Raw genomic sequence first — 57,671 nt, forward strand, 5'->3', positions numbered from 1 at the left:
GGTGAGCCGTTACCTCACCAACTAGCTAATGCGCCGCGGGCCCATCCCTAAGTGTTAGCCGAAGCCAACTTTCCTTCCAACACCATGAGGTGTTGGAAACTATTCGGTATTAGCACCGGTTTCCCGGAGTTATCCCAATCTTAGGGGCAGGTTGCCCACGTGTTACTCACCCGTCCGCCGCTAATCGTTGGGAGCAAGCTCCCTCAGATTCGCTCGACTTGCATGTATTAGGCACGCCGCCAGCGTTCGTCCTGAGCCAGGATCAAACTCTCCGAAAGATGTTTGATCTAGCTAAATTTTAAAGCAAATTGACGAGATTTTAAAAATCTCTTGTTTTTAGACTTGCTTGGCGTTTCGTTTTGTTTAGTTTTCAAAGAACAATCTGTTTTGTTGTCGTTTTGGCGACTTAACTATCATATCAAGTTAGCAACCTTTTGTCAACAACTTTTTTTATTTAATGTTTGTGCATCCCGGTGTTTCCCGGTCAGCTAAATCAGTATATCAATTCCCAGGCAGGAATGCAACACTTTTTTATAAAAAACTATAAAACAAATATAATCAACTAATCGTATTAGCTTAAAGGTTTTAACTCTGCCTCTCTTATCATCTCCAATCTACAGATGAATGCTGTTATTAGCATGTATCAACTCCATATAAACAGCATAATATGATACGACCTCAAACCAATTTCTTTAAACAATCATTTATAAAAACAACACCTCTTTTAAAAAGAGGTGTTGTTAGTAAAAGCTATTTTGTATATACCAAATGTATTATCTCCTATTATTCTTCTTCAGGTGAATCCAGTGGTTCAACATCCGTGCCTTGTTCTGTTTGTTCTTCTGATTGTATTTCTGTTTGTTCTACTGTTTCTTCCTGCTCGTCATCCTCAGGAGAGTCTTCTTCTTTTTGTACCTTAGCTACTGTAGACACATATTGATCATCACCTGATTCAAGTCTGATCAATTTAACACCCATTGTATTTCTTCCTAAACGGGAGATCTGTCCAACATCCATACGAATAATAACACCCGCAGCAGTAATAACCATTAAATCTTCTTCACCTGTAACAGTTTTTACAGATACTAATGAACCAGTTTTATCGGTTATATTGCAGGTTTTAATTCCTTTACCGCCACGACTTTGAATTCTATATTCTTCTTCTCCGGTACGTTTTCCATACCCATTGCGAGTAACGATTAATATATCATCATTTTCTTCGAGTATATCCATACCTACTACTTCATCATTCTCGCTTAAAGTGATTCCTTTCACACCTGTTGCTGTACGTCCCATTGAACGCACATCAGTTTCTGGGAATCGGATCAATTGACCATCTTTTGTTCCAATGATGATGTTCCGGGTGCCATCTGTTAGTTTAACGGAAATCAATTCATCGTTATCACGCAAACCAACTGCAATCAATCCGTTATTTCTAATATTGGCAAAAGAAGATAATGGGGAACGTTTAGAAATCCCTTGTTTAGTAGTAAAGAATAAGAACCAATCGTCCACAAATTCTTCAACTGGGATAATTGCATTAATCCACTCATCTTTTTCAATTTCAAGTAAGTTTATAATTGGCAGACCTTTAGCTGTCCGTCCATATTCAGGTATTTCATACCCCTTCGAACGATATACTTTCCCTTTATTAGTAAAGAAGAGAATTGTATCATGCGTTGAAGTTGTTAGCAGATGCTCAACAAAGTCATCTTCATTGGTACCCATTCCCTGAATACCTCGTCCTCCACGACGCTGACTTCTGTATGTGGATGCTGGCAGTCGCTTGATATACCCTTTATTCGTTAAAGAGATAACGATATTCTCTTGAGGGATTAAGTCTTCATCCTCAATATGTTCCAGACCGGCCAAGACAATTTCTGTTCTTCTTTCGTCATTAAACCGTTCTTTAATTTCAGTTAACTCTTCACGAATTAAGTCAAGCAACTTTTCTTCATCAGCAAGAATGGCTCTTAACTCGCCAATCAATGTCATAAGCTCTTTATATTCGTTTTCGATTTTATCTCGTTCTAAGCCTGTTAACCTTTGCAGACGCATATCCAAGATCGCCTGAGCTTGCTTTTCAGTCAATTCGAATTTAGTCATTAATCCTTCTCTGGCAATATCAGTAGTTTGAGAGCCACGGATTAAGGCTATAATTTCATCAATATGATCAAGTGCAATTCGTAGTCCTTCTAAAATATGCGCTCTTGCTTCTGCTTTACGAAGTTCAAATTGCGTTCTTCTGCGAATAATTACCTTCTGATGTTCCAAATAGTAATAAAGCATTTGTTTCAGATTCAGAACCTTCGGCTGGTCATCAACAAGAGAGAGCATGTTGATGCCAAAGGTTGTTTGCATTGCTGTATGCTTATATAAATTATTTAAAAGTACGTTTGCATTCGTGTCTCTTCTTAATTCAATTACGATGCGCATACCATTACGGTCTGACTCATCCCGTAAATCTGTAATACCTTCAATTTTCTTGTCACGTACCAAGTCTGCAATACGTTCAACCAGTTTGGCTTTGTTCACTTGGTATGGAAGTTCCGTTACAATAATGACCTGTTTACCGTTTTGTTTCTCTTCAATAAACGATCTTGCCCTTAACGTGATGGAACCACGACCAGTTTCATAAGCTTTACGAATACCACTTCTTCCTAAAATTTGACCTGCAGTTGGAAAGTCCGGACCCGGAATAATTTCCATCAATTCCTGTATGGAGATCTCAGGGTCTTTACTTAAAGCAAGCACACCATCAATGACCTCTCCTAACTGATGTGGAGGAATATTCGTAGCCATACCAACCGCAATTCCAGAAGAGCCATTTACAAGCAGGTTAGGAAAACGTGATGGAAGTACCACTGGTTCCTTTTCTGAACCATCGTAGTTGTCTCGGTAATCGATTGTATCCTTGTTTAAGTCTCTAACTAACTCCATTGATATTTTTGACATACGGGCTTCTGTATAACGCATTGCCGCAGCTGAATCACCATCAACAGATCCAAAGTTACCATGCCCCTCAACCAGCATATATCTAAGGTTGAAATCCTGAGCCATACGGACCATCGTGTCGTAGACTGCCGTATCACCATGAGGATGGTATTTACCGATAACTTCACCAACGATACGTGCCGATTTCTTAAATGCTTTATCCGACGTCATACCTAAATCATTCATAGCGTACAATACACGCCTATGCACAGGCTTCAACCCATCACGAACATCCGGAAGTGCTCTGGCTACGATAACACTCATAGCATAATCCAAGAATGATGTTCGCATTTCCTGACTTATATTTATTTCTTTAACCCTCGAGTTTTCCATTTCCGCCATGGAATTACCTCCTCTTATCCGCAAAATCCAGTTATACATGTAAAAAGACAGGATAGATGTTGTCTATCCTGCAGAAAAGATGTATGGATCGCTATTCCCCAATTCAATAACAATCCCATTGAAGTCATACTTAAAAATCAATCGAATTTATATATCTAGATTCTTAACTTGTAACGCATTTTCTTCAATGAAATTCCGACGCGGTTCGACTTTGTCGCCCATAAGCATTTCAAAGGTTTCATCTGCATCGATTGCATCTTCTAGACTAACCTGCAACAATGTTCTGTGCTCCGGATCCATCGTTGTATCCCATAACTGTGTTGCATTCATTTCACCCAAACCTTTATAACGCTGTAGACCAGGTTTTGGCTGGCTAGGGAGCTCACTCATAATACTTTCCAGCTCTCGATCATTATAAGCATACATTATACGCTTGCCTTGCTGTATTTTGTATAACGGTGGCTGAGCAATATAGATATAACCATTTTCAATAATCGGTCGCATATAACGATAGAAGAACGTCAACAATAAGGTTCTGATATGGGCACCGTCGACATCGGCATCAGTCATGATGACAACTTTATGATATCGTGCCTTCGTAATATCAAAATCCTCACCAATACCAGTTCCCAGAGCTGTTACAATCATTCTGATCTCTTGATTGCCAAGAATTCTATCCAGACGCGCTTTTTCCACGTTTAGTATTTTACCGCGTAAAGGCAAAATGGCCTGGAAGTGTCGATCACGGCCAGATTTTGCCGATCCGCCAGCAGAATCACCCTCAACGATGTAAATTTCGCTAATGGATGGATCTTTTGAAGAACAGTCAGCCAATTTCCCTGGTAAGTTGGAAATCTCCAATGCACTCTTTCTTCTTGTTAGCTCTCTAGCCTTTTTGGCTGCTGCTCTCGCTCTGGCAGCCATTAATCCTTTATCGATAATTTTTCTTGCGACACTAGGATTTTCAAGCATGAATTTCTCCATTTTTTCAGAGAAAATGGAGTCAGTAATCGTTCTTGCCTCAGAGTTACCAAGTTTAGTTTTCGTTTGTCCTTCGAACTGCGGATCAGGGTGTTTGATCGATACAATCGCAGTTAGGCCTTCGCGAACATCTTCACCGGTTAAATTTTGGTCATTTTCCTTGAAAATGCCGTATTTCCTTGCATAATCATTTATTACACGAGTTAAGGCTGTTTTAAATCCAGATTCGTGTGCTCCACCTTCATAGGTGTGGATATTATTGGCAAATGAATAAATATTACTTGTAAAACTATCATTGTATTGCAAAGCAACCTCAACAGAAATCCCATCTTTAGCACCCTCGACATAGATTGGTTCTTCGTGAAGTACCTCTCTCGTACGATTTAGATGTTCTACATAGGATTTAATGCCGCCTTCATAGTAATATTCATTTTCTTTACCATCTTCACGTTCATCCTTAATCGTGATTTTAATACCACGGTTTAAGAAGGCTAATTCCCTTAACCTTACCGCCAAAATCTCATATTCATATATAAGAGTTTCCGTAAAAATTTCACCATCAGGTTTAAATGTAATAGTTGTACCAGTACGATCGGATTCGCCTAAAATCTCAAGCTCGCCTTTTGGTGTACCTCTTTCAAAACGTTGAAGATGAATTTTCCCTTCACGTTCTACTTGGACAGACAATTCAGTAGACAGGGCATTAACAACTGAAGCACCCACACCATGAAGACCGCCGGAGACTTTGTAGCCTCCACCGCCAAATTTACCACCGGCATGTAAAGTTGTCATAATGACTTCTACTGCAGGACGGCCTACTTTTTCGTGTATACCAACAGGAATACCACGACCATTATCCTTAACCGTAATACTATTGTCTTTATTGATGAATACATTGATTTCATCACAATATCCTGCCAGTGCTTCATCAATACTGTTATCAACAATTTCCCAGACTAAATGGTGAAGCCCTCTGGAACTTGTGGAACCAATATACATACCAGGCCTTTTACGTACTGCCTCTAGCCCTTCAAGTATTTGTATCTGGTTTTCATCATAGGATTCTTTTTGTATTTCTTTTTGCTCCATTGTCAAACCATTTCACCTACACTTTTCATGCATTTATTTCGTATCTTATCGATTGTGTTACAACGTAGACATCTTTGCTGATTTTCTTTTCAAAGCAGTTAGTCCAATTGGTGAGAGATAGATGTGATGAACTGTAACCACAATTGATTTTGTATTACCTTCAGCCAGATCAATAACTTTATTTTCATCTAAAAATCTCTGTAATACAGGTGAATCTGTTAGCATTTTGGCATCAAGTGCCGTAACTAGTTCACTAGTCTTAATTACAGTATCATTTCCGACATGAAGATACATCTTAACCACCTCATTTCAATCTGGACATTGTTCCGCTTTTCACTTGAAAGGTTGCAGCTTCTCTCAATGTTTGATGATCGATTCCGTCTACACTTGTAGTCGTTACAAAGGTTTGTACCTTACCTTGAATGGTATTCAACAAATGCGATTGTCTGTAATCATCCAATTCAGATAGAACATCATCAAGCAAAAGAATTGGATATTCATTGATTTCTGAATGAATCAGCTCAATTTCAGCTAATTTTAAAGATAAGGCTGTTGTTCTTTGCTGGCCTTGCGACCCAAACGTTTGCACATCATGACCATTGACGAAGAATTGCAGGTCATCTCTATGTGGACCAATTAATGTTGTGCCTCGTTCTTTTTCTCTAGTACTTATTTTATCAAATTTTTCCTGAAATCTTTCTACTATTTTCGACAAGTCCATAGATTCTGATACCTCTATGGATGGTTTATATTGAATATCCAGCGTTTCTAGACCTCTAGAAATGCCTTTATGGATAGGTTTTGCCCAATTCTTAAGCAATTCAAGGAACTCAAACCTCTTTAAAAGAATTCTTGCAGCATAATGAATGAATTGGTCATTTAGAACCGCAAGCATAGCATCGTCAGCTCTTTTGCTCTGCTGTGCTTGCCTCAAAAACGCATTACGTTGATTGAGAATCTTTTGGTATTGGTTTATATCATGTAAATAAACAGGCGATACTTGTCCTATTTCCATATCTATAAAGCGTCTTCTGATTAAAGGGCTGCCCTTCACCAGGTTTAAGTCCTCCGGAGCAAACATAATCACATTCATATTGCCGATATACTGGCTCAAACGCTTTTGCTCCAAATGATTACTTTTAGCTTTTTTGCCTTTTTTGGAAATAATCAATTCCATAGGAAGAGGTCCTCTGTTTTTCAGTACTCTTCCCTCTATTTTAGCATATTCCTGGTCCCATCGAATAAGATCTTTATCATTGGAGGTGCGGTGAGATTTAGCCATGGCCAGTACATACATAGCTTCCATCACATTTGTTTTTCCTTGAGCATTTTCGCCCAGTATAACATTCACCTTATTTTCAAATTCGGCGGTCAGACTTTCATAGTTTCTATAATGTTGAAGACTAATCTTTTCAAGATACATATCTTTAGATCCTTTACTTTAATCCGTAATAATATAGGAACCGACATCCGGGATTTCAATACGGTCTCCAACCCGGAGCTTTCTGCCTCTGCGAACATCCAGTTCACCATTCACGTATACCTCATATTCTGAAAGAAACCATTTTGCGTTCCCGCCAGAGTCGATAATACTCGCTAATTTTAAAAATTGCCCGAGGGTAATATACTCGGTTTGAATACGTATTGATTCCATCATAATAATCCCACCTGTAAAAGTCTCTAAAAGTTTATTTTACTAAAAAATTTGGTTTTGCACAAAAAGAACCTGTTTCGATGCATATCCAAAAACAGGTTCTCAAAAATTTTTAAATCAATATGTTCTAACAGGCAGTATTAACTGCAGCATACTATCGTCATCTACACCTTTAAGAACAAATGGTCTCATCGCTCCAGTAAAATTAATAGTCACTTCTGTTACATTCAAGGCTTTTAGGGCATCCATCATATATTTCGCACTAAAGGATATTTTTAATTCCTCTCCCTCAATCGTTTGAGTAACAATTTCCTCAGTTACTGTACCAACCTCTGGTGTATGAGAGGAAATTTCAATATAGGAATTTCCCATTGTAGAAAGCTTAACAACATTATTTCTGCTTTCTCTCGCTAATAAAGAAGCACGATCAATGGCATGAAGAAGTTCCTTTGTATTTATTCTAACATCTGTTTTGCTTTCATTCGGTATTAATCGAGAAGTGTCTGGATAATTACCCTCTAATAATCTGGAGAAGAATAATAAATTTTTTGATTTAAACAGTACCTGATTTTCTGTAAATATAATTTTTATTTCTTCATCCGTGTCATCGAGGATTTTACTTAATTCACTTAAGCTCTTTCCAGGGACGACTACACTGTAGCTATCACCATTCCCATTAATCACCGTTTTTCTCATAGCCAAACGATGGCTATCTGTTGCAATACAGATTAATTGCCCATCTTCTATGCGCCAGTTTACACCTGTCAACACAGGGCGTGTTTCTGAGGTGGACACTGCGAAAATAGTTTGACGGATAATATTTTTTAATAAATCGATTGGCATAGAATACATATGCTGTTCTTCCATTTGAGGAAGCTGTGGATAATCTTCAGCATTTAGTCCGTTTAGTTTATATTCAGCTTTTCCTGAACGAATAATTGTTTGCAGATGTGCATATACTTCCAAATCAACTGTGCTCTCTGGAAGTTTTTTTACGATTTCAGCAAAGAAACGAGCAGGTAAAACGATTGATCCAGACTCTTTAATTTCAACTAGTTCATTGCCTTCTTCTTCTTCTGCTGGAATGAATGATTCAATAGAGATATCAGAATCACTCCCTGTTAAAGTGACCCCTTCTTCATTTGCTTTAATTTTTATTCCAGTAAGAATTGGTATCGTTGTACGGGTTGATACCGCTTTAAGAACATCAGTAACGCTTTGGACCAGACGGTCGCGCTGAATCGTAATTTTCATAAGTAATCCTCCCAGTATGATGATTGATTTTAGATACATATTTATTAATTTATTTATAAAAATAAAAGAAGAAGTAATAGTAGGGCCTGTGGAAATGTGGATAACTCAACTATTTGACCGAAAAACAGTCTATCCACATGTGGACAGACTGTGAGTAATCTTGATAGCAACTTAATTGATTATCAACAGTTAGTAACTGCTTCGTTGATCAGTGATTGTTAAGTTTTAAAGTAATTTCCTTAATATGATCCTGTAGCTGAGAATCGATTTGTAAAAGCTTAGATATTTTTTCATGTGCATGTATAACAGTTGTATGGTCACGTCCTCCAAATTCTTCACCTATTTTGGGCAATGAAGAGTCCGTAAGCTCTCTGGACAAATACATAGCAATCTGCCTAGGGAAGGCAACTGATTTTGTCCGTTTTTTAGCTTTAAAATCATCTAATTTTACATTAAAGTATTCTCCAACTGTCCTCTGAATATCCGATATAGCGATAATTTTTGGTTTCGAATTCGGAATGATATCCTTTAGAGCTTCGGCAGCTAAGTCTGCGTTAATATCCTTATTTATTAAGGAAGAATAGGCTACCACTCTTATTAGGGCTCCTTCGAGCTCACGAATGTTGGAATCGATTTGGTTGGCTATATAAATCATAACTTCATTCGAAATATCCAGTCGTTCAGCTTTTGCTTTCTTCCGCAGGATCGCAATCCTTGTTTCGAGATCTGGTGGTGTAATATCAGTAATCAGACCCCATTCAAAACGAGACCGCAACCGATCTTCAAGAGTCGGAATCTCTTTCGGAGGACGATCACTTGAGATAACGATTTGCTTACTTTCCTCGTGGAGTGCATTAAACGTATGGAAAAATTCCTCCTGAGTCGATTCTTTTCCAGCTAAAAATTGAATATCATCAATTAGCAGTACATCGACATTCCGGTATTTATTACGGAAATCTTCAGCACGGTTATCTCGGATTGAATTAATAAATTCATTTGTAAATTTCTCGGATGACAAATAAACCACTTTAGCTGATGGGTTGTGCTCCAATACATAATGGCCGATAGCATGCATTAAATGTGTTTTACCAAGTCCAACTCCCCCATAAATAAATAGAGGATTATAGGCTTTAGCCGGAGCTTCCGCTACAGCCAAGGATGCTGCATGGGCAAAACGGTTGCCGGAACCAATAACGAAAGTATCAAAAGTATACTTTGGTATTAATAAGGTTTGAGGTATCTCATGCTGATCGTCATCTGATTTTCTAACCCTTTTGGCCGGTGCTGGTAAATCATATTCTTCTTCCCTTTGGTTGTGAGGAATAATGAATTTAACTTCCAATTGTTCGCCTGTAGTTTCGTATAAAACCTCACCTATTACATCTGAGTAACGTTCCTCTAGCCAATCTCGGGCAAACTCGTTTGGCGCAATTACTGTGAGTGTATCCTTTTTTAAAGAATAAGCTTTTGTAGACTTCAGCCAGGTTTCAAAGCTTGGCTTGCTTATTTTCTTTTCTAATATTGATAATGAGTGCTTCCATAGCTCATCTATATTTTTCACTCGTCAATCCTCCTTCAAAGACAGCCAAACCACAATAAACTTGAATTAAAACAATATAAATAGGAAATGTATAAATATAAAAAACAATGTATAAGGAACATTATGGGGAATATAGGTTTTCGACAATATCCACTTCCTGTGGACAAAGTTATACGCTCCTGTGTAAAATCCTATCCACAGCTTATTAACAATCTGTGGATAATTATTTATGTGGATAAGTTATTAAGAATGAAAACAAAAAATATGATATCAAAAATTTGCTTGAGTTGCAACGTTTTTTGTTATTTATCCACAAGACTCAGTGAATGGGGATGAAAGTTTTCCACAAGAAGTGGGTTTGTGCAAAACCTGTCGAAAAGGGGTGTGGATTGTTAAATAGTGATAATTTAATTATCCACAACCTATCCATAGAGAACAAGGTAAATTTTAAAAATGAAATTTAAGCGATCCATATAAATTTATTTATTTGTAAATCAGAAGGTAGTTTTTAATGTTTGAAAGTATAAGTTGACAATTACGTATCACCATCTATATAATTGTAAAGACTGTCTTTAACTGTAATCCTCAGGGAGGTGTACTAATATGAAAAGAACGTACCAACCAAATAAACGTAAACACAGCAAAGTTCATGGGTTCCGTGCCCGCATGAGCACAAAAAACGGACGTCGTGTTCTTGCAGCTCGTCGTCGTAAAGGAAGAAAAGTATTATCTGCCTAGACCACTGACCATTTCAGTGGTCTTTTTTTAAGCTTATAGCGTTTTTTAATGATTAAGATGAGAAATAGATCAAAGTTATATACAGATTGGCGTTTTAATAATGCGTAAATTTGTTAATGATGTACAATGGAAATATAATGGGATTAGAAATAAATCGAAACCCATTTAAAAGTTGAACGTATGTGTTAGGTGCAGGTGGATATATGAACAAAGAGCGCAGGATTAAAAAGAATCAGGATTTCCAGGAAGTATTTAAAAAAGGTAAATCTTTTGCGAACAGGCAATTTGTTATTTACGTATTAAAGAAGGAACAGACAAACTTTCGTCTGGGTCTTTCAGTGAGTAAGAAAATTGGCAATGCAGTGACACGGAACCGTGTTAAACGTTATGTAAGGCAATCCTTTTTAGAGCTTGATGATCGAATCATGAAGGGGAATGATTACATCATTGTTGCAAGAAAACCGACCTCAGAAATGGACTTCCATGAATCGAAAGCGAGTCTAATCCATGTATTAAAGCGTGCTGGCGTCTTGAGAAAAATGTAGTGTAGGTTTTCTGTTATAAAAAAGCCTAAAACATTTAGGCGTAGACATCTAAAAGATGTTAAAATACATTCATTGGCATATAAGAGGTATTAATGCCTCTTAAGTAGTTAGGAGGAAATAAGGCTTGAAGAAGAAACATATGCTTCTCTTTGGTTCGGTTGTTTTTCTCATTGCTGTTCTATCAGGATGTAGTGAAGTCAATCAACCAATAGATTCAGAAAGTACTGGTATCTGGAATCAATACTTTGTTTATCCGCTTTCCTGGCTGATAATCAAAATGGCTGAGTTATTAGGTAATAAATATGGAATATCGATTATTCTGGTCACAATTTTGGTTAGATTATTGATTTTACCATTGATGATTAAACAAATTAAAAGTACAAAAGCGATGCAGGCTATTCAACCGGAAATGAATAGATTGAAAGAGAAATACAGCTCTAAGGATGCTGAAACTCAACAAAAACTGCAGCAGGAAACAATGGCTTTGTTCCAAAAACATGGGGTAAACCCATTGGCAGGATGTTTGCCGATTTTTGTTCAAATGCCGATTTTGATTGCGTTCTATCACGCAATTATGAGAACAACTGAAATTGCTAATCATAGTTTCCTATGGTTTGATTTAGGCGACAAGGATCCATACTTTATCCTTCCGCTAATTGCAGGTGCAACAACCTTTATTCAACAAAAAATATCCATGGTTGGACAGGATGATAATCCAACTATGCAAATGATGCTATATATTATGCCGATTATGATTATTGTGTTCGCAATTAACTTCCCGGCAGCACTATCTTTATACTGGGTTGTTGGTAATATTTTCTCGATTGCCCAAACTTACTTCATTAAAGGGCCTGATTTAAAGCAAGCAAAAGCCGATAAATCAAATGTAAAAGCCGGAGGTAAGAAAAAGTGAAACAAGTAACCGCTACAGCCCAAACAGTTAATGAAGCTGTTGAATCTGCTCTTAAGGAATTAAATACAACGAAGGAAAAGACTGAAATCCAAGTTGTAGATGAAGGGAAAAAAGGTTTTTTAGGCCTGTTTGGCTCAAGACCGGCTATCGTGAAGGTGACTGTAAAGCATGATCCGTTAGCAGAAGCAAAACAATTCATCGAGAATGTAGCAGAAAAAATGGGTGCAGAGGTACATGTTCATCATAAGCAAGAAGGCAAAGTTGTTACATTTGAGTTATCTGGTGAGAAAATAGCCATGCTGATTGGAAAAAGGGGACAAACATTAAATTCCCTTCAATACCTGACTCAGCTTGTAGTAAATAAGAACTCTACCCAATATCTAACGATCATGCTCGATGCAGAGGATTACCGGAGCCGAAGAAATGAAGCTTTAGTTAATCTTTCGGAAAAAATGGCTAATAAAGCTATCTATACAAAAAAAGAAGTTTCATTGGAGCCCATGCCATCATTTGAAAGAAAAGTGATTCATACGGCGCTGATGAATAATAAAAAAGTCAAAACGTACTCTGCTGGTACTGAACCACATCGTCATATCGTGATTTCGCCAAATAAATAGCGTGAACAAAATCTCCGAATGATTTCGGAGATTTTTTTTTGAATGCTTCCAGTTATAATTGATTGAATTTATCGGCTTTTAATAATTAAAAGAACTGGACTTTCTGATATCTAAACGAGTGTATTAGGGCAAAGTAGATATAAGGTGAAAAAAATATAAGAACAGAGTTCACAATTTAGCTGAATAATTTATATCTAAAAGGAAGATTGTGCTTAGATTCTTGTTATTCACATGTGGATAAGTTAAAATTATACGTACTGCATTTTAGTGGTTGTGGATAAGAGCGGCGGGTACAAATGGTATGTGTCGATTATTATAGATTTTTAATTTTGTTATGAAAGGAGTATAGGTCATGGATTTTGATACAATTGCTGCGATATCAACTCCGATGGGAGAGGGAGCAATCGGAATTGTTCGTATAAGCGGAGATGAGGCAATAAGTATCGCAGACTCTGTTTATCGGAGCCCTAAAGGGAAGAGATTGACTGATGTGCCAAGTCATACGATACACTATGGAAATATCATAGATCCTAAAACGAATACCATTATAGAAGAAGTAATGGTGACCGTTTTAAAAGCTCCAAATACATTTACTCGTGAAGATATCGTCGAAATTAATTGCCATGGCGGTTTAGTTTCCGTGAATAGAGTACTTCAGCTTATCTTAAGACAGGGAGCTACTTTAGCCGAGCCTGGAGAGTTTACAAAACGGGCGTTTTTAAATGGAAGAATTGATTTGTCTCAAGCGGAAGCTGTAATGGATTTAATCAGAGCGAAGACAGATAAAGCGATGAATGTAGCTTTAGGGCAAGTTGAAGGTAAACTGTCAAGATTGATAAAGAAATTGCGCCAGGATATCCTTGAAACACTAGCTCAGGTGGAGGTTAATATAGATTACCCTGAATATGATGATGTGGAGGAAATGACTCACCACTTATTTAAGGAACGCTGTGAATATGTCAGTGGGGAAATTGAAAAATTACTACAAACCAGTCATCAGGGGAAAATTTTAAGAGAAGGTATTTCAACCGTAATTGTCGGCAGACCTAACGTAGGAAAGTCTTCCTTATTAAATAGTTTGGTACAGGAAAATAAAGCAATTGTTACAGATATTCCAGGAACCACAAGGGATGTCATTGAAGAATATGTTAATGTAAGGGGAGTACCGCTTCGTTTGGTGGATACTGCCGGAATACGTGAAACAGAAGATATAGTAGAGCGTATCGGAGTGGAACGTTCCAGAGAGGTATTAAAGAAAGCAGATTTAATACTTCTTGTGCTAAATCATGCAGAAGAATTTACAGAAGAAGACCAACGTTTGTTTGAAGCTGTCAATGGGATGGATGTCATTGTGCTTATTAACAAAACAGATCTTCCTGGAAAGCTTGAAATTGATAAAGTTAAAGCTGTTGCAAAGAACTATTCGATTATTTTAACATCGCTAAAAGAGGATAAAGGTGTAGATGACTTAGAGGAAGCTATTTCTGGACTTTTCTTTGAGGGAAATTTAAATTCCGGCGATGCGACATATGTATCTAATTCACGTCATATAGCCCTTTTGAATAAAGCAAAACAGGCAATTGATGATGCACTGGATGGCATTAATGCCGGTGTACCAATTGATCTGGTTCAAATCGATTTAACAAAGTCATGGGAACTATTAGGGGAAGTTATTGGAGAAAGTGTCCATGAGAGTTTAATCAATCAGTTGTTTTCGCAGTTTTGTCTTGGGAAATAAGGAGGTAAAACAATGGCATATCATGCTGGTGAATATGATGTAATAGTAATAGGAGCAGGTCATGCGGGGAGTGAAGCAGGTCTTGCTGCTGCCAGACAAGGGGCTAAAACACTTGTATTAACAATTAATTTGGATATGGTTGCATTTATGCCCTGTAATCCATCAGTTGGTGGTCCTGCAAAAGGGATCGTAGTCAGAGAGATTGATGCTCTTGGTGGAGAAATGGGTAAAAATATTGATAAGACCCATATTCAAATGAGAATGCTCAATACAGGTAAGGGTCCGGCTGTGCGTGCGTTAAGAGCACAGGCAGATAAATTCGCCTATCAGAACGAAATGAAAAAAACGCTCGAAAATGAAAAGAATCTAACCCTCATGCAAGGGATGGTTGATCGCTTACTTATTGAGGATGGGGAATGTAAGGGCGTTATTACACAGACAGGGGCTATCTATCATTCAAAAGCAGTTGTTATTACAACAGGGACTTTTTTACGCGGAGAAATTATTTTAGGAGAATTAAAATACTCCAGCGGTCCAAATAATCAACAACCATCCATCAAGCTATCTGAACACCTTGAAGAGCTTGGATTAGATTTAGTCCGTTTTAAAACAGGTACACCGCCAAGAGTGAACGGTGATACAATTGATTACAATAAAACTGAAATACAACCTGGGGACGATGTACCAAGGGCATTTTCCTATGAGACAACGACCTATATTACGGATCAGTTGCCATGTTGGCTGACATACACAAATGAAGGAACACATACGATTATCGATAATAATTTACATCGCTCTCCTATGTATTCTGGAATGATTAAGGGTACTGGACCGCGTTACTGTCCATCAATAGAAGATAAAGTAGTTCGTTTTAATGATAAGCCACGCCATCAAATCTTCCTTGAACCGGAAGGCAGAGACACGAATGAAGTATATGTACAAGGGCTTTCAACAAGTTTGCCGGAAGATGTTCAAAAGGAAATCCTGGCAACCATACCGGGGCTCGAAAATGTACAGATGATGCGGGCTGGCTATGCAATTGAGTATGATTCTATCGTACCAACACAGCTCTGGCCGACATTAGAAACAAAAAATATTAAAAATTTATATACTGCTGGCCAAATTAATGGTACATCAGGTTATGAAGAAGCTGCTGGACAGGGGCTAATGGCTGGGATCAATGCAGGCCGCAGAGCTCTGAATGAAGAGGAGATTATTCTGAGCCGTTCGGATGCCTATATTGGGGTTCTGATTGATGACCTGGTTACGAAGGGAACGAATGAGCCTTATAGATTGCTTACATCCCGTGCTGAATATCGTTTATTGCTGAGACATGATAATGCAGACCTGAGATTAACAGAAATAGGCCATCGCATTGGATTGATCAGTGAGGACCGTTATGAACGCTTCTTGACTAAAAAGCAAGCTATTCAGAATGAAATCGAAAGGCTGGCTGCTACCATCATTAAACCAAATGAAACTACCCAATCTTATTTAAGAGAATGGGGAAGCAGTGAACTAAAGGATGGCATTCGCGGCAATGACCTGCTTAGAAGGACAGAATTATCGTACAAACATATCAGTCAATTAATTCCTGCAGAGAGTGAAGTTCCTGAGGATGTAGCAGAGCAGGTGGAAATACAGGTTAAATATGAGGGTTATATTGAAAAGTCGATTCAGCAAGTAGAAAAGCTGAAGAAAATGGAAAACAAAAGAATCCCTGATTTAATTGATTATGACGCTATTACAGGGCTTGCTTCTGAAGCACGTCAGAAATTAAAACAGGTTCGTCCATTATCTATGGCCCAAGCTTCACGTATATCAGGTGTTAACCCAGCTGATATTTCTATCTTGCTCGTTTATATTGAACAAGGGAAAATTGCAAAAATACCCCAAAATTAAGAGGTAAATAAATGAACATATCAGAATTTAAACATGCATTAGAGGAGAAGGGAATTGTTCTTTCTCCATCTCAGCTTGACCAATTCGAAACGTATTTTAAGCTTTTGGTAGAATGGAATGAAAAAGTAAATCTGACAGCTATTACGGATAAAGAAGAGGTTTATTTGAAACATTTCTATGATTCCATCTCACCATCTTTCTTTATTGATTTTAATCAGGATCTTTCTTTATGTGATGTTGGAGCGGGAGCAGGGTTTCCCAGTATACCACTAAAGATTTGCTTTCCATCAATAAAATTGTCTATTGTAGATTCTTTAAATAAGCGGATTACCTTTTTAAAAACCTTAACAGATGAGCTGGGTTTACAGGATGTCAATTTATATCATGATCGTGCAGAAACATTTGGTAAATTAGCAGCACACCGGGAACAATATGATTATGTTACGGCTAGAGCAGTTGCCAGATTATCGGTTTTAAGCGAGTTATGCCTTCCATTAGTAAAAAAAGGAGGCAAATTTATCGCTTTAAAAGGTGCCGGTGCTGATGATGAAGTATTGGCAGGGAAAAAGGCGTTGACAATTTTAGGTGGTAAAATGGATCAGGACTTTTATTTCCAACTGCCAAAGGAAGACAGCAAACGTCATATTATCTTAATAGATAAAGTAAAAGAAACGCCAAAAAAATATCCACGAAAACCGGGAACACCAAATAAGCAGCCATTAGAGTAAACTTTATTGAGACGGATATTCTAAAAAACGGTATAATAAAGATAGTTATTACCAAAAAATGAGACAATCTGAACTTATTTAAATATGATTTTTGCCAATGATTAAGCTAGTTGGAAGTTTTTTAAAGGTGGTGTAGGGATGACAAAACATCCTTTTTCACGTTTTTTTGGACTTGGAGATAAAGAACAAAATGTTGACAGGGAATCGGAAATTGAGACGGAAAAAGAAGAAATAAACCATGACGAAATCCATAAATTACCTATTTCTTCAATTGTACCAAATCGTTTTCAACCAAGAAGTATTTTTGATGATGAGAAAATTGAAGAACTTGCTCTGACTATAGAAACGCATGGAATTATTCAACCCATTGTTGTCAGAGAAATCCATGATGGACAATTTGAAATAATTGCCGGTGAACGTCGATACCGAGCCATAAGTAAATTGGGTTGGGATAAAATTCCTGCCATTATTAATAATCTCTCAGACACTGAAACAGCATCTGTTGCTTTAATAGAGAACCTTCAACGTGAGGAATTATCTCCTATTGAAGAAGCTGTGGCATACAGTAAATTAATTGAATTGCATCAATTGACCCAGGAAGGTCTTGCAAACAGGCTTGGAATAGGACAATCTACGGTTGCCAATAAAATCCGTTTACTTAAATTGCCGCAGGTGGTTCAGAATGCGGTCATGCAAAAGGCAATCACAGAAAGACATGCACGCTCCTTAATCCCATTAAAAGATCCTGAAAAACAGGCGAAGCTTGTCGAAGAAATTATTGATAAAGGACTGAATGTGAAGCAGACAGAGGAACGAGTCAACAAACTGCTTTCAGCTGATGAAGACAAAAAGCCTCGTGCCATCCGAAAAGCATTCAGTAAGGATATGCGCATAGCGGTAAATACTATCCGTCAATCAATGAGCATGGTTAAGGATAATGGAATTAACTTAGACTCAGAGGAAACAGAGTTTGATGATTTTTATCAAATTACAATCCGTATTCCGAAAAAGAGGAAATAATAGTTTGATTAATTGATAACTTGGCAATCCGATAGGTTGCCAGTTTTTTTTATATAATCAAAACTTTTTACAAAAATCGATACTTTCTGTGTGATAATTTTAAATATATGAACTTTGAAAAATAGAAACATGTTAAAATAGAAACGTTATAAGTCTGAATGTAAAGTGAGGCAGGTGACAACATGGGAAAAGTAATATCTATTGCAAACCAAAAAGGAGGAGTTGGTAAAACAACAACCTCAGTTAATTTGGGGGCCTGCTTGGCGTACATAGGAAAGAAAGTTTTGCTAGTCGATGTTGATCCACAAGGAAATGCGACCAGTGGAGTAGGGATAGAGAAGGCTGATGTTGAACAATGCATTTATGATGTACTTATTGATGATGTGGATGTTGCTGATGTTATTAAGGCAACGAAAGTTGAAAACCTAGATGTCATACCGGCTACTATTCAACTTGCAGGTGCTGAAATAGAATTGGTTCCTACCATATCCAGAGAAGTACGCTTGAAAAGAGCGTTAGAAGCAGTCGTTAATGAGTATGATTATATTATTATTGATTGCCCTCCATCTTTAGGTTTATTAACTCTAAATTCCCTTACAGCATCTGATGCTGTGCTTATACCTGTGCAATGTGAATACTACGCCCTTGAAGGCCTCAGTCAATTACTTAATACGGTTAGATTAGTCCAGAAACATTTAAACCATGATTTAAAAATAGAGGGAGTATTATTAACCATGCTTGATGCCCGGACAAACCTGGGTATACAAGTCATAGATGAGGTTAAGAAGTACTTTCAGGATAAAGTATATAAAACGATCATTCCACGTACCGTACGTTTAAGTGAAGCACCAAGCCATGGTGAGCCGATTATTATTTATGATCCAAAGTCACGTGGAGCGGAAGTATATTTAGATTTGGCAAAGGAAGTGGTTGCAAATGGGTAAGGGATTGGGGAAAGGTCTTGATGCCCTTATTGCTAACATGGAAGTCAGCAAAGAAGAAGTGGTACAAGAGATTGCGATTAAAAATTTGCGGCCAAATCCATATCAACCAAGGAAATCTTTTCAGCCTGAAGCTATTGAAGAATTAAAGAACTCAATTCTTCAACATGGAATTTTACAGCCTCTGATTGTACGGAAAAGCAGTATTAAAGGCTATGAAATAGTGGCTGGAGAAAGGCGCTTTCGTGCTGCTAAAGAAGCAAAAATGAAAACTGTGCCTGCTGTAGTTCGTGAATTTGATGATCGACAAATGATGGAACTTGCTTTATTGGAAAATCTTCAAAGAGAAGATTTAAATCCAGTAGAGGAGGGTGCTGCTTATCAGTCATTATTGAGAAACCTTGATATCACTCAAGAAGAATTGGCGAAAAGAATGGGGAAAAGCCGACCTCATATAGCCAATCATATTCGATTGTTATCATTGCCTGCATTGATTCAGGATTATATTTCTCAAGGAAAATTATCAATGGGACATGGAAGAGCATTGTTAAGCCTGAAATCAAAAAAAGATATTAAACCTCTGGCTGATAAAGTAATTAAGGAAAATCTTAATGTTAGGCAATTAGAGGGGATCATTCAAGGTTTGAATGAAAGTGTTCCACGTGAAACAAAAAAAGTCCCTGCTAAGGATATATTTATTCAGGAAAGAGAAAATCAATTAAGAGAACGTTTCGGTACAACAGTTAATATTAAACAGAATAATAAGCGTGGGAAGATAGAAATAGAATTTTTCTCCAATGAGGATTTAGAGAGACTCCTTGAAATTTTAGAAAAATAAAAAACCATTTATATGGTTTTTTATTTTTCTCTATAAATTATTGTCATGTACCTTTTCTTCTTCGAAGTTCCAATTAAATGTTGTAGTTATGGAAGCGGCATGATTATAGGATAAACCGGCTAAATAAATACCTTTTGTAATAGCTTTAGCCATTTTTAAGACTAAATTTAAACGAGTATTTTGAAGCACAAAGTATTCCATAAATCCACTAACATTAACGATTCCTGTAATATGGGCTTCTCCCACATTGGGCAATTCTTTATTTACACCGGCACCAGGCTTTACAGGGCCTTTACCAACCTGGATAATTCCAACACTTTTAACTCTGCCAAGACAAGCGTCTATTCCAATAATAAATGGATTTTCATGTATGCTATGAATATAATTAAGTTTTTCTTGTAAATTCACAGCATGGATTGGATCCTCTAATGTACCATATATATAAAAATTGGGCAGTGTTTTCTCACTTAACAATGTTCCAATTAAAGGACCAAGTGAATCACCAGTTGAACGGTCTGTACCGATACAAACAATGACAACAGGACGTACTTTATGAGAAGGGAGGATTGTGAGTAATTCTCTAGAGATAACATGGTGGGCATTCTCTTCCTCATATGATATTCGATTTGTTGTATTGCGTTGTTCAAAAAAAGAAGGCCTCATGTTCATAATTACCACTCCTCTGCAAAAGTACTATCAGTATACGGAAAATATAGGGATTTTATACACTGAACTTTGGAATATTTTGCAGACTTTCGAATCCTATATTCTTCCCATCCGGTTATCAGGATGAAAATACTTGTCTTTTTATATACACTTTTTCCTTCCAAAGCTGAGATGTAGTAAAATGGTTGACGTTTCTTTTAAACAGATTGATTTATCATATGTATACCCAAGCATAAGGAATAAAGAAACATTGTCATTATTCATTTATATAGGTATTTAGATCCTAGTAGATTTGAATAAGTTATATTAAAAAAACATTTAGTTTCAATTCATATACCCAGGTAATAATAGTGAATTGTTCTTTATAGCGAATTTAGTGTGAAACGTTATTCTTATATGATGAAATGAAAGGAAAGAAATTAGAGAAACGGGAGTCTAGGTAGATTTCTGTTTATTCTGGATGTTGGTTTTAATTGGAGGTCTGGCCATATGCTGATATAATTCATGGATATAAAGGGAAAAGTTTAAATAATGGAGGATTAAAAAACTATGGATGATAAGGATTTTGGATTGAATGATGTTGTTGAAATGAAAAAGCCTCATCCATGTGGTATCAACCGCTGGAAGATTATTAGACTTGGTATGGACGTCCGAATTAAATGTGAAGGATGTGACCATAGTGTCATGTTGCCCCGTAAAGATTTTGTTAGGAAGATGAAAAAGATACTTCAGAAACACGAGGCATAATCTCAAAGCTTAATGTACAGCTTGTATGCTATCATAATAAAGTGTAATTCAAATACTAATTGAAAAATAATAGCGGCTTGTCTTTTAGATGACTTGTCACTATAATTGGTAAAGGTTTATCACATATAGATTATATAACATTTAATATGTTTTCACATAAGGAGTGAATGATGTGGCATTAACAGCTGGAATAGTAGGTCTGCCTAACGTAGGGAAGTCTACTCTCTTTAATGCAATAACACAGGCTGGAGCAGAATCTGCTAACTATCCATTTTGTACGATTGATCCTAATGTAGGGATTGTAGAGGTACCAGATCATAGATTGCAAAAGCTGACAGAGCTTGTAGTACCGAAGAAAACAGTACCGACTGCTTTTGAATTTACCGATATCGCAGGAATTGTAAAAGGGGCAAGTAAAGGAGAAGGCTTAGGCAATAAATTCCTTTCCCATATTCGCCAGGTAGATGCAATTTGCCATGTAGTAAGATGCTTTGCTGATGAAAATATTACCCACGTTTCAGGTAAGGTTAATCCAATCGATGATATTGAAACGATTAATCTCGAATTAATTCTCGCTGATATGGAAACGGTAGAGAAAAGAATTGACCGTGTAGGTAAATTAGCTAAACAAAAAGATAAGGAAGCAGTTGTTGAGTATGAAGTTCTTTCCTTATTAAAAGAAGCATTTGAAGCTGAAAAACCAGCCAGAGCAGTTGAATTCACGGAAGAACAGCTCAAAATCGTGAAAGGATTACATCTTCTCACGATTAAACCAGTTTTATATGTTGCTAATGTTGATGAAGATGAAGTAGCAGATGCGTCCGATAATGATTACGTGACTCAGGTTCGTGAATTTGCAGCGAAGGAAAATGCTGAGGTAATCGTGATTTGTGCCAAAATTGAATCGGAAATTGCAGAGCTTGAAGGCGAAGAAAAAGCGATGTTCCTTGAAGAACTAGGCATAGAAGAATCTGGGTTGGATCAATTAATTCGAGCGTCTTATCAATTGTTGGGCTTGGCAACATATTTCACGGCAGGTGTTCAAGAAGTACGTGCCTGGACTTTCCGTAAAGGGATGAAGGCGCCACAGTGTGCTGGAATTATTCACTCTGATTTTGAACGTGGATTTATTCGCGCAGAAATCGTTTCTTATGAAGATCTGATGGCAGCAGGTTCCATGAATGCTGCGAAAGAAGCGGGTAAAGTTAGATTAGAAGGTAAAGAATACGAAGTAAAAGACGGAGACATTATTCACTTCCGTTTCAATGTATAAACAAGAGGACCGGTCAGTATGATCGGTCTTTTTTATCAATTTGCAAACTTCTTATATGTATGCTATACTTTTAACTTGTGAGTAATTGTAATTAATTGCTCCTTGCCCATAAGGGCCGTTTAGACCAAAAGGAGGTGACAGTGATGACAAAATACGAAGTTATGTATATCATCCGTCCAAACATTGAGGAAGATGGAAAAAAAGCTTTAGTTGAGCGTTTTAACACAATTTTAGCTGACAAGGGTGCTGAAGTTCTTGAAACAAAAGAATGGGGCAAACGCCGTCTTGCTTATGAAATCAATGATTTCCGTGATGGATATTACATGATCAACAAAATCCAAGCTGAAACTGCAGAGGCTGTTCAAGAATTTGACCGTCTTGCTAAAATCAGCGAAGATATCATCCGTCATATTGTAGTTAAAGAAGAAGAGTAATTTTGATTGAACATAAATTGTTTCATGTGGAACAATTTTCTAATATTAGGAGTTGATTCTGTTGATAAACCGTGTCATTTTGGTAGGTCGTTTAACGAAGGATCCTGATCTCCGCTATACTCCGAATGGTGTTCCTGTTTCAACCTTCACATTAGCAGTGAATCGCCCATTTTCTAACCAACAAGGTGAACGGGAAACAGATTTTATTAACTGTGTTGTTTGGCGACGCCAGGCAGAAAATGCAGCTAATTATCTGAAAAAGGGTAATCTTGCTGGAGTTGATGGACGTATTCAAACTCGTAATTATGAAGGTCAGGATGGAAAACGTGTCTATGTAACAGAAGTGTTGGCAGAGAGCGTACAATTCCTAGAGCCTAAAGGTTCATCTGCCGGTGAAAAAAGCGGCGGAAGCCAATATGGTGGTCATGATACCAATCCATTTGGCCAGGGAAATAGCAACCAAAACCAGAATCAACGGAAGGACAGTAATTATACGAAGATTGATGATGATCCATTCAGTAGTAATGGACAAACTATCGATATTTCGGATGATGACCTTCCATTCTAACATTGATAATTCGAACGGACGTATATAATTATAATGAAAGGGAGTGAATAATATGGCAGGCGGACGCAGAGGCGGACGTGCAAAACGCCGTAAGGTTTGTTATTTCACAGCAAACGGCATTACGCACATCGACTATAAAGATGTAGATCTTCTTAAAAAGTTTATCTCTGAGCGTGGAAAAATTCTTCCACGTCGTGTAACTGGAACAAGCGCTAAGTACCAACGTAGATTGACTATTGCAATCAAACGTGCTCGTACTATGGCTCTTCTACCATTCGTAGCAGAGGAAAAATAAGATTTTACACATAAAAACGGAAAGGGAATCCTTTCCGTTTTTTAATTGTATTTAAGGAAACAGTATTGACATGAGGAATTATTAATAAAATTACAGACATCGAATTACATTATTTTTAAATATTATTTCAATATAACATTATGGTTCAATGTAATGTCTTGTTTTTTGGATATCATTTTATTTATGCTTTATAATATTCTTTGTATGTATTTATTGTTTTAAATAGGTACTAATGAAGGGTATTAATTATACGCCTCTGAACAGGTAATTAATTGCTCTGTTGGTCATAATGGAGTTTTATCAAGTATAATGATAAGTAATACATAAATTGATCCACATTATTTAGGAGCTGAATCTATGCCATCTTATTTAAACAGGCAAGCGATCCGTTATCCCATCTACGCATTATTGGGTGTATCTTTAGTAATCATCGGAGTTCTTGCTTATTATAATTGGATATTTGCAATAGTAGCTTCTTTGCTTTTTGGCATTCTCTTCTTTCTAATATTAAAAATTGAATATGGAATACAAAAAGAAACGGAAATCTATATTTCCACTCTATCCTATCGATTAAAAAAAGTGGGGGAAGAAGCTCTATTAGAAATGCCAATAGGTATACTGCTTTTCAACGAGGATTATGTAATTGAATGGACCAACCCATATATGGCTAAGTGTCTCCAGGAAGATACTTTGGTTGGAAAATACATTTCTGAGGTTGCAGAACCCTTAATACCTTTGGTGAAAAGAGAGGAAAGCGAAGATATTGTAGCAATTTATAATCGTAAGTTTCGAGTAGTCCATAAACCGGAGGAAAGATTGCTTTATTTCTTCGATGTTACAGAGCAAACAGAAATTGAAAAAATGTACGAAGAAGAGCGAACTGTCATTGGAATTATCTATCTAGATAACTATGACGATGTGACACAAGGAATGGACGACCAGCGAAAAAGCAGCTTAAATAGCTTTGTAACCGCCCTATTAAATAATTGGGCTAAAGAATATGGAGTCTTTTTAAAGAGAATTTCCTCGGATCGGTTTATCGCTATTTTTAGCGAAAGTATTCTTAACCACCTAGAAAAAACGAAATTTTCCATACTGGATGATGTACGGGAAACAACGGCCAAGCAAAATGTTCCGTTAACACTGAGTATAGGTGTGGGGAGCGGAGTTTCTGCATTACCTGAATTGGGCAGCATTGCTCAATCAAGTCTTGATCTGGCTCTGGGTAGAGGTGGAGATCAGGTTGCCATTAAACTCCCAAATGGAAAAGTGAAATTTTATGGTGGCAAAACGAATCCTATGGAGAAAAGAACTAGAGTTCGCGCACGGGTAATTTCACATGCACTGCGTGATTTGATAGTCGATAGTGATAAAGTTATTGTAATGGGACATAAGTTTCCCGATATGGATGCTATTGGTTCGTCCTTAGGGATATTAAAAATTGCCGAAATGAATAACCGTGAAGGATATATTATTCTAGACAGAAGTGAATTAGATTCAAGTGTTAAACGACTTCTATCTCAAGTGAAGCAAAAGCCTGAGTTGGACTCCAGATTTATATCACCTGAAATTGGTGTTGAGCTAATCACCGATAAAACATTACTTGTTATCGTAGATACTCATAAGCCAAGCATGGTCATTGAGGAAAAACTGGTTTCCCGGGCTGAAAAAATCGTGGTGATTGATCATCACAGGCGTGGCGAGGAATTTATAGATAATTCTATCCTGGTTTATATGGAGCCATATGCATCATCTACAGCCGAGTTAGTAACGGAGCTTATTGAATACCAGCCAAAGCGTGTTAAGGTAGGTATGCTGGAAGCAACTGCTTTGCTGGCTGGTATTATAGTGGATACAAAATCCTTTACATTTAGAACAGGATCCAGAACTTTCGATGCTGCTTCTTTTTTAAGAGGGCATGGTGCAGACACAGTCCTTGTACAAAAGCTTCTTAAGGAAGATGTAGATACTTACCTAAAGCGCGCAAAGCTGATTGAGGACGTTTATTTTTATCATAAAGGGATTGCTATTGCTCATGGTGATTTAAATGAATTTGCTGATCAGGTTTTGATTGCCCAAGCTGCAGACACATTGTTAGCAATGGATGAAGTGATCGCATCCTTTGTGTTATCACGAAAATCAGAAACTAGCATTGGCATAAGTGCAAGATCTCTTGGCGATATAAATGTTCAGGTTATTATGGAACGTTTGGGTGGCGGAGGGCATCTTACAAATGCGGCAACTCAACTGGATGACATTTCAATGGAAAAAGCAGAGCAAATGTTGAAAGATGCAATTGATGAGCTATATGAAGGAGGCACAAACACATGAGAGTAATATTTTTAAAAGATGTTAAAGGAAAAGGAAAAAAAGGTGAAATTAAAAATGTTGCAGATGGGTATGCACATAATTTCCTTTTGAAACAGGGATTAGCTGTAGAAGCAACCGGCAGCAATATGAAAACACTAGAAAATCAGAAAAATAAAGAAGTACAGCTTGCAGCTGAGGAACTAGAAAATGCAAAAAAATTAAAAGAGCAATTAGAAAAGCTTACAATTGAATTAAAAGCGAAGACTGGTGAGGGCGGCAGAATCTTTGGATCCATTACCAGCAAACAGATTGCTGACGAATTACAAAAACAGCATAAGCATAAAATTGATAAACGTAAAATTGAATTAGAAGACGCAATTCGCTCTCTCGGCTACACAAAAGTTCCGGTTAAGCTTCATCATGAGGTAACCGCTACTTTAAATGTTCATGTGAAAGAACAATAAAATATTTTCCCAGGAAATAATTTTCTTAAAAAAAGTGATGAAAAGCTTGTTAGCTGATTTCATCACTTTTTTTTAGTATGATAGAAGTTACTAATGCAAATGAAAGTTAAAATAAATAATTTCCTGTACCTATTCTCTTCATTTCCATATACAATAGAATAGCAATCCATTTTAATTGCTAATAAAAATATATAATTACGTTTAAATATATAAAGGGGGTTTGCCGAATGAATGAGCTCTTTACTGATTTGGTTCCACCACAAAATGTTGAGGCGGAACAAGCGGTTTTAGGAGCAATTTTTCTTGTGCCTTCCTCTTTAATACTTGCCTCTGAGATTTTGATACCTGAGGATTTTTATAGAAGTGCACACCAAAAAATCTTCCTGGTTATGCTGAAGCTAAACGACAAAGGAAAGGCTGTCGATTTAGTCACAGTAACAGAAGAACTAAGTGCAACAAAGCAGCTTGAAGAGGTAGGGGGAGTTCCCTATTTAACAGAACTGGCGTCATCAGTACCTACCGCGGCCAATATAGAATATTATGCCCGAATTGTTGAAGAAAAGTCCGTTCTTAGAAGATTAATTAATACAGCAACTGGCATTGTACAAGATGGGTATTCACGTGAAGATGAAGTAGAAAGTCTCTTGGGTGAAGCCGAAAAGAGCATTATGGAAGTTGCCTCCCGAAAAAATGCCGGAGCCTTTCACAACATTAAAGATGTTTTAGTTCGGACCTATGACAATATTGAGTTACTTCATAACCGCGTAGGAGATGTAACTGGAATACCTACAGGCTTTAATGACTTGGATCACATGACAGCAGGCTTTCAGCGTAATGATTTAATTATCGTTGCTGCCCGTCCATCTGTTGGTAAAACAGCCTTTGCACTTAATATTGCCCAAAACGTTGCAACAAAAACGGATGAAAATGTTGCGATTTTCAGTTTGGAGATGGGTGCAGAACAATTGGTCATGCGTATGCTTTGCGCAGAAGGTAATATAAATGCTCAAAACCTTAGAACAGGATCTCTGACAGACGAAGATTGGCGCAAATTAACACTGGCAATGGGAAGCTTATCAAATGCAGGTATATTTATAGATGATACTCCGGGTGTCCGAATTAGTGAAATCCGTTCAAAATGCCGTCGTTTAAAGCAAGAACATGGACTTGGCATGATCCTGATTGACTATCTCCAGCTTATTCAGGGAAATGGCAGATCAGGCGAAAACAGACAACAGGAAGTATCAGAAATTTCCCGTTCCCTTAAGGCCTTGGCAAGGGAGCTAGAAGTTCCGGTTATCGCTCTTTCCCAGCTCTCTCGTGGTGTTGAGCAACGTCAGGACAAGCGTCCGATGATGTCTGATATCCGTGAGTCAGGAAGTATTGAGCAAGATGCTGATATTGTAGCCTTCTTATACAGGGAAGATTATTATGATAAAGAAACAGAAAACCAAAATGTTATTGAAATTATCATTGCGAAACAGCGTAATGGCCCGGTTGGAACAGTTCAACTGGCATTTGTGAAGGAATACAATAAGTTTGTTAATTTAGAGAGAAGATTCCAGGATGATGCCATACCTTCTGGAGCATAATAGTTTATAGACCGACCCACCAAACAAAGGTGGGTTTATTTTTATTACATCAATACACGAACATATTTTACTATTTTCATATAAACGTTCGTGAATTCCTTGAAATTACTTCATGTAATTGATACACTTAATTTGTTTGTTAAGCCAAAGTGCAAGATGTTGGTAAATTAGTGGAGGTGTAAAGAATGTCTTCAGTCGTAGTAGTAGGTACACAATGGGGAGACGAAGGTAAAGGAAAGATTACAGATTTCCTTTCAGAAAACGCAGAAGTAATTGCCAGATATCAAGGTGGAAATAATGCGGGACATACAATAAAATTTAATGGTGAAACATATAAGCTTCATTTGATTCCCTCAGGCATATTCTATAAGGATAAGATATCGGTAATTGGAAATGGTATGGTCGTTGACCCTAAAGCACTTATTGAGGAGCTTACTTATCTGCACGATCGTGGGATTACCACAGATAATTTACGTATCAGCAATAGAGCCCATGTGATTCTTCCTTATCATCTGAAACTTGATGAAGTAGAGGAAGAGAGAAAAGGGAGTAATAAAATAGGTACTACTAAAAAGGGAATTGGCCCGGCTTATATGGATAAAGCAGCCCGTATAGGTATCAGGATTGCCGATTTATTAGATAAAGAAGTATTTGAAGAGAAGTTAACAAGAAACTTGGAAGAGAAAAACCGTATGCTGGAACGTTTTTATGAAACTGAAGGCTTTACGATGGATGATTTCTTTGAAGAATATTATGAATATGGACAGCAAATTAAACAATATGTGTGTGATACCTCTGTTGTTTTAAATGACGCCTTGGATGAAGGACGCCGTGTTTTATTTGAAGGAGCACAAGGGGTAATGCTTGATATCGATCAGGGAACATACCCATTCGTTACATCCTCCAACCCAGTTGCGGGCGGCGTGACAATCGGTTCCGGAGTTGGACCATCAAAAATCAATCATGTAGTGGGTGTATGTAAAGCCTACACGACACGTGTTGGAGATGGACCATTCCCTACCGAACTTGATAACGAAATTGGTAATCAAATTCGTGAGGTAGGAAGAGAGTATGGTACTACTACGGGACGTCCGCGAAGGGTAGGTTGGTTCGATAGCGTCGTTGTCCGCCATGCGCGCCGCGTTAGTGGAATCACTGATCTTTCTCTTAACTCTATCGATGTTTTAACAGGTATTGAAACATTAAAAATCTGTGTTGCTTATCGACACGATGGAAAAGTATTGGAGGAGTTCCCGGCGAGTCTGAAAATATTGGCTGAATGTGAACCAATCTATGAAGAACTGCCAGGCTGGACAGAAGATATCACGGGTGTGAAAACATTGTCTGAACTGCCTGCAAATGCACGTACTTATCTAGAAAGAGTATCTCAGTTAACAGGTATTCCATTATCAATCTTTTCTGTAGGACCGGACCGTAATCAAACGAATATACTCCGCAATCCATACGGTATATAAAAAATAACTGGCTGACAGACGAAAACGTTTGTCAGCTTTTTGAATAAATTAATCATTAGTACTAGTATATTTCATAGAGAATTTGAGGGTTAGACACCAGTCTAATCCTTTTTGGTATTCACCCTTGTATATATTTGGAATTAAATTTTAAAAAGATGACCTGTTTCAATAGAAATGGTAAAGTAAGATTAGGATAGTTTAACAAAATTGTGACTCGCAGATGTCATTAATATATACATTTTATTATATAAAAGGGAGAACTAGACAATGGATAAAAAGATACTGGTTGTTGATGACGAAAAGCCTATTGCAGATATATTACAGTTTAACTTGAAAAAAGAAGGATTTGATGTGTATTGTGCCTATGACGGTAATGATGCCATTAAAATGGTGGAAGAACTTCAGCCAGATTTGATTTTATTAGATATCATGCTACCGCAACAGGACGGAATGGAAGTTTGCAGGGAAGTGCGGAAGAAATATGATATGCCAATAATTATGCTGACGGCAAAGGATTCCGAAATCGATAAAGTACTTGGTCTGGAACTGGGCGCAGATGATTATGTAACAAAACCGTTCAGTACCCGTGAATTAATTGCGCGTGTAAAAGCGAATTTACGCAGGCAAAAACATGCTGCAAATCAACAGGAAGATAACGAGGAAACAAATGAAATTACGATTGGCAATCTAGTGATACACCCTGACTCTTATATGGTATCCAAAAGAGGTGACACCATTGAATTAACCCATAGGGAGTTTGAGTTGCTCTTTTATCTCGCTAAACACATAGGCCAGGTAATGACAAGGGAGCATCTTCTGCAGACAGTATGGGGATATGATTACTATGGAGATGTCAGAACAGTTGATGTAACTGTTCGACGCCTACGTGAAAAAATAGAAGATAATCCAAGCCATCCTGCATGGATTGTTACAAGAAGAGGAGTTGGGTACTACCTCCGTCATCCTGAACAGGAGTAAAAAATTATGAGAAAAGTTGGTTTTTTTAAATCGATTTATTTTAAGTTTGTACTGATTTATGTGCTGCTTATTTTAGTTGCCATGCAAATTATCGGAGTTTATTTTGCACAGGGGCTTGAACAGCAGCTATTGGAGAATTTTAAGAGCTCTATTCAAGAGCGGGTAACCATTCTTTCCTATAGTTTAGAAAAAGAAATAACGGAAACCCGCAAAGTTGAAGATCCCACCTTAATAGAGGATATTAAGACAACATTGGAGGGTTATTCCTCTGGGGATATAACGGAGATACGAGTAATGGATCAGGATTCAAAAATTATTGGCACATCTGATCCGGAGAAACAAGATATAATAGGGAGCCGTTCAACTGAAAAGCTTGTTGACAGGGCAAATAATCAAGGAACGCCCCAAACAGAAATCAGAATCGATTCACAGACAGGAAAAAGAATTCTCCTCTGGTCAGAACCGATTTTGAGTGACGGACAAATTATAGGGAATTTATATCTGAATACGAAAATAGAGAATGTCTATTCCCAATTAAAACAAATTAATACGATAATGGCGAAGGGAACGATTATTTCTCTTGCAGTCACAGCCTTTTTAGGAATATTACTGGCTCAGACCATTACACGGCCTATATCCGACATGCGTAAGCAAGCTTTAGCGATGTCACGTGGTAACTTTTCAAGAAAAGTTAAGGTATATGGATACGATGAAATTGGTCAGCTTGCTATCACGTTCAATAGTTTAACTAAAAAGCTGCAAGATGCACAGGCGACAACTGATGCAGAGAAAAGGAAGCTCTCTTCTGTATTGACTAATATGACAGATGGCGTGCTAACAACAGATCGCAGAGGCCGAGTCATTTTGATTAACGATACAGCACTATCAATGCTGAAAGTTTCACGTGAAACGTCATTATCTAAGCCAATTACAGAGGTATTAGGATTAGAGGACACGTACACTTTTGATCAATTATTGAGTGAGAAGGAGTCCATTATCCTTAATTACAGCAATGAAAAGAAATTACTTTATTTGAGAGCGAATTTCTCTGTTATTCAAAGAGAAACAGGCTTTATTAATGGGTTAATTGTTGTTCTTCATGATATTACCGAGCAAGAAAAAATCGATGAAGAGAGAAGAGAATTTGTTGCGAATGTTTCCCATGAGCTTAGAACACCGCTGACAACCATGAGAAGCTATCTAGAGGCTCTAGCAGATGGCGCCATGGAAGATAAAGAGCTTGCTCCGCGTTTTCTGAACATAGCTCAAACAGAAACAGAGCGGATGATCAGATTGGTTAATGATCTCTTGCAGCTCTCAAAGCTCGATAATACAGACTATAAGCTTTCTACAACATGGGTTGATTTTGGCCGTTATTTCCACCGAATTATCGATCGTTTTGAAATGTCTAAATCACGAAATGTCACTTTTAAACGTTTAATCCCATCTGAGCCAATTGGTGTAGAAATAGATGAGGATAAAATTACTCAAGTACTCGATAATATCATATCGAATGCATTGAAGTATTCACCTGAGGGTGGACAAGTTACATTTAAACTGCAAGTAATCGGACAATTTGTGGAAATTAGCATTAGGGATGAAGGAATGGGTATTCCGAAAGAAAATGTTGCGAAGATATTTGAAAGATTCTACCGTGTAGATAAAGCCAGATCAAGAAAGATGGGCGGTACAGGTTTAGGTCTCGCGATAGCGAAGGAAATGATTGAAGCACATAAGGGGCATATTTGGGCTTCTAGTGAGGAAGGGAAGGGGACTACCATTTTCTTTACTCTCCCTTATGAAACATTACAAGAGGATGATTGGGAATGAGCTGGGAAGGATTTAAAAATATCTTATTGGTGTCCCTCATTTTGATAAGTGGCCTTTTGACCTGGTCATATTGGTTTTATCAGCCAACCTATAACGAGACGGAGAATACAAACTATGTTCAGGAGAAAATCTTCAGTAATCTTGAACCTGATGAAGTCGTAAAGCCAACAAAAATGGTTTATCATAAAGGTAATTTATCCTATGGAACTTACTCTGAGGAAATGATTACACAAGCAATCAACTCCATAAAAAAATGGAATATGTTTAACTTTCAGGATCAATCATCAAAGTATAAAAATACTGCCGCTATCAATAAGTTTAGTGAGAAGGATGGATTCATTGAATTAATATTTAATGATATCGTTCCGCTGTCTTTTTATAAAAATTATTTAAAAATAGAAGATAATGAGTTGCCAAATGTTAATTTTGACAGGGTTATTATTCATACCGATAATGATTCTATCTACTTTGTTTCTAGTGAAAAGAAAACAGTCATTGAAGCATCCGTTGATAAAGATTTGATTGAAGACTTCACACAAGAGTACGCGAGGGTTGAAAATCTAAAACCCTACACAAAGCTAAAACTATCAGAAACCAACTCAATCCTGGTTCCTTCCGGCGAAATAAAAGTAAGTAAATATGATTTTCTAACAAAAGCTACTGATGTGAAAAGCTTTAAGGAAGCTCTGTTTATCAGACCAAGCACTGTTAAGCAGGAAGGGGATATCTATACCGATGGATTGAGTATAATGAAAAAGAACCCAAAAACATCAATGATTGAATACAAAAATCTTGTTGTCGGTGCCAAAGATGAGAAAAAGCTGGAAACTCATATATTGCAAAGCAGCATAGAATTTATCAATATTCATGCCGGTTGGGATACACGCCACCGGTATGTGTCATTAGATGAGTTTAGCAGAGAAGTCGCTTTCCGTTTATATATTGATGGACTTCCTGTATTTAATGAGGAAGGTATGACTGAAATTCACTTGGAATATGGAACTCAAAATGTGAAGAGATATGAACGTTCCTATTTTAATCTTGTGGATGAGCCCTTGGATCAAAGCACAGTTACTCTTCCTTCTGCAAATGAAGCTTTAAAGTCCTTCAAAAACGGTATGGGTAAACAATATGATGCAAATAAACTTACGGATATGACTGTCGGCTATAAGCTAATTTATGATGATAATTCAGGCACGACTCTTTTGGAATTGAAACCTGTCTGGTACTATCAGTATGGTGGCAGCTGGATGGAGATTCCCGAAAAGGATTTAGGAGGACTTATGGATGGATTGGAATAAAACAAAAGGTTTATTTATTGTTGTGTTTCTAATTCTGGATGTATTCCTCCTATATCAGTTCCTGGATTTTAGGGCAGCAAAGCTTGAAATCAATAAGGATTCGGATTCAACCATTGAAGAAAGGCTAAAGGCTGAGGGAATCAAGTATCATGTAGGAACTCAGGAAAGAGTAAGTGAAAAGACGATAAGTGCTAAGCCTAAGGAATTCAGTAAAGAGGAATTAAATACCCTCAAAAATCAAACCTTAATTATTGATAATAAAAGAACCATTCGATCGACGCTGGATAAACCAATTAAAATTGGTACTGGTGAAGGGAAATATTTTGAGCTGGAAAGCTTCATTAACAAAAATGTATATTCGGGAGATGAGTATAAATTTTGGCGTAAAGAAGATGGGACAATAACATATTATCAAACCTACAAAAGCCGTTTACTTTTTAATAATAAAAACGGCGCCTTAATATTTACGCTTAATGAAAATGATGAAGTAATTTCGTATATACAAACACACCTCGATGATATTGAGGAATTTAATGAAAACCAAGAGATTAATCCGCCAATTCAAGCAGTAGAAAGTCTGTTGAATGGAGGATACTTGTCATCTGGAAGTGAAGTTTCAAAGGGAGAGCTTGGTTTTTATACCTTAATAGAAGTATCAGAATCAAAAGTGCTTGTCCTTGTACCAACATGGCATTTTACAGTAAATAAGCAAGAGGATTATTTCGTAAATGGTATTGAAGGACAAGTGCTGAATACAGAAGAAGGAAATGTAACGGAGTGAGGAAGAATGTCGATGAAATTTAGCGTTCTAGCCAGTGGAAGCACGGGGAATTCACTCTATGTGGAATCAGGAGAGCATTCATTTTTAGTGGACGCTGGTTTAAGCGGCAAAAAAATGACCGAGCTATTAAATAAAATTGATAAAAGGCCTGAGGATTTATCAGGAATTTTTGTGACACATGAGCACAGTGACCATATAAAAGGGCTTGGTATTATGGCTCGTAAATATCAGCTGCCTATTTATGCAAATGCCAACACATGGAGAGCAATGGATGGGTTAATTGGCGAAATTCCTACAGATTTAAAATTTGAATTTGGAATGGAGACCGTTAAGTCATTTGGCAACCTTGATGTAGAGTCCTTTGGTGTTTCGCACGATGCGGCAGAGCCGATGTTTTATGTATTTCACCAGGATGGTAAGAAACTGGTGACAATTACAGATACGGGGTATGTAAGTGATCGAATGAAGGGCATTATTAAAAATGCAGATGTGTACATCTTTGAGAGCAATCATGATGTAAGTATGCTCCGCATGGGTCGATATCCATGGAGTGTAAAGCGTCGGATACTAAGCGATGTAGGCCATGTTTGTAATGAGGATGCTGCTATAGCCATGAGTGAAGTTGCGGGTGACCGTACAAAACGGTTTTATCTGGCTCATTTAAGTAAGGACAATAATATGAAGGATCTGGCACGTATGTCTGTCAGTCAAACACTTGAAACAAAAGGGATCAGAGCGGGAGAGCAATTTAGCCTGTATGATACGGATCCTAACGAACCAACTGAATTAATACTTGTTTAACAGAGGAGGTTTCCTCTGTTATTTTTTTAGGTAATATATATAATGTTGGTAAAGGTTGGAGAATACTCACTAGTTATTAAACATATCATTAAACTCTGCAACAAGAATTTCCTTTCGATGCTGTTTTTGTTTATAAAATGGAAAACAACAAATACTAGACCTACATAAGTAAATAGTGAAGGGAATGTTGGCAAATGGGCTATTATGATCAAGATTATAATCAGTCAGAACAACAGCAAACTAAACGAAAAGGAAGTAAAGCAGGCTATTTTCTCTCTGGTTTAATTGGTGCTATTATTGGTGCATTATTAGTCCTTCTATTGACAGGCAACTTGAATAATAATGGATTAAATCAGAATACTAGTACAAATAACGGTAATGATGCATCCAAATTGACTCAAAATGTTTCTATGGATGTGACGACTGACGTTACTAAAGCTGTTGAAAAAACGGGAGACGCGGTAATCGGGATTACAAATATCCAAGGCTCTGATTTTTTTAATGAAACTCAGGAGGCAGGCACAGGCTCAGGAGTCATCTATAAAAAGGAGAATGGAAAAGCGTTTATCGTTACCAATAATCATGTGGTGGAGGGTGCATCTTCCTTAGAGGTTACTTTAGCTGATGGTACTAAAACAAAGGCAGAACTTTTAGGAAGCGACATATGGACAGATTTAGCTGTTATCCAAATAGATGATAAGGGTATTGATGTAGTTGCTGAATTTGGTAATTCTGATAAATTAAAAGCCGGAGAACCAGTTATTGCAATTGGTAATCCACTAGGTTTGAATTTCTCCGGATCCGTGACCCAAGGGATTATCTCGGGTTTGAACAGAACTATACCGATTGATGTGAATTCAGATGGTGTGGAGGACTGGAATGCAGAGGTTATTCAGACAGATGCAGCGATTAACCCAGGGAATAGCGGAGGTGCTTTAATTAATATAGGCGGCCAAGTGATTGGGATAAACTCCATGAAAATAGCCGAGTCATCCGTTGAGGGAATTGGATTATCGATTCCAAGCAATTATGCTATACCGATTATTGAGGATTTAGAGGCACATGGAAAAGTGAAACGGGCTTATATGGGAACTAGTCTTCGTTCCTTGAATGAAGTGACCAATTATCAGAGGCAGGAAACATTGAAATTACCTACTGGTGTGACAGAAGGTGTCGTCATTACAAGTATTGAACCAGGTTCTCCGGCTGCTAAAGCCGGGTTAAAGGAGTTCGATGTCATTGTGGAGCTGGATGGGAAGAAAATCGCTAATGTTCCGGAGCTCCGTAAACATTTATATGTAAATAAGCAGATTGGCGATAAAATGAAAGTGACATACTATAGGAATGGACAAAAAGCGTCAACCGAAATGACATTGATTGAAGCCCAAATGTGATATAGTTAGGTACGAAAGCAGGGGATTCCAAATTCCCTGCTTTAAATATGCGGGCTTAAAATGAAGCAGATATTACAAAAGACAACAAGAAAAGGAGAATGAATATGAAAATTTATTGCTGTAAAGATCATGTAGAAGTTGGACTTGATACAATCGTGGATGAGACGGAAGTCCCTCCTTTTATAAATATGATTTCAGAGGAAGAAAATAAAGAAGTTACTAACAATTCTAATGAATTCACCTGTGAATACTGTGGACAACCTGCTGTATATATTGTGGCGAACTAATATTCGGGCACAATATGTGGACGATGGTTGTGTATATGTGGATAACTCCTGTGGATAAAATGTTTGTAAAGTGAGGGTAACATGTGAATATCTCGATAATAACTGTAGGTAAATTGAAGGAGAAATATTTAAAACAGGGTATCGGAGAATATGTAAAAAGATTATCGGCCTATGCCAAAATAGACATAATTGAAATACCCGATGAGAAAGCACCTGAAACATTAAGTGAGATGGAGATGCTGCAAGTCAAGGCGAAAGAAGGAGAGCGAATCCTCGCAAAAATTTCTGACGATACTCATGTTATTGCTTTGGCGATTGAGGGGAAAATGAAATCATCTGAAGAACTTGCAGAAACAATAGATAAACTCGCCACCTACGGAAAAAGCAAGATAGCCTTTGTCATTGGCGGATCGCTTGGACTAAGTAAAGATGTAATGAAAAGAGCAAATGACACCCTGTCTTTTTCGAAAATGACCTTCCCTCACCAGCTGATGAGGCTGATTTTAGTGGAGCAGGTGTATCGCGCGTTTCGGATTAATCGAGGGGAACCATATCATAAGTAAGGTGTTTGTTTTATCTTAATATGTTTTTCTTGTGGAATGTATATGAAAAGAAGCAGTCATAGTTAAAGATCAATAACTTCCTTTAGTATGAAAAGATTGGTTGGCATATGGGAATTAAGGAATTAAGAAGGGTTACAAAAAGATGATTTACTTTTAATTGTTTTAGGTTATATTTCAGAAAATATAAATTATGTATTCTGTCCTGCTTTAATGTTATAGTAAAAAAATAAAATATAAGTTAGAGGGACAGAGTTATGAAGAGGAAATGGGTGTTACGCTGGTCTGTTTTTATTCTCGGATTATTGGTATTAGCATTTGGTATAGCACTAACAATTAAAGGAAAGTTTTTAGGGATTGGACCATGGGATGTTTTTCATTATGGACTATTTACTAAATTCGGATTCACTATAGGAACTTGGTCGATCATTAGTGGTCTATTGCTTTTGTTCATCAGTTCAATTTTCAATAAAGCATGGCCCCAAATAGGGTCCTTTCTGAATATGATGTTGCTTGGTTTATTTATTGATCTTTTTAATTGGATGTTACCTAGTATTGATAATTTAGCAGGAGCAACAATTGCCTTTATCATAGGTGTTATTTTAATGGGATATGGTATTGGATTATACGTTTCTGCCGATTTTGGAGCAGGCCCTAGAGACAGCTTTATGTTATTAATTGTTGAAAAAATGGGATGGAGTATCCCGTTGGTCAGAAATGGAATTGAAGTTATCGTTTTTCTCATTGGTTGGATGTTAGGAGGTCCTGTTGGGATTGGAACCTTGTTCATTGCGTTTGGATTGGGTCCCATTTTAGGCTTTTCCATTCCTCAATGTAAGAAGCTGATGGCCTATCTTCTTAAGCAAAAGGACCAATTAATAACGACTTGAGTATATAAATAGAAGATCTTTTCATAAGCGGAATTTCGCAACTTTAGCACCTGGCCTGGTTGTAAAAAGCTTACTTATATATTTTAAATTGATATTCTTATAAAATACGAAAAACACATAGTCTTACGGAATTATAAATCAAGCAAAAAGGATGTCTGGCCTTAAGAGACATCCTTTTTGTATTAGATCTTATCTTATATAGTTATCGAAGTAACCTTGGATATAGACTATTGGCGTGTCTTTGCCTATACTAACCGAAGTCATATCAGATAAGGATAACGATAAGGGTCGAGGTCTTTATGACATCTGACAAAATAAATGTTAAATAACTCCCTGTGCAATCATGGCATCGGCTACTTTTTTAAATCCCGCGATATTAGCGCCAACAACTAGATTGCCTGGGTGACCATAGTCCTCAGCAGCCTTGACGCTCTCCTTGTAAATGTTAGTCATAATATCCTGCAATTTTGCATCGACTTCTTCAAATGTCCAGGATAATCGAGCGCTGTTTTGTGCCATTTCTAAGGCAGAAACGGCTACACCACCTGCATTGGCAGCTTTTGCTGGACCAAAGAGGATATGGTTATCCAAAAACACATCAATAGCTTCGGAGCTAGATGGCATATTAGCGCCTTCGCCGACGGCTTTTAGTCCATTTGCAACCAGAAGTTTCGCTGATTTTTCGCTAATTTCATTTTGGGTGGCACATGGCAAGGCAATATCGCATGGTATGGACCAAATTCCGTAGCAACCTTTCGTATATTGTGCATGTGGGTGTTCTTCTACATATGCCGAGATTCTTTTCCGCTCAACTTCCTTTAGACGTTTCACGGTTTCTAGGTTAATACCGTTTGGGTCGAAAATATAGCCGTCAGAATCACTGCAGGCGACAACTTTTGCTCCTAGTTGTGTAGCTTTTTCGATTGCATAGATGGAGACATTACCTGAACCGGATACTACCACTGTACTTTCCTTAAAGCTAAGGCCTTGTTCTTTAAGCATTTCTTGCACAAAGTAAACAGTGCCATATCCAGTAGCTTCGGTTCGAGTTAAGCTTCCGCCGTAACCAAGTCCTTTTCCTGTCAGAATACCTGCCTCATAGCCTCCGCGTATTCTCTTGTACTGTCCAAATAGAAATCCAATTTCTCGTGCTCCAACGCCAATATCACCAGCTGGTACATCTATATCCATTCCTATATGTCTACTTAGTTCCGTCATAAAGCTTTGAGTGAATCGCATGATTTCTCCATCAGATTTCCCTTTAGGATCAAAGTCAGACCCACCTTTGCCTCCTCCAATCGGTTGACCGGTAAGAGCGTTTTTAAAAATCTGCTCAAAGCCGAGAAATTTAATAATACTTGCATTAACAGTAGGGTGGAATCTCAAGCCGCCTTTATAGGGACCGATGGCGCTATTATACTGTACACGGAATCCACGGTTTATCTGTACCTTGCCTTGATCGTCTACCCAAGGAACTCGAAAGGTAATCAGTCTTTCTGGCTCTACAACTCTTTCAAGGATACTTTGCTCCATGTATTCTGGATGCCTAGCAAATAAAGGGACGAGTGAATCAAAAATTTCTTTAACAACCTGATGAAATTCTCTTTCATTAGGATTTCGCTTTTTGACTGTTTCAAATACTTCATTAACATAATTTTTTGCAGTGATTGTTTCTGTGTCTTTAAACTCTGTCAATACAGTCATGCTGTTATAAGCCCTCCCTTAGGTGAACAGTAATTTAGTGTGTATACTTTAGTCTAATAAAGAAATGATATACTAAATTATCTGATTCTTCAAATTTATAATAAAAATAAACCCAAACAATATAAAGATAAATTAAGAAAAAAAATCTAGAGGGTCATTTAGTATGCATGAAAAATAGATTTTAAATAGAAATTGCCATCTTATTAGATAGATTAGCGAAAGAAAGATATCCGAGTAGAAGTTACTGATAAAATTGTAGTATTTTGTAATTTACTATTAATAATTCTGAAATAATACAAATATGAAAATATAGAAAAAACCTAGATCCATTGGAATGTAGGTTTTTTGCATTAACTATTATTAGGAATACATTTTCTCACAAAGAAAGAGAAAATCAATGTGAAGCAAATTTGAATGTTTTTGAGAACCGTCTGTCTAAAAAAAGTATATCCAAATATTGGGCGTTATCATAAAAAATTAACCAAACATGCACGTAGCTGATTACGAAGTTTCGTGCGTGTAGTTAAAATAATATGAAGAAATAGATAGTTAGGAACCACTTTAGCACCAAACAATAATCCGATAGGGGGTCGTTTGGGCAGGGATGCTTTTTGTAGCTGGTCCATAGATGACAATGAGATTCCGATTTCCGATATTTTTTGAAAATGGCTGCCCATTTCTTAAAATGATAGGAGTGTAAGGGGAGAGGTTTAATTGTAATTGACCATCACGGCTCACCAGTTGGTTGTTAAAATAATCTGCTTTAACATTTTGATCGTTATATTCCTTAACAACGATAAGAGCCCGATATTGTGGCGGATAAATCAATGGTACTGGTACATCCCCATCATAATAACCAGTAATTTTATCACCGAGGCCCACAATTGCCTGTTCTACGAAGTAAGTAGTCGGTGATATGATGAAATTAACTATTCCGTTATTTCCATCTTCAACTGTAAGTTGTTTAAAACAGCCCTCTGATTCCCCATTTTGTCCCATCATAAAATCATTCATGTCGGTTACAATACCTCGAAATGACATAAAATTCACGGCATTATTCCTTTCCTGAAAAACTAAGTTTTATAGTCTTTACGGTTAATCATAATTGATAAAATCATCATAAATAATCCTGACGCTACCTATTCAATTTATGTGTCATTGCCCAGAAAGGTGAATGCAAGAAATTCAAACTTTGGACTATGAGATTTGTCTTAATGAAATAATTGGCGTTATAGGAAGGAAGCTCGGGTGCATACCTTTAGTCTTATTAACTGCTGCGTATTATACTGTGGAAGAGAACTTCAAGGTTGATATGGAAAGGAGATTCTAATCATGGCACAGACATTAAAGGGAAAGATTGCGTTTATCACTGGGGGAGCTAGAGGGATTGGTAGAGCGACAGCAATTGCACTGGCTAAAGAGGGTGTAAACGTTGGTTTGCTTGCAAGGTCAGAGGAAAATCTTAAAAAGGCAGCTGCTGAAATAGAAGGTTTAGGCGTAAAAGTAGCTTATGCAACAGCTGATATTTCATCAAAGGAACAGGTAGAAGCAGCGATTGAAGTGTTAACCAAGAATTTAGGCACTGCTGATATTTTGATAAATAATGCAGGAATTGCAGCATTCGGAACAGTTTCGGAGATGGATCCGGAGGAATGGAAAAGGATTATAGATATAAACCTAATGGGTACTTATTACGTGACACGAGCTGTACTTCCTCAACTAATCGAAAAAAATGGGGGAGATATTATCAATGTCTCTTCCACTAATGGATTAAATGGGGCAGCTACATCCAGTGCTTACAGTGCCTCAAAATTCGCGGTGATTGGCTTTACCGAATCACTTGCGCAGGAGGTTCGCCGTAATAATATTCGTGTATCAGCTTTGACACCTAGTACAGTTGCTACAGATTTGGCTCTCGACCTTGATTTAATTAAAGAGAACAATGATTCGAAATTCATTCAGCCTGAGGATCTTGCAGAATTTATAGTCGACCAATTAAAATTGAATCCACGTGTTTACGTGAAAACAGCGAGTTTCATAGCAACAAATCCATTTTAATGGATCATAAACTGGTATAGATGAATGGAATGAAGAAAGAAGGCGTAAATCTGCCTTCTTTTTTCGCTTCTAATAAGCTCTTTTACGGTTAGAGAATATCGATAAATCGTTTGAATGCTTGCTTTCCTTCATGGGTCCGTTTAAATACACCGGCATCCTCTAAACATCTCAGGAATTTGGAACCGACTGCCTGAGAGATAATCATTTTTACAGATTCAGGAGTAATTTCTTTCCCGTTAACTACTTTTAGATCTTCAGCCCAGGCTTGGTGATAATCTGCCACTTCATTGCGTTGATTGAGCAGATATTTTTCAACCTCAATAAGCTCCTTTTGTAAGCGGGCAGGTAATACAGCAAGACCCATAACTTCTATTAAACCAATATTCTCTTTTTTGATATGGTGAACATCCTGGTGAGGGTGAAAGATTCCTAATGGATGCTCTTCACTTGTTCGATTATTGCGAAGAACAAGATCAAGCTCAAATTGGCCATCTCGCATTCTTGCAATCGGTGTTATGGTGTTGTGACGGGTATCTCCGGAATAGGCTACAAGATTAACTGATGGATCACTATAGTGAATCCATTTTTTGAGTATCCGATCAGCTGCGCCTGCAACTTCCTCCAGACGAACTCCTTTTATACGAATTACGGACATAGGCCATTTCACGATATTTGCAGAAATAGAAGGGAACCCTTTAATTGAAAAAGTCCCTTCTTCCTTCGCTCGGGCCATTGCGAACTCATATCGTCCGCCTTGATAATGGTCATGGGTTAAAATAGATCCCCCTACAATAGGGATATCGGCATTAGATCCCAAGAAATAATGCGGAAACTTTTTAACAAACATCAGCAAATTGGTGAACGTATGGAAATTAATTTTCATATCACGATGTTGTTCCGATAACAGAATGCAATGCTCGTTATAATATACGTATGGTGAGTACTGTAAATACCATGATTCTTCCCCGAGTGGAATCTGGACCATACGATGGTTGGACCTGGCAGGATGATTTAACCGTCCTGCGTATCCTTCATTCTCAATACAAAGGAGACAAGTTGGATAATTAGATGTAGCAGGCTTCATCTCGCGCTCCAATGCGATTTGTTTAGGATCCTTTTCAGGCTTTGATAAATTAATTGTTATGTCCAGTTCTCCATAATCCGTATCAACCGTGTAGCTGATATTTTTCGCAATCTGTTTAGTTTGGATATAATTGCTATTCTGGCTTAACTCATAAAAATACTTGGTTGCTTCCTCAGGGCATTCTTTATACTTTTGATAAAAAGTGTAATTTAGCTCTGAAGGTCTTGGCATAAATACATTCATTATCTTGGCCTTTAAAATATCTTTATTGACTATTAAATCCTCAATAATGCTAGTTTTAACAGCATAATCAGCGATAACATCCAATAAATCTGGGATCGACAGCTCGTTCTTTACTGGATGTTTCGAAAAGCCATCTAAATGAAGCAGTGACAATATCTGATTTCTGGCGTATATTTCATCTGCTGAATCAAGCATTTGTAATCTTTTAGCCTGATTCAAAAGGTGTTGAACTGCTGCATAGATCTCCATGATATCTTCCCCTTTTAATCGATTTAACTAGGTTACTTATCTCCATAGCCGTTTGGATGGGCCTGATGCCATTTCCAGGCATCGGTAATAATATTTTGGATGGACGTCCGTTTTGGTCTCCAGCCCAAAATGCGCCCGGCTTTTTCAGAAGAGGCAATTAGCGTACTTGGATCACCGGATCTTTTAGGGGCGATTTTAGCGGGAAGCTCGTGGCCTGTTACAGCTCTGGCTGCTTCGACAATCTCCTTGACTGAAAATCCATTGCTGCTGCCAAGGTTAAAGATATTACTTTCTCCACCGTTTTGAAGATACTTCAATGCTAAAATATGAGCATCAATTAAGTCCTCAACATGGATATAATCACGGATACATGTGCCATCCTCCGTTGGATAATCATCTCCGAAAATGGAAATCGATTCTCGCTGTCCTAATGCTACTTGAAGTACTACTGGAATTAAATGTGTTTCCGGATGATGGTCTTCACCAATTTCCCCGGTTGAACGGGCACCGGCAACGTTAAAATAACGGAGCGACACATAATTCATGCCGTAGGCTGTATCACACCACTTCATCAATTTCTCCATCGTCAGTTTTGTTTCACCGTAGGCATTCGTTGGATTTGTCTGCATTTCTTCCGTAATCGGTGTTTGTTCCTGCTCTCCATATGTAGCTGCGGTAGAGGAGAAGACAATATGCTTAACATTGAACTCGTTCATCACTTCAAGCAGTACTTGTGTTCCATATACATTATTACGGAAATACTCGAGCGGCTTTTCCATAGATTCTCCAACAAGTGAATAGGCAGCAAAATGAAGTACAGCGTCTACCTTTTCCTTCGTAAAAACTTCGCGTAAAAAGTCCTTGTCTCGAATATCTCCTTGATAAAATCTTGCCTTTGGATGTATGGCTCCTTTATGGCCTGTTTGTAAATTATCAACCACCACTGTGTCGTAACCTTCGTCGAGTAGTTGGTATACGGCATGGGAACCAATATAACCAGCCCCACCAAGAACTAGTGTACTCATACAATCGCCTCCGTTATAATTTCCTTTGTTCCATCACCAATGCTGGCAACATAAAAGTCTGCCTCATAACCGATTGTTTGTTTGTACGCATCACCGACTTCCTGAATAAAACGTTCGATATGAGCTGATTGAACCAATGCAATCGCACAGCCGCCAAAACCGGCCCCCGTCATTCTAGAGCCAACGGTACCTTTTTGCTGCCAGGCTGCCTCCACTAATGCGTCGAGTTCCGGTCCGGTTACCTCGTAATCATCCCGAAGTGAAATATGGGACTCGTTCATATAGATACCGAATTGGACTAAATTACCATCCTGTAAGGCTTGAAAGGCTTTTTTTGTGCGTTCATTTTCATAAACTGCATGGCGTGCCCGTTTTTCAAGTGTGGAATCGGCAATGACAGCTTTATGTTGATCAAAAAGATCGATAGATAGTTCTCCAAGGGAGGTTATATCAGTTGCTGTTTGCAGTCTTGCAAGCGCTGATTCACATTCGCTTCGCCGTTCATTATATTTTGAATCTGCCAGTTCTCTTCGTTTATTCGTATTCATGATGACAATCTGGTGATCTGCTATATCAAATGGGGCATATTCATAGCTTAAAGTCTGGCAATCAAGCAATATAGCTGATTTTGCTTTTCCCATTCCAATTGCAAACTGGTCCATAATACCGGAGTTTACTCCAATAAACAGGTTTTCCACCTTTTGACCAATTTTTACTAACTCGATACGGTCTATCTCTAATTGAAAGACTTCATTTACCATTACACCGATTAAAACTTCAAGTGAAGCAGAGGAAGAAAGGCCAGCTCCATTTGGAATATTGCCGTATATGAGAATATCAAGGCCGTTCGGCAGATTATTTCCATTCTCGGCTATATATCGAAGTACTCCCTTAGGATAGTTCGCCCATTGATGGGATGGGTCATAATCCAGATCATCTAAAGAAAATTCAATTATCCCGACCTCTTTGAAATTCAGTGAATATAGCCGAATAGTGCGGTCTCCACGCAGTCGTACTAACCCATATGTGCCATAGGTGATGGCAGATGGGAAAACATACCCACCATTGTAATCAGTATGCTCACCGATTAGGTTGATTCGGCCAGGTGAAAAAAAGGTACGAACCTTATCATTCATACTGCCTGAGAATATACTGTGAAATGCAGATAATAGTTTTTGATGGTCCATATTGGTCACTTCCCTCTAAATTTTAGGTAAAGCTTTTTATAATTAGTGAATCGAACAGTTTGCTTTTTAACGAGAGTATATTTCCTTTTTTTGAAAGCGTATCCAACTTTATTGTAATAAAAATTAGTAAAGTACGTCAATTAATTTTACTAAAATTTTTACTAATTAGTTTACCATACAAAAAAGCGCACATTTATTTGTGCGCTTTACTTGGAGCTTCCTCTTATTTTAAGTTGTGTAGCTATACTTACTTTCTTTGAGACTTGTCTTCCAGAAAACTGCTCAAGCAATAAATCTACTGCCGTTTCACCCATTAATTCGGTATAGACCTTAACCGTGCTTAAAGGGGGAGACATATATTTTGAAATGCTAATATCATTTACTCCAACAATACTAACTTGATCCGGTACGCGGACACCTGCATCTTGAAGGGCCCTTAATGCTCCAACAGCAATAGAGTCATTTCCGGCAAAAAAGGCTGTAGGAATTTCATCTTCGTGGTCCTTGACTGCTTGTTTCATCAGGTGGTATCCATCTTCAACAGAAAACTTGCCTTCATACACATAAGCTTCCTGATAGAGGCCCATGTCCGATAGAAATCGTTCAAAACTAGTTCTTCGAGGATCGTCAATTTTGGAAGTGTGATCCTTATAAATTTCCCGCCCACCTAAGTAGCCAATTTTAGTGTGTCCTTGATCCAGAAAATATTGAAGAATATTTCGTGTGGCTTTTTCGAAATCAACTATAACAGAATCGAATTGATCGTCATTAGGTGAACTATCTACAAAAACAAGGTTACTTGACACACTCTTTAGTTCCTCAGCCTGGTTTTCGCTGAATTTACCAATTGCGATAATTCCTTGAAATCCTTCATTTTGGAGGGAACGCAAATGCTCTATAGAAAAATTAGTGAACTTCATATTGTGGTATTCCAGGCGCTTTTCCACGCCAAGTCTGATTGCCATATAATAAAGATCGTCTAATTCCTCTTTTTCAGTATACCAATTCACGATTCCTACTTTATACATGATAGGTTTGCGTTTAGGTTTTTTTTGATAGTCTAATTCTTCAGCCGCTTCAAAAATCCTTTTTTTCGTCTCATCACTGACTGATAAAGAGTTGTCGTAATTAAGCACTCTTGAAACGGTCGCAATCGAAACTCCAACCATATTTGCGATATCTTTAATGGTGGCCATTGGACAGCTGCCCCCTTTCTTTTCTAAAAGTAAAATCCGGTTATTTTAGCGCTTTCAGTATACTATACTTTTTAGTAAATTTCTTTAGATTATTTTCGTTTTATTAAGGAAGGGTGTAAGGGATAGAAGTATGAAATACATAAAATATAGATAACCATTACGATAACCACTACCAATCACTCGTGTTAATAATTCCTTGATATTTTTTAGAAGATACAAAATTATTTTCTGTGTATTTAGTAAATAAATTGATTAATTTACTAAAATTTATTATGATACCCATGAAAACGTTTTTATAATAAGTCAACAGGGGGGAACCATTGTGCAGTGGTATATCATTCTTTCTTTTATTCTCTTTACGGGTGTAGTTGCCTACTATACATTTTCAAAATTGAGGAAAGAAAGGGTTAAAGGAAAAGTATCTAAGGATAATTATTTCTTAGGCGGAAGAAGTCTAACATGGGGCGTTATTGGGATGTCCCTGCTATTAACGAACCTAAATGCCACACAATTCGTTGGAATGAGCGGGCAATCCTTTGCGGGGAATATGAGTAACATGGCTTATGAAGTTACATCCGGATTCGTTTTAGCGTTAGTAGCTATTTATCTGCTTCCACGTTATTTAAAACAAGGAATCACAACTATTCCTGAATTTCTAGAAGATCGGTATGACAGTCAAGTTAAATCGTTTGTGTCGATATTATTCTTGTTGGGATATGTGTTAAATATGCTACCAACGACCCTTTATTCGGGCGCCATTGCATTAAGCCAAATGTATGATATTGAAAGCACTTTTCATATCAGCTATGAGGCTGGCATTTGGATTATGGTGTGGTTAATCGGAATAATCGGCTTCTTCTATGCAGTATTGGGTGGATTGAAAGCGGTTGCGATTTCAGATACATTTAATGGAGTTGCTTTGGCCATTGGCGGTTTATTAGTCCCAATTTTTGCGTTGCTTACTTTAGGAGACGGCAGCATATCTCAAGGGTTTTCACAATTTGTTGCAGCGACTCCTGAAAAGTTTAATGCAATTGGTACCAATCATGATGTTGTTCCATTTGGAGCGGCTTTAACGGGCCTTTTACTAGTGAACTTTTATTATTGGGGAACTGATCAATCTATTATTCAACGTGCTTTGGCAGCCAAGGATTTAAAAGAAGGACAAAAGGGGATCATGTTTGTCGGTTTAATGAAAATCTTTACACCGATTATTGTTATTATCCCTGGGATTATGGCATTTCAGATTATCGGTAATACGGGAGCTAACCCAGACACAATGTATTCAGCTCTTGTAACAGAAGTAATGCCGAAACCGTTAATTGGCTTGTTTGCAGCTGCTATGTTTGGATCTGTATTAAGTGTCTTTAATGGAATCTTAAATAGCGCGTCAACTTTATTTGCGATCAATGTGTATGCGCCAACCTTTGGAAAAAATAAATCTGATGAGGAAATTGTCAGGAAAGGGAAATGGTTCGGTGTCTTCATTGCTCTGATCTCCATGTTTATCGCACCACTGATTATGTATGCACCAAGCGGGTTGTTCCAATACTTACAAGTTATAAACGGCTTTTTCAATGTACCGATTTTCACGATTATCTTTATTGGTTATGTGACAAAGAGAGTTCCAGCTATCGCAGCGAAAATATCCATAGCCTTCTTTATTGCAACGTATGCAATCCTTCAGCTGGTTGTTAAACCTGAGATGAGCTTCTTATATCAATTGGCTATTCTGTTTGTCATCAGCTGTCTGCTTATGTTGATAGTCGGTAAAATCAAACCAAGAGAAGAGGCATATGTTCTTCCAAGCCGCAATCTTGTAAACCTGGATCCATGGAAATATCGTCAGGAAGCTGCCTGGGGAATGATCTTCTGTGTCACTGCTTTTTATATCGTATTCTCAAAACTCGGTCTCGCAAGTGAAATAGGCTTTGGTGTACATACTTGGGCTTGGCTTGCCGGAGCTGCTCTGATTTGTCTGATCGGTCTATTCGTCACCAAGAAAATCGGAAATAGAACAAATACAGCTGAACCTTTAGAAAAAACGACTCTTAATAAAAATGTATTGTAGTAAATTTACAATATATTAATCTAAAATCACTTTCCTGAGTAAGGAAGGTGATTTTTTTCGGAGAATAAATCAATCGTCTTTAATAGTTTTTCAGCAGGGATTATATGTGTTGGTTAGTAGGGTGCCGGTTACTTTAGAATACTAAATACTTTCGTAAGCAGGTGTTATACATAAATAATCCCTATAACTAAAGAGAAAGACATAAATTCTTCTTCCAATTATTATACTTTTTATTGGAAGTATTTAGTAAAATGTAACGAAAGAGGGATTGAGGTGAGATGATTGAATAAAACCAAAAAAATCATGATTGGTGTGACTGTAACTGCGTTGACCATTGGTTTGGTCGGGTGTGGGACATCAAATGCAGATCTTCCTCCAAAACCCACAGATTCAGACTGCGGAGATTGGAAATGGGATGATGATGATGGTGTTTGGGAGTGTGATGATGACAACTCGAGGTATCACGGCCATTATTATTATGGCGGTTATTTTTATGGAAATCGAAGCATGCTTCTGAACAATAAGGGCTACCAATCCTATAAAAATAGTTCTTCTTTTAAGGGGGGGATTAAGGCTAGTTCGGGATTTGGCAGCGGAACAAAATCTTTTGGAGGTTAAGTCTTTGAAAAAGGAGGATTTATATGAATTTATATCTTAATTTTCTTTCATATTTAGGAGTAGCCTTGTTATTGCTTGCTGCAGGGATTGCTTTATTTACTATAAGTACGCCAAAGCTGAGGGAATTCAAGCTGATTTCTGAGAAGAACTCTACAGCAGCCATGTCACTCGGCGGTAAGATCGTTGGACTCTCAATCGTACTTGGGGCAGCAATTGAATATTCCGTAGCACTTAGAGATATGGTGATATGGGGAGTTATCGGAATTGTCTCACAGATTGTTGTGTTCTTGCTTGCCGAGGTTCTTACGATAAGGTTTAGCATTCATCAAGCAATCGAGGAAGATAATCATGCTGTTGGAATCATGTTAGTCTCGTTGTCACTGGCTGTGGGGTTAATTTTAGCGAAATGTCTATCCTATTAAATAAGGCAGGTAAGTGGAGTGAAGCAATTAACGTATTATTTAGATAAAGGAAATGAGCGGTTTGAGCCCTTTTATCAATGCAATCTCCCAACTGTTGGGGTGGATGAGTGCTATGCCAGACAGCTTTGTACGTATTTTATTGTAAGAGGAACACAATATGAGCTAATATCGAATGAAATGTCTGCTGAAGAGGAAATCCTTGTGGTTAAGGAAACAGGGAGGAATTTGCAGGGGGAGAAAGAAAAAAACTACCGTGGTCAAGGGATTCATATTGAATTTCGAAACCATGAATTACGGGAAAACTATCGGCTGCTTTCTTGCACTCCTTACGAGAATCATTATGAAGTACTCCGCTATCTCTTGAAGGATGTAGTTGATGTACCGGGCGCCGGACAGATGTTAGTGACGTCCACTGAGATTGATGAAGACCGGGGTGTTTATGTGATTTATGTTAAGGAGTTAGATGATGTTGATGGATAAGTACCATGAAAGAAGAAGCAAATTTTATGATCATATAGAGGGCTTTTGGGCTAATCTTTATGGTGAGGAATATGCCTTATATGATATGAAGCTGATAGGCAGGCAAGAGGCAGCACATATACGCCTAGTTACTGAACGAATCGGCAAGGTATACTCGAAAATGGCGTCACTATTACGTAAAGTTCCATATGAAACTTTTCTCGAGATGGGTTATCCAGAAGAGACAATCTCTTTTTTAAGACTTAAAGTTCACCCGGCTGAAAGTGTGATCGCGCGCCTGGATCTAATTCCATACGGAGATGGTTATAAGTGTATCGAGATTAATTCAGATACTCCTACATTTATTAAAGAATTATTTCATATAAATGGACGTATTTGCAAAGAGTTTGGGGCAGGCAATCCAAATGATGGCTTGGAGGTGCAGTTGTATAAGGCAGTTCAGGAAAGTATCCAGCAAGTCAGTAAGGGAAAAGCTCCGCATATCGTGTTTACGGCTCATGAGGATCATATTGAGGACAGAGAAACCGTTCAGTATCTTAAACAGGCTGTACCCTCATCCAAGTTCACTCCCTTGCATAAGCTGCAAATTCAAAGAGGCGTAGGCTTATTCGATGAGAATGGAGTCAGGATTGATATCCTTTATCGGCAGACTTTTCCGATTGAAAATATTATTATGGATCAGGACAAAGATGGGAATACAATTGGCTTATGGTTGCTAGAGTTAGTGGAAGAGGGGAAGCTATCCATCCTGAATCCACCATCGGCATTTTTACTGCAAAATAAAGCAGTTCAGGCTGTCATTTGGGGATTGCATGAAGAGGGGCATCCTTTTTTTACGGAGGAGGAACATAAGTGGGTAGAGGATTATTTTCTGCCGACATACCTTGAAGCTGAGCCCTTTTTGAAAAAACAACTGCCTTATGTGAAAAAACCAGCCTTTGGGCGTGAGGGCGACACAGTTGAAATCTTTAGTGAAAATGGCCGATTAATGTACGCAGATAGCCAAAAGTCATATTCTGAGTACACCTCAGTTTATCAACTTTATATGGAACAGCCGACTGTACAATATCTAAGTGAAAAGGGGCTTCAGGAAGGCCGGTTGCTCTTGGGAAGCTTCCTGCTTAACGGAAAATCATCTGCCTTCGGCTACAGGGTTGGCGGAATGATTACCAATAATCTATCCGATTACTTGCCTGTTGGTATAGGTGATTGATAGATTGCTTGTTTTACCTTTACTATCATCCAAGGAAGGCCCTATAATAGGTTCCCTTGGTTTCCTAATCCCAATAGTTAAAAATAATCTCTCCAACTATATTAGGTTTCCAATACTTAATTTTCTCTAATTCAGCGAGAGTTAAATCATGTTCGTTTTGTAAAAAATCATGCTTTAAATGATTTTTAATAATGACAGTCTCGTTCAGCTCACTTGTATGCAATACTTTATAAAAAGAGGAAAATGTCTCGACAAGATGGGGGAGATCAATGAATTCAATGTATTCATACTCAACACTTGAGGCAAAAGCAAGCAAGGGATAATGCTTATTCAGTAAAATATGTAATTCCTCATTATTAAATGATATGTGTGCATGATAAAAACTCGTTGGATATGCAGGATCTCTCCATTTATTAAGCGTTCCGCCATTGTAATTAACAATAGAATAACAGAGCTGCTTGAACTGCCTTTCGTCCATTGGTGTCAGTTGATTATCTGCTGAATCGAAGAATCCTGTTATCCCATTACGAAGCCTCATATTATCACCACCATCATCTTATATTTTGGTATTATTACCCAATAAAGGAGAGTGTAACATACAATTAGTTAAGCCGATAGCCTTTTAGCGACTAATATTGCATGGAATCCTATTATAAATCTCTTTTTATAGCAATGTACCCATTTGCCATACCAATATGTAGGGCAATAAAGGTAAAATAAGAGAGAGGAGGGGTTAAAGTGGAATACATAAAATATGAAAAAAGGAAAAACTGGACTTTTAGAGTAGTTCTGCTATTACTCGCGATATCAGTCATTTATGCTATATACATGTTAATCAATGCCCCATCAGGCGTTGCCCAAAATGAATATGAACGTGTGAAAAGTGACTATGTATTAATGATTTTGCAATGTTTAACAGGGTGTATAGTTATTTTCCTGCCATCCCAACTTGAACATCGCTTCCGCATTGATATACCGGATATCATGGAAATTATGTATTTTATCTTTTTATTTTGTGCGATCTATCTTGGTGAGGTTCGAAACTTTTATTATAAAGTTCCTTACTGGGATTTAATTCTACATTGCTTTAGTGCAGCTATGCTGGGAGCGTTAGGATTCATTATTGTGAATTTCCTTAACAATACCAAGAAAACAATTGATTTAAGTCCCTTTTTTGTGGCTCTATTCGCCTTTTGTTTTGCAATAACCTGTGGAACCGTTTGGGAAATTTATGAGTTTCTTGCTGATGGTGTCTTAGGAACAAACATGCAAAAATTCATTACAGGAGAGGGAGTTGTCTTGATTGGGCGAGACGCTGTAATGGATACGATGGGAGATATTATTGTAGATGCTCTCGGTGCGTTCACTGTCACAGCAATTGGCTATATTAATTTAAAAAAGCAACAAAAAAGTAGAATCGTAGAGGAAGAAGAACAGAAGATGTGGATTGAATCCGAAAAGACTGGTTCATAATTATGACAAAAAGAAGTTGCACCTGCAGCCATTAACCCAACCAAAGGATAATGTGCTCAGATTTATATGCATATTGAATGGAAAAAATCTTTAGCTACTCATTTTAGTAAGGAGTGATTTGGTGATAAAGATGATTGAAAAAGCAATCCAGGATATTTATCCAGATGATTTTGCTTGGTGCTATGGCTGTGGGCGACTGAATAAAGATGGACATCATTTTCGAACTGGCTGGGATGGTAATAAGACTAAAACCGTATATGAGCCAAAATCTGATCACATGGCAATACCAGGGTTTGTCTATGGAGGAGTCATTGCATCCTTAATTGATTGCCATGGGACTGGCTCTGCCTCTCTGGCTCTCCATCGAAAAAACGGATTTGATGTGGGAGATGATGCAATTCCACCTCGATTCGTAACTGCTTCATTACATGTTGATTTTATGAAACCGACACCTGAGGGAGTCCCATTAATTGCAATCGGTTCTTTAACTGAAATCCACCCGAAAAAGTGGAAAGTGGAAACAGAGGTTTATGCTGATGAAATACTTTGTGCCAGGGGAGTTGTCGAAGCAGTCGTTATGCCTGGTACATTTAAAAAATAAATGAATTAAAGGGGCAGTGTTAAACAAAGGGTAATGAGACCTTTTGTTTGCACTGCCTTTATTATTGCCTTAATATAAAACCATTTAGAGCAGCCTTTTTACTTGAGGGATAAGATACATAGTAGGAATCATTTTTATTGTTTATATAAATACGCATATGAGTTTGAATACGATAGAAGTAGGGTTGGAAAAGATAGTAGGGTTGATTACCCAAAATAATGATAGTGGGGTGTATACTGAATGGATCATCAGTTGGAACTGGCAACATTTGCGGGCGGCTGTTTTTGGTGTATGGTATCACCATTTGACGAGCAGCCGGGAATTATAAAAGTCGTATCCGGTTATACGGGTGGACATACGGAGAATCCAACATATGAAGAGGTTTGCAGTGATACAACAGGCCATTATGAAGCTGTTCAAATTACTTATGACCCTGAAAAAATGTCATATGAAACATTGCTTAAACAATATTGGCAGCAAATTGACCCGACAGATGCCGGAGGGCAATTTAATGATCGGGGCGATTCTTATCGAACAGCCATTTTTTATCATAATGAAGAGCAGCATCGTTTAGCCGAGGATTCTAAGAAGGAACTAGCCAACAGTGGACGATTTCAGAAGGAAATTGTAACGAAGATACTCCCGGCTGGTCCGTTTTACAGAGCGGAAGAGAAGCACCAGCATTATTATAAGAAGAATCCTTTTCACTATAATCTTTATAAAGAGGGATCTGGCCGTGCTCGTTTTATAAGAGATAATTGGAAGAATACAAAAAGTGATGAGCAGCTTCGAGCGGAATTAACACCGCTCCAATACGAGGTGACAAGGAATAATGCAACAGAGCCACCATTTCAAAATGAATATTGGGACAATAAGGAAGAGGGAATCTATGTAGATATCATTTCGGGTGAACCTTTATTTAGTTCACTTGACCAATATGATGCCGGCTGTGGCTGGCCGAGTTTTACGAAACCAATACAGCGACATGAAATGGAAGAAAAGCTTGATACTTCATATGGGATGCGAAGAATTGAAGTAAGGTCCAAAACATCAGACTCTCATCTGGGGCATGTTTTTGATGATGGGCCAGGCCCGGATCGAGCACGTTATTGTATTAACTCCGCCGCCCTCCGATTTATCCCTCTAGATCAGTTAGAGGAAAAGGGATACGGTCAATATTTAAGTTTATTTAATAAGTAAAACTAAGAAAGGACTGCCTATTATGAAATTGGCAGTCCTTTAATCACTTGTTAATCTATTTTTTGAATTCTACCCTCTGCCTTATACTCAAACGGGGAAGGCAAGGTTTTTACAAACTCAACAGTTGCATCTATATCAACTGGTCCGACTTCCATATCTGTTGATAGCTTACCAAAGCTCGTACTGATATTTCCATACATATAGTTGTTGATTACGGCTGTGTATTCTTTATTCGGATCGACTTTACTGCCATCCGGTAAAAGGATATCGACTACTTTACCGGTTTTTGCTTGGTCATCATAAGTGTAGGTATATTTAAAACCGGACACGTGGTAATCTAAACCTCTTGCTGTGATTTGTTCATTTAAAACGACTTCCAAATCAGATCCGCTAAGCTTTACTTTGTTTAATACATTACCAAAAGGCTGAATGGCGAATAAATCACCAAATGTTACCTCGCCTGCATCTAATGGAGAGCGTACACCGCCGCCATTCATTAAGGCGAAATCTGAATCCATGGCTGCCTTCATACCATCTGCAATTAAATTACCGAGAGCAATGTCACTGAGTTCCCTTGCTGTAGTTGGATAGCTTTTTTCAAGCGAAGCCGTATTATTGCCTATTATTTGCGCCTTAATGGGCTCTACTCGATCAGAGTATTTTTTTAGAATAGATGAGACTTCAGAATCTGGAGCATAGTCCTTTTGGTAAACAGTGTTTATTTTTCCTGTTTTGCTGACGATATCGCCTGTTAGTGGATCAATGGTGATGTCTACATCAGAGAAAGCATTTCCATAGGAGTAAGCTTGAACAATTAATTTTTGATCAACGACGCGGTTCACGTTTACGTGGTTATGTGCCGCAAAAATCACATCGACTTCATCATTAATCTGCTCTGCAATCCGGCTTGCATCGAAGGAATCGGTATAGCCAGTTTGCGTTGCGGGATTATGGGCAAGCACGATAATAGCCTCAATTCCTTGTTTCTTAAGTTCATCTGTATATTTGTTGATGGCAGCTACTTCATCTGTGATTTTTAATGATTCATTTCCTTTTGTTACGATCATAGTAGGCGTTTCCTGAGTTACAACGCCAATAACACCAATTTTTTCGCCCTCAGCTTCTAAAACTGTATAGGGCTGGGTGATTAAATTCCCATCTCTAGTGTCAAAAGCATTGGCAGCAACTAATGGAAAGTTCATTCCGTCATAGTCAGCGTTGCCTTTAGGATGGTCGCCGCCATTCATCATACGCTTGAGTTCATCAATGCCCTCATCAAACTCATGGTTGCCAAATGTTCCGACATCAAATCCGATTGCTTCTAATATTTCAACCGTAGGCTCGTCCTGGAATAAAGCGGAGACTAACGGACTTCCTCCAATCATATCCCCGGCATGCACTAGAAATGTATTGGGATTTGTAGCTTCTTCCTTCTTTAATGCTGCCGCTGTATATGAAATAGGTCCTGTTGGTAAATCTCCAACAGTAGTGACAGTATCTAACTGTCCGTGTAAATCATTTAATCCCAGTAACTGAACATTGACTCCACGATTTAGATCGATATTGAAGATTCCGAAGCCTTTAGAGTCTGTTTTTCCAGTGTACGTGAATGGTGTTTCATCTGTAATATACTCTTCTGCCTTTGGTGAAGTTGTAAATGTGACATTCGCATTTCCTGATATTGGAGCAATAGACCAGTTGCGGTCAGCAGTTGGTGTGATTTCTTTTACTTCAGAAATGTAATCCATTAGAACTTGGCGGTTTTCATCTGCTGAATCAATGACCAGTTCACTGCCTTTTAATCCAGGGAAGTTACCTCCGCCACCGGCACGATAGTTGTTTGTCACAACGATAAATTCCTGATCTGGATCAATTGGACTTCCATTGTACTCTAGATTAATTACTCGGCTTGATTCTGGGTTTATAAGAGTACCGTTTGGTGCATATTTTGGAGCCTTCGTCACATCAATTTGATAATTGACACCATCGATGACATCAAAATTATATACTGCAAAGGAAGGGTTCAATAGTTCTTGTTCATTTTCTTTGGCAGGGTCTATCGTATTGAACTTCCCTGCCGACATTTCGATCCATTCTTTTACTACGGAGCCTTTGATTTTAACGGCTTTCAATGTATTGTCGTAAAGATATAAATCACCGGCGCTTCGAATGGTTAAATCGCCTTTTTTAATATCGGTAAACTCATCAACACCGTTTCGTCCGGCTTTAAACGGAGCGCCAACAGACAATATAGGCAAATCCTTTAATTCCGGTTTATTTAATTCAATGTACTTTTCTGCATACCATTTTTGTGCATTCGTAACGACCTGAACAGATGGATCGTCCTGAACCAGTGCGAAGTAGCTG

The 57,671-nt window shown here is 37.8% G+C and carries 53 protein-coding genes and 1 rRNA gene (1 of these 54 running past the window's edge); 37 read left to right on the forward strand and 17 right to left on the reverse strand.

Going from position 1 to position 57,671, the window contains the following annotated elements; translation table 11 throughout:
* The 8 genes from AC4BHA_RS09410 to dnaA all read right to left on the reverse strand — a co-directional run.
* A 16S ribosomal RNA gene (locus AC4BHA_RS09410) occupies positions 1–278 on the reverse strand; the annotation flags it as partial.
* A 505-nt stretch (positions 279–783) separates the two neighbouring features.
* The gene (gene gyrA, locus AC4BHA_RS09415) at positions 784–3,336 is read right to left on the reverse strand and encodes a DNA gyrase subunit A (RefSeq protein WP_066109750.1); all 2,553 of its coding nucleotides are present in this window, start codon (positions 3,334–3,336) and stop codon (positions 784–786) included.
* Positions 3,337–3,483: 147 nt separating this feature from the next.
* The gene (gene gyrB, locus AC4BHA_RS09420) at positions 3,484–5,406 is read right to left on the reverse strand and encodes a DNA topoisomerase (ATP-hydrolyzing) subunit B (protein ID WP_066109747.1); all 1,923 of its coding nucleotides are present in this window, start codon (positions 5,404–5,406) and stop codon (positions 3,484–3,486) included.
* A gap of 57 nt (positions 5,407–5,463) precedes the next feature.
* The gene (gene remB / locus AC4BHA_RS09425; RefSeq protein WP_066109744.1) at positions 5,464–5,700 is read right to left on the reverse strand and encodes an extracellular matrix regulator RemB; all 237 of its coding nucleotides are present in this window, start codon (positions 5,698–5,700) and stop codon (positions 5,464–5,466) included.
* 10 nt (positions 5,701–5,710) lie between these two features.
* Positions 5,711–6,829, reverse strand: coding sequence for a DNA replication/repair protein RecF (gene recF / locus AC4BHA_RS09430; protein ID WP_490558481.1), 1,119 nt, complete (start codon positions 6,827–6,829; stop codon positions 5,711–5,713).
* Between the two features lie 18 nt (positions 6,830–6,847).
* Entirely contained in the window at positions 6,848–7,063 is a 216-nt protein-coding gene (gene yaaA / locus AC4BHA_RS09435; protein WP_066109738.1) for a S4 domain-containing protein YaaA, read from the reverse strand.
* A 114-nt stretch (positions 7,064–7,177) separates the two neighbouring features.
* Positions 7,178–8,314: a DNA polymerase III subunit beta gene (gene dnaN / locus AC4BHA_RS09440; RefSeq protein ID WP_490558482.1), complete on the reverse strand. Its 1,137-nt coding sequence runs from the start codon at positions 8,312–8,314 to the stop codon at positions 7,178–7,180.
* Positions 8,315–8,522: 208 nt separating this feature from the next.
* Positions 8,523–9,875 (reverse strand): chromosomal replication initiator protein DnaA, encoded by a 1,353-nt coding sequence (gene dnaA, locus AC4BHA_RS09445; protein ID WP_066109730.1) that lies wholly within the window; start codon positions 9,873–9,875, stop codon positions 8,523–8,525.
* A gap of 582 nt (positions 9,876–10,457) precedes the next feature.
* Here dnaA and rpmH point away from each other — a divergent pair.
* The 10 genes from rpmH (at position 10,458) to AC4BHA_RS09495 (ending at position 19,834) form a co-directional block, all read left to right on the forward strand.
* Positions 10,458–10,592 carry a 50S ribosomal protein L34 gene (rpmH, locus tag AC4BHA_RS09450; RefSeq protein ID WP_066109727.1) on the forward strand — a complete coding sequence of 45 codons (135 nt, stop codon included), beginning with the start codon at positions 10,458–10,460 and terminating at the stop codon, positions 10,590–10,592.
* A gap of 203 nt (positions 10,593–10,795) precedes the next feature.
* Entirely contained in the window at positions 10,796–11,137 is a 342-nt protein-coding gene (gene rnpA / locus AC4BHA_RS09455; protein ID WP_066109724.1) for a ribonuclease P protein component, read from the forward strand.
* Positions 11,138–11,276: 139 nt separating this feature from the next.
* Positions 11,277–12,050 carry a YidC family membrane integrase SpoIIIJ gene (spoIIIJ, locus tag AC4BHA_RS09460; RefSeq protein WP_066109790.1) on the forward strand — a complete coding sequence of 258 codons (774 nt, stop codon included), beginning with the start codon at positions 11,277–11,279 and terminating at the stop codon, positions 12,048–12,050.
* The gene (gene jag, locus AC4BHA_RS09465) at positions 12,047–12,667 is read left to right on the forward strand and encodes an RNA-binding cell elongation regulator Jag/EloR (RefSeq protein ID WP_066109723.1); all 621 of its coding nucleotides are present in this window, start codon (positions 12,047–12,049) and stop codon (positions 12,665–12,667) included. The genes spoIIIJ and jag overlap by 4 nt, the downstream gene beginning before the upstream one ends.
* A 352-nt stretch (positions 12,668–13,019) precedes the next feature.
* Positions 13,020–14,405 carry a tRNA uridine-5-carboxymethylaminomethyl(34) synthesis GTPase MnmE gene (mnmE, locus tag AC4BHA_RS09470; protein ID WP_066109720.1) on the forward strand — a complete coding sequence of 462 codons (1,386 nt, stop codon included), beginning with the start codon at positions 13,020–13,022 and terminating at the stop codon, positions 14,403–14,405.
* Positions 14,406–14,417: 12 nt separating this feature from the next.
* Positions 14,418–16,307, forward strand: a complete 1,890-nt coding sequence (gene mnmG, locus AC4BHA_RS09475; RefSeq protein ID WP_490558483.1) for a tRNA uridine-5-carboxymethylaminomethyl(34) synthesis enzyme MnmG — start codon at positions 14,418–14,420, stop codon at positions 16,305–16,307.
* Positions 16,308–16,318: 11 nt separating this feature from the next.
* Positions 16,319–17,035, forward strand: a complete 717-nt coding sequence (rsmG, locus tag AC4BHA_RS09480; RefSeq protein WP_066109714.1) for a 16S rRNA (guanine(527)-N(7))-methyltransferase RsmG — start codon at positions 16,319–16,321, stop codon at positions 17,033–17,035.
* Positions 17,036–17,173: 138 nt separating this feature from the next.
* Positions 17,174–18,055, forward strand: a complete 882-nt coding sequence (gene noc / locus AC4BHA_RS09485; protein ID WP_066109711.1) for a nucleoid occlusion protein — start codon at positions 17,174–17,176, stop codon at positions 18,053–18,055.
* A gap of 182 nt (positions 18,056–18,237) precedes the next feature.
* Positions 18,238–18,999, forward strand: coding sequence for a ParA family protein (locus AC4BHA_RS09490; protein ID WP_066109709.1), 762 nt, complete (start codon positions 18,238–18,240; stop codon positions 18,997–18,999).
* Positions 18,992–19,834: a ParB/RepB/Spo0J family partition protein gene (locus AC4BHA_RS09495; protein ID WP_066109707.1), complete on the forward strand. Its 843-nt coding sequence runs from the start codon at positions 18,992–18,994 to the stop codon at positions 19,832–19,834. Before AC4BHA_RS09490 ends, AC4BHA_RS09495 begins: the two co-directional genes overlap by 8 nt.
* A 30-nt stretch (positions 19,835–19,864) precedes the next feature.
* Here the strand turns inward: AC4BHA_RS09495 and yyaC are convergent, their stop codons facing one another.
* Entirely contained in the window at positions 19,865–20,503 is a 639-nt protein-coding gene (gene yyaC, locus AC4BHA_RS09500) for a spore protease YyaC (protein ID WP_066109705.1), read from the reverse strand.
* 546 nt (positions 20,504–21,049) lie between these two features.
* On the opposite strand from yyaC, the gene AC4BHA_RS09505 reads away from it, so the two are divergent.
* The 18 genes from AC4BHA_RS09505 to AC4BHA_RS09590 all read left to right on the forward strand — a co-directional run bounded on the left by AC4BHA_RS09505 (position 21,050) and on the right by AC4BHA_RS09590 (position 38,480).
* Complete coding sequence (locus tag AC4BHA_RS09505) at positions 21,050–21,247, forward strand: DUF951 domain-containing protein (RefSeq protein WP_066109702.1); 198 nt, start codon at positions 21,050–21,052, stop codon at positions 21,245–21,247.
* 172 nt (positions 21,248–21,419) lie between these two features.
* Positions 21,420–22,520 carry a redox-regulated ATPase YchF gene (gene ychF / locus AC4BHA_RS09510; RefSeq protein WP_066109696.1) on the forward strand — a complete coding sequence of 367 codons (1,101 nt, stop codon included), beginning with the start codon at positions 21,420–21,422 and terminating at the stop codon, positions 22,518–22,520.
* 140 nt (positions 22,521–22,660) lie between these two features.
* On the forward strand, positions 22,661–22,954 hold the full coding sequence (gene rpsF, locus AC4BHA_RS09515) for a 30S ribosomal protein S6 (RefSeq protein WP_302621348.1): 294 nt from the start codon (positions 22,661–22,663) through the stop codon (positions 22,952–22,954).
* A gap of 61 nt (positions 22,955–23,015) precedes the next feature.
* Positions 23,016–23,522: a single-stranded DNA-binding protein gene (ssb, locus tag AC4BHA_RS09520; protein WP_066109692.1), complete on the forward strand. Its 507-nt coding sequence runs from the start codon at positions 23,016–23,018 to the stop codon at positions 23,520–23,522.
* A gap of 52 nt (positions 23,523–23,574) precedes the next feature.
* The gene (gene rpsR / locus AC4BHA_RS09525; RefSeq protein ID WP_066109691.1) at positions 23,575–23,817 is read left to right on the forward strand and encodes a 30S ribosomal protein S18; all 243 of its coding nucleotides are present in this window, start codon (positions 23,575–23,577) and stop codon (positions 23,815–23,817) included.
* 357 nt (positions 23,818–24,174) lie between these two features.
* The gene (locus AC4BHA_RS09530) at positions 24,175–26,148 is read left to right on the forward strand and encodes a DHH family phosphoesterase (RefSeq protein WP_490558484.1); all 1,974 of its coding nucleotides are present in this window, start codon (positions 24,175–24,177) and stop codon (positions 26,146–26,148) included.
* Positions 26,145–26,591 (forward strand): 50S ribosomal protein L9, encoded by a 447-nt coding sequence (gene rplI / locus AC4BHA_RS09535; protein ID WP_066109684.1) that lies wholly within the window; start codon positions 26,145–26,147, stop codon positions 26,589–26,591. Before AC4BHA_RS09530 ends, rplI begins: the two co-directional genes overlap by 4 nt.
* Positions 26,592–26,818: 227 nt before the next feature.
* A complete protein-coding gene (dnaB, locus tag AC4BHA_RS09540; RefSeq protein ID WP_066109682.1) occupies positions 26,819–28,183 on the forward strand; it encodes a replicative DNA helicase in 1,365 nt (454 codons plus the stop codon).
* A 185-nt stretch (positions 28,184–28,368) separates the two neighbouring features.
* Entirely contained in the window at positions 28,369–29,658 is a 1,290-nt protein-coding gene (locus AC4BHA_RS09545) for an adenylosuccinate synthase (protein WP_066109679.1), read from the forward strand.
* Between the two features lie 267 nt (positions 29,659–29,925).
* Positions 29,926–30,636 carry a response regulator YycF gene (yycF, locus tag AC4BHA_RS09550; protein WP_490558485.1) on the forward strand — a complete coding sequence of 237 codons (711 nt, stop codon included), beginning with the start codon at positions 29,926–29,928 and terminating at the stop codon, positions 30,634–30,636.
* 6 nt (positions 30,637–30,642) lie between these two features.
* Positions 30,643–32,466: a cell wall metabolism sensor histidine kinase WalK gene (gene walK, locus AC4BHA_RS09555; RefSeq protein WP_490558486.1), complete on the forward strand. Its 1,824-nt coding sequence runs from the start codon at positions 30,643–30,645 to the stop codon at positions 32,464–32,466.
* Positions 32,463–33,767: a YycH family regulatory protein gene (locus AC4BHA_RS09560; RefSeq protein WP_490558487.1), complete on the forward strand. Its 1,305-nt coding sequence runs from the start codon at positions 32,463–32,465 to the stop codon at positions 33,765–33,767. Before walK ends, AC4BHA_RS09560 begins: the two co-directional genes overlap by 4 nt.
* A complete protein-coding gene (locus tag AC4BHA_RS09565) occupies positions 33,754–34,548 on the forward strand; it encodes a two-component system regulatory protein YycI (RefSeq protein WP_066109666.1) in 795 nt (264 codons plus the stop codon). The genes AC4BHA_RS09560 and AC4BHA_RS09565 overlap by 14 nt, the downstream gene beginning before the upstream one ends.
* Positions 34,549–34,554: 6 nt before the next feature.
* Positions 34,555–35,349 (forward strand): MBL fold metallo-hydrolase, encoded by a 795-nt coding sequence (locus tag AC4BHA_RS09570; RefSeq protein ID WP_066109662.1) that lies wholly within the window; start codon positions 34,555–34,557, stop codon positions 35,347–35,349.
* Between the two features lie 194 nt (positions 35,350–35,543).
* On the forward strand, positions 35,544–36,743 hold the full coding sequence (locus AC4BHA_RS09575) for a S1C family serine protease (protein WP_066109658.1): 1,200 nt from the start codon (positions 35,544–35,546) through the stop codon (positions 36,741–36,743).
* Between the two features lie 104 nt (positions 36,744–36,847).
* On the forward strand, positions 36,848–37,030 hold the full coding sequence (locus tag AC4BHA_RS09580) for a CxxH/CxxC protein (RefSeq protein WP_066109653.1): 183 nt from the start codon (positions 36,848–36,850) through the stop codon (positions 37,028–37,030).
* An 83-nt stretch (positions 37,031–37,113) separates the two neighbouring features.
* Positions 37,114–37,593 (forward strand): 23S rRNA (pseudouridine(1915)-N(3))-methyltransferase RlmH, encoded by a 480-nt coding sequence (rlmH, locus tag AC4BHA_RS09585; protein WP_066109652.1) that lies wholly within the window; start codon positions 37,114–37,116, stop codon positions 37,591–37,593.
* A gap of 254 nt (positions 37,594–37,847) precedes the next feature.
* Positions 37,848–38,480: a YczE/YyaS/YitT family protein gene (locus AC4BHA_RS09590; RefSeq protein ID WP_139892031.1), complete on the forward strand. Its 633-nt coding sequence runs from the start codon at positions 37,848–37,850 to the stop codon at positions 38,478–38,480.
* Positions 38,481–38,801: 321 nt separating this feature from the next.
* Here AC4BHA_RS09590 and gdhA read toward each other — a convergent pair whose 3' ends face one another.
* The gene (gene gdhA / locus AC4BHA_RS09595) at positions 38,802–40,184 is read right to left on the reverse strand and encodes an NADP-specific glutamate dehydrogenase (RefSeq protein WP_490552980.1); all 1,383 of its coding nucleotides are present in this window, start codon (positions 40,182–40,184) and stop codon (positions 38,802–38,804) included.
* A 561-nt stretch (positions 40,185–40,745) separates the two neighbouring features.
* Positions 40,746–41,225 carry a hypothetical protein gene (locus tag AC4BHA_RS09600; RefSeq protein WP_148630756.1) on the reverse strand — a complete coding sequence of 160 codons (480 nt, stop codon included), beginning with the start codon at positions 41,223–41,225 and terminating at the stop codon, positions 40,746–40,748.
* 291 nt (positions 41,226–41,516) lie between these two features.
* Here AC4BHA_RS09600 and AC4BHA_RS09605 point away from each other — a divergent pair, with 291 nt between their 5' ends.
* Entirely contained in the window at positions 41,517–42,242 is a 726-nt protein-coding gene (locus tag AC4BHA_RS09605; protein WP_148630335.1) for a 3-ketoacyl-ACP reductase, read from the forward strand.
* 88 nt (positions 42,243–42,330) lie between these two features.
* On the opposite strand, the gene galT is transcribed toward AC4BHA_RS09605, so the two are convergent.
* The 4 genes from galT to AC4BHA_RS09625 all read right to left on the reverse strand — a co-directional run bounded on the left by galT (position 42,331) and on the right by AC4BHA_RS09625 (position 47,226).
* A complete protein-coding gene (gene galT / locus AC4BHA_RS09610) occupies positions 42,331–43,818 on the reverse strand; it encodes a UDP-glucose--hexose-1-phosphate uridylyltransferase (protein ID WP_139892032.1) in 1,488 nt (495 codons plus the stop codon).
* A 32-nt stretch (positions 43,819–43,850) separates the two neighbouring features.
* Complete coding sequence (gene galE / locus AC4BHA_RS09615; RefSeq protein WP_139892033.1) at positions 43,851–44,843, reverse strand: UDP-glucose 4-epimerase GalE; 993 nt, start codon at positions 44,841–44,843, stop codon at positions 43,851–43,853.
* The gene (locus AC4BHA_RS09620; RefSeq protein ID WP_490558488.1) at positions 44,840–46,030 is read right to left on the reverse strand and encodes a galactokinase; all 1,191 of its coding nucleotides are present in this window, start codon (positions 46,028–46,030) and stop codon (positions 44,840–44,842) included. Before AC4BHA_RS09620 ends, galE begins: the two co-directional genes overlap by 4 nt.
* Positions 46,031–46,236: 206 nt before the next feature.
* Complete coding sequence (locus AC4BHA_RS09625; RefSeq protein ID WP_066109631.1) at positions 46,237–47,226, reverse strand: LacI family DNA-binding transcriptional regulator; 990 nt, start codon at positions 47,224–47,226, stop codon at positions 46,237–46,239.
* 322 nt (positions 47,227–47,548) lie between these two features.
* On the opposite strand from AC4BHA_RS09625, the gene AC4BHA_RS09630 reads away from it, so the two are divergent.
* From AC4BHA_RS09630 to AC4BHA_RS09650, 5 genes are all read left to right on the forward strand, one after another.
* Complete coding sequence (locus AC4BHA_RS09630; protein WP_490558489.1) at positions 47,549–49,297, forward strand: solute:sodium symporter family transporter; 1,749 nt, start codon at positions 47,549–47,551, stop codon at positions 49,295–49,297.
* A 282-nt stretch (positions 49,298–49,579) separates the two neighbouring features.
* Positions 49,580–49,915: an aminotransferase yhxA gene (locus tag AC4BHA_RS09635; RefSeq protein ID WP_066109628.1), complete on the forward strand. Its 336-nt coding sequence runs from the start codon at positions 49,580–49,582 to the stop codon at positions 49,913–49,915.
* Positions 49,916–49,938: 23 nt separating this feature from the next.
* Positions 49,939–50,337 (forward strand): DUF350 domain-containing protein, encoded by a 399-nt coding sequence (locus tag AC4BHA_RS09640; RefSeq protein ID WP_490558490.1) that lies wholly within the window; start codon positions 49,939–49,941, stop codon positions 50,335–50,337.
* An 18-nt stretch (positions 50,338–50,355) separates the two neighbouring features.
* Entirely contained in the window at positions 50,356–50,817 is a 462-nt protein-coding gene (locus tag AC4BHA_RS09645; protein ID WP_490558491.1) for an RNA helicase, read from the forward strand.
* Entirely contained in the window at positions 50,810–52,030 is a 1,221-nt protein-coding gene (locus tag AC4BHA_RS09650) for a glutathionylspermidine synthase family protein (RefSeq protein ID WP_490558492.1), read from the forward strand. The genes AC4BHA_RS09645 and AC4BHA_RS09650 overlap by 8 nt, the downstream gene beginning before the upstream one ends.
* 64 nt (positions 52,031–52,094) lie before the next feature.
* Here AC4BHA_RS09650 and AC4BHA_RS09655 read toward each other — a convergent pair whose 3' ends face one another.
* Complete coding sequence (locus AC4BHA_RS09655; RefSeq protein WP_066109621.1) at positions 52,095–52,568, reverse strand: hypothetical protein; 474 nt, start codon at positions 52,566–52,568, stop codon at positions 52,095–52,097.
* Between the two features lie 200 nt (positions 52,569–52,768).
* On the opposite strand from AC4BHA_RS09655, the gene AC4BHA_RS09660 reads away from it, so the two are divergent.
* From AC4BHA_RS09660 to msrA, 3 genes are all read left to right on the forward strand, one after another.
* Positions 52,769–53,503 (forward strand): DUF2238 domain-containing protein, encoded by a 735-nt coding sequence (locus AC4BHA_RS09660; protein ID WP_066109620.1) that lies wholly within the window; start codon positions 52,769–52,771, stop codon positions 53,501–53,503.
* A gap of 130 nt (positions 53,504–53,633) precedes the next feature.
* Positions 53,634–54,104, forward strand: a complete 471-nt coding sequence (locus AC4BHA_RS09665; protein WP_139063886.1) for a PaaI family thioesterase — start codon at positions 53,634–53,636, stop codon at positions 54,102–54,104.
* Positions 54,105–54,344: 240 nt separating this feature from the next.
* A complete protein-coding gene (gene msrA / locus AC4BHA_RS09670) occupies positions 54,345–55,304 on the forward strand; it encodes a peptide-methionine (S)-S-oxide reductase MsrA (RefSeq protein ID WP_066109614.1) in 960 nt (319 codons plus the stop codon).
* A 50-nt stretch (positions 55,305–55,354) separates the two neighbouring features.
* Here the strand turns inward: msrA and AC4BHA_RS09675 are convergent, their stop codons facing one another.
* Positions 55,355–57,671, reverse strand: partial view of a bifunctional 2',3'-cyclic-nucleotide 2'-phosphodiesterase/3'-nucleotidase gene (locus AC4BHA_RS09675; protein ID WP_139892040.1) — the 3' portion only. Its footprint extends 1,199 nt past the window's final position; only the last 2,317 of its 3,516 coding nucleotides appear in the window; its start codon lies beyond the right edge, outside the window; its stop codon occupies positions 55,355–55,357.

The sequence above is a fragment of the Pradoshia sp. Z3_51 genome (assembly GCF_058215915.1).

Excerpts from the sequence above, each read along its gene's own strand:
- dnaB (WP_066109682.1), top strand. The coding sequence starts at position 26,819 with ATGAATGAGCTCTTTACTGATTTGGTTCCACCACAAAATGTTGAGGCG.
- AC4BHA_RS09640 (WP_490558490.1), top strand. The coding sequence starts at position 49,939 with ATGAATTTATATCTTAATTTTCTTTCATATTTAGGAGTAGCCTTGTTA.
- dnaN (WP_490558482.1), bottom strand. The coding sequence starts at position 8,314 with ATGAAAATTACGATTCAGCGCGACCGTCTGGTCCAAAGCGTTACTGAT.
- walK (WP_490558486.1), top strand. The coding sequence starts at position 30,643 with ATGAGAAAAGTTGGTTTTTTTAAATCGATTTATTTTAAGTTTGTACTG.
- rplI (WP_066109684.1), top strand. The coding sequence starts at position 26,145 with ATGAGAGTAATATTTTTAAAAGATGTTAAAGGAAAAGGAAAAAAAGGT.
- gyrA (WP_066109750.1), bottom strand. The coding sequence starts at position 3,336 with ATGGCGGAAATGGAAAACTCGAGGGTTAAAGAAATAAATATAAGTCAG.
- AC4BHA_RS09580 (WP_066109653.1), top strand. The coding sequence starts at position 36,848 with ATGAAAATTTATTGCTGTAAAGATCATGTAGAAGTTGGACTTGATACA.
- AC4BHA_RS09560 (WP_490558487.1), top strand. The coding sequence starts at position 32,463 with ATGAGCTGGGAAGGATTTAAAAATATCTTATTGGTGTCCCTCATTTTG.
- AC4BHA_RS09590 (WP_139892031.1), top strand. The coding sequence starts at position 37,848 with ATGAAGAGGAAATGGGTGTTACGCTGGTCTGTTTTTATTCTCGGATTA.
- rsmG (WP_066109714.1), top strand. The coding sequence starts at position 16,319 with ATGAACATATCAGAATTTAAACATGCATTAGAGGAGAAGGGAATTGTT.
- AC4BHA_RS09650 (WP_490558492.1), top strand. The coding sequence starts at position 50,810 with ATGGATAAGTACCATGAAAGAAGAAGCAAATTTTATGATCATATAGAG.
- galE (WP_139892033.1), bottom strand. The coding sequence starts at position 44,843 with ATGAGTACACTAGTTCTTGGTGGGGCTGGTTATATTGGTTCCCATGCC.
- rpsR (WP_066109691.1), top strand. The coding sequence starts at position 23,575 with ATGGCAGGCGGACGCAGAGGCGGACGTGCAAAACGCCGTAAGGTTTGT.
- gdhA (WP_490552980.1), bottom strand. The coding sequence starts at position 40,184 with ATGACTGTATTGACAGAGTTTAAAGACACAGAAACAATCACTGCAAAA.
- rpmH (WP_066109727.1), top strand. The coding sequence starts at position 10,458 with ATGAAAAGAACGTACCAACCAAATAAACGTAAACACAGCAAAGTTCAT.
- AC4BHA_RS09575 (WP_066109658.1), top strand. The coding sequence starts at position 35,544 with ATGGGCTATTATGATCAAGATTATAATCAGTCAGAACAACAGCAAACT.
- AC4BHA_RS09490 (WP_066109709.1), top strand. The coding sequence starts at position 18,238 with ATGGGAAAAGTAATATCTATTGCAAACCAAAAAGGAGGAGTTGGTAAA.
- AC4BHA_RS09505 (WP_066109702.1), top strand. The coding sequence starts at position 21,050 with ATGGATGATAAGGATTTTGGATTGAATGATGTTGTTGAAATGAAAAAG.
- msrA (WP_066109614.1), top strand. The coding sequence starts at position 54,345 with ATGGATCATCAGTTGGAACTGGCAACATTTGCGGGCGGCTGTTTTTGG.
- AC4BHA_RS09605 (WP_148630335.1), top strand. The coding sequence starts at position 41,517 with ATGGCACAGACATTAAAGGGAAAGATTGCGTTTATCACTGGGGGAGCT.
- AC4BHA_RS09545 (WP_066109679.1), top strand. The coding sequence starts at position 28,369 with ATGTCTTCAGTCGTAGTAGTAGGTACACAATGGGGAGACGAAGGTAAA.
- AC4BHA_RS09655 (WP_066109621.1), bottom strand. The coding sequence starts at position 52,568 with ATGAGGCTTCGTAATGGGATAACAGGATTCTTCGATTCAGCAGATAAT.
- yaaA (WP_066109738.1), bottom strand. The coding sequence starts at position 7,063 with ATGATGGAATCAATACGTATTCAAACCGAGTATATTACCCTCGGGCAA.
- AC4BHA_RS09570 (WP_066109662.1), top strand. The coding sequence starts at position 34,555 with ATGTCGATGAAATTTAGCGTTCTAGCCAGTGGAAGCACGGGGAATTCA.
- AC4BHA_RS09495 (WP_066109707.1), top strand. The coding sequence starts at position 18,992 with ATGGGTAAGGGATTGGGGAAAGGTCTTGATGCCCTTATTGCTAACATG.
- AC4BHA_RS09620 (WP_490558488.1), bottom strand. The coding sequence starts at position 46,030 with ATGGACCATCAAAAACTATTATCTGCATTTCACAGTATATTCTCAGGC.
- rnpA (WP_066109724.1), top strand. The coding sequence starts at position 10,796 with ATGAACAAAGAGCGCAGGATTAAAAAGAATCAGGATTTCCAGGAAGTA.
- AC4BHA_RS09565 (WP_066109666.1), top strand. The coding sequence starts at position 33,754 with ATGGATTGGAATAAAACAAAAGGTTTATTTATTGTTGTGTTTCTAATT.
- recF (WP_490558481.1), bottom strand. The coding sequence starts at position 6,829 with ATGTATCTTGAAAAGATTAGTCTTCAACATTATAGAAACTATGAAAGT.
- yycF (WP_490558485.1), top strand. The coding sequence starts at position 29,926 with ATGGATAAAAAGATACTGGTTGTTGATGACGAAAAGCCTATTGCAGAT.
- mnmG (WP_490558483.1), top strand. The coding sequence starts at position 14,418 with ATGGCATATCATGCTGGTGAATATGATGTAATAGTAATAGGAGCAGGT.
- AC4BHA_RS09530 (WP_490558484.1), top strand. The coding sequence starts at position 24,175 with ATGCCATCTTATTTAAACAGGCAAGCGATCCGTTATCCCATCTACGCA.
- spoIIIJ (WP_066109790.1), top strand. The coding sequence starts at position 11,277 with ATGCTTCTCTTTGGTTCGGTTGTTTTTCTCATTGCTGTTCTATCAGGA.
- AC4BHA_RS09625 (WP_066109631.1), bottom strand. The coding sequence starts at position 47,226 with ATGGCCACCATTAAAGATATCGCAAATATGGTTGGAGTTTCGATTGCG.
- noc (WP_066109711.1), top strand. The coding sequence starts at position 17,174 with ATGACAAAACATCCTTTTTCACGTTTTTTTGGACTTGGAGATAAAGAA.
- AC4BHA_RS09665 (WP_139063886.1), top strand. The coding sequence starts at position 53,634 with ATGATTGAAAAAGCAATCCAGGATATTTATCCAGATGATTTTGCTTGG.
- galT (WP_139892032.1), bottom strand. The coding sequence starts at position 43,818 with ATGGAGATCTATGCAGCAGTTCAACACCTTTTGAATCAGGCTAAAAGA.
- yyaC (WP_066109705.1), bottom strand. The coding sequence starts at position 20,503 with ATGAACATGAGGCCTTCTTTTTTTGAACAACGCAATACAACAAATCGA.
- AC4BHA_RS09600 (WP_148630756.1), bottom strand. The coding sequence starts at position 41,225 with ATGTCATTTCGAGGTATTGTAACCGACATGAATGATTTTATGATGGGA.
- mnmE (WP_066109720.1), top strand. The coding sequence starts at position 13,020 with ATGGATTTTGATACAATTGCTGCGATATCAACTCCGATGGGAGAGGGA.
- gyrB (WP_066109747.1), bottom strand. The coding sequence starts at position 5,406 with ATGGAGCAAAAAGAAATACAAAAAGAATCCTATGATGAAAACCAGATA.
- remB (WP_066109744.1), bottom strand. The coding sequence starts at position 5,700 with ATGTATCTTCATGTCGGAAATGATACTGTAATTAAGACTAGTGAACTA.